50 protein-coding genes and 1 other RNA gene (1 of these 51 running past the window's edge) are annotated in these 47302 nt (G+C 27.9%); 4 read left to right on the top strand and 47 right to left on the bottom strand.

Annotated elements, in window-relative coordinates; translation table 11 throughout:
• Positions 1-417: 417 nt before the first annotated feature.
• The 13 genes from K0040_RS01345 to K0040_RS01285 all read right to left on the bottom strand — a co-directional run bounded on the left by K0040_RS01345 (position 418) and on the right by K0040_RS01285 (position 11284).
• Positions 418-834: a DUF3785 family protein gene (locus K0040_RS01345; RefSeq protein ID WP_228107179.1), complete on the bottom strand. Its 417-nt coding sequence runs from the start codon at positions 832-834 to the stop codon at positions 418-420.
• 125 nt (positions 835-959) lie between these two features.
• Positions 960-1862, bottom strand: coding sequence for a transglycosylase domain-containing protein (locus K0040_RS01340; RefSeq protein ID WP_228107178.1), 903 nt, complete (start codon positions 1860-1862; stop codon positions 960-962).
• 159 nt (positions 1863-2021) lie between these two features.
• Positions 2022-2498: a hypothetical protein gene (locus tag K0040_RS01335; RefSeq protein ID WP_228107177.1), complete on the bottom strand. Its 477-nt coding sequence runs from the start codon at positions 2496-2498 to the stop codon at positions 2022-2024.
• A gap of 215 nt (positions 2499-2713) precedes the next feature.
• Positions 2714-3733, bottom strand: coding sequence for a serine/threonine-protein kinase (locus K0040_RS01330; RefSeq protein WP_228107176.1), 1020 nt, complete (start codon positions 3731-3733; stop codon positions 2714-2716).
• Positions 3724-4023: a hypothetical protein gene (locus K0040_RS01325; protein ID WP_228107175.1), complete on the bottom strand. Its 300-nt coding sequence runs from the start codon at positions 4021-4023 to the stop codon at positions 3724-3726. The genes K0040_RS01330 and K0040_RS01325 overlap by 10 nt, the downstream gene beginning before the upstream one ends.
• A gap of 115 nt (positions 4024-4138) precedes the next feature.
• Positions 4139-4660 carry a 3'-5' exonuclease gene (locus K0040_RS01320; RefSeq protein WP_228107174.1) on the bottom strand — a complete coding sequence of 174 codons (522 nt, stop codon included), beginning with the start codon at positions 4658-4660 and terminating at the stop codon, positions 4139-4141.
• A 25-nt stretch (positions 4661-4685) separates the two neighbouring features.
• Positions 4686-5798, bottom strand: a complete 1113-nt coding sequence (locus K0040_RS01315; protein ID WP_228107173.1) for a murein hydrolase activator EnvC family protein — start codon at positions 5796-5798, stop codon at positions 4686-4688.
• 18 nt (positions 5799-5816) lie between these two features.
• Positions 5817-6713 (bottom strand): permease-like cell division protein FtsX, encoded by an 897-nt coding sequence (gene ftsX, locus K0040_RS01310; protein WP_228107172.1) that lies wholly within the window; start codon positions 6711-6713, stop codon positions 5817-5819.
• The gene (gene ftsE, locus K0040_RS01305; protein WP_228107171.1) at positions 6713-7384 is read right to left on the bottom strand and encodes a cell division ATP-binding protein FtsE; all 672 of its coding nucleotides are present in this window, start codon (positions 7382-7384) and stop codon (positions 6713-6715) included. The genes ftsX and ftsE overlap by 1 nt, the downstream gene beginning before the upstream one ends.
• Positions 7385-7562: 178 nt before the next feature.
• Positions 7563-8492: a S8 family peptidase gene (locus K0040_RS01300; protein WP_228107170.1), complete on the bottom strand. Its 930-nt coding sequence runs from the start codon at positions 8490-8492 to the stop codon at positions 7563-7565.
• Positions 8493-8517: 25 nt separating this feature from the next.
• Complete coding sequence (locus tag K0040_RS01295) at positions 8518-9216, bottom strand: MORN repeat-containing protein (protein WP_228107169.1); 699 nt, start codon at positions 9214-9216, stop codon at positions 8518-8520.
• 92 nt (positions 9217-9308) lie between these two features.
• Positions 9309-10319 carry a 3'-5' exonuclease gene (locus K0040_RS01290; protein ID WP_228107168.1) on the bottom strand — a complete coding sequence of 337 codons (1011 nt, stop codon included), beginning with the start codon at positions 10317-10319 and terminating at the stop codon, positions 9309-9311.
• 95 nt (positions 10320-10414) lie between these two features.
• Positions 10415-11284 carry a tRNA 2-thiocytidine biosynthesis TtcA family protein gene (locus K0040_RS01285; RefSeq protein ID WP_228107167.1) on the bottom strand — a complete coding sequence of 290 codons (870 nt, stop codon included), beginning with the start codon at positions 11282-11284 and terminating at the stop codon, positions 10415-10417.
• 153 nt (positions 11285-11437) lie between these two features.
• On the opposite strand from K0040_RS01285, the gene K0040_RS01280 reads away from it, so the two are divergent.
• The 3 genes from K0040_RS01280 to K0040_RS01270 are packed head-to-tail and all read left to right on the top strand — an operon-like array spanning position 11438 to position 12509.
• Positions 11438-11647, top strand: coding sequence for a spore coat associated protein CotJA (locus K0040_RS01280; protein ID WP_228107166.1), 210 nt, complete (start codon positions 11438-11440; stop codon positions 11645-11647).
• On the top strand, positions 11647-11913 hold the full coding sequence (locus K0040_RS01275) for a spore coat protein CotJB (RefSeq protein ID WP_228107165.1): 267 nt from the start codon (positions 11647-11649) through the stop codon (positions 11911-11913). Before K0040_RS01280 ends, K0040_RS01275 begins: the two co-directional genes overlap by 1 nt.
• A 23-nt stretch (positions 11914-11936) precedes the next feature.
• Positions 11937-12509, top strand: coding sequence for a manganese catalase family protein (locus K0040_RS01270; protein WP_228107164.1), 573 nt, complete (start codon positions 11937-11939; stop codon positions 12507-12509).
• Positions 12510-12589: 80 nt separating this feature from the next.
• Here K0040_RS01270 and K0040_RS01265 read toward each other — a convergent pair whose 3' ends face one another.
• From K0040_RS01265 to K0040_RS01210, 12 genes are all read right to left on the bottom strand, one after another.
• Positions 12590-12991, bottom strand: coding sequence for a hypothetical protein (locus K0040_RS01265; RefSeq protein ID WP_228107163.1), 402 nt, complete (start codon positions 12989-12991; stop codon positions 12590-12592).
• Positions 12992-13102: 111 nt separating this feature from the next.
• The gene (locus K0040_RS01260; protein WP_228107162.1) at positions 13103-13561 is read right to left on the bottom strand and encodes a hypothetical protein; all 459 of its coding nucleotides are present in this window, start codon (positions 13559-13561) and stop codon (positions 13103-13105) included.
• 16 nt (positions 13562-13577) lie between these two features.
• On the bottom strand, positions 13578-14390 hold the full coding sequence (locus K0040_RS01255) for an N-acetylmuramoyl-L-alanine amidase family protein (protein ID WP_228107161.1): 813 nt from the start codon (positions 14388-14390) through the stop codon (positions 13578-13580).
• Between the two features lie 94 nt (positions 14391-14484).
• Positions 14485-14997, bottom strand: a complete 513-nt coding sequence (locus tag K0040_RS01250) for an amidase domain-containing protein (protein WP_228107160.1) — start codon at positions 14995-14997, stop codon at positions 14485-14487.
• Between the two features lie 14 nt (positions 14998-15011).
• Positions 15012-15692: a hypothetical protein gene (locus K0040_RS01245; RefSeq protein ID WP_228107159.1), complete on the bottom strand. Its 681-nt coding sequence runs from the start codon at positions 15690-15692 to the stop codon at positions 15012-15014.
• Between the two features lie 206 nt (positions 15693-15898).
• Positions 15899-16894 (bottom strand): C40 family peptidase, encoded by a 996-nt coding sequence (locus K0040_RS01240; RefSeq protein ID WP_228107158.1) that lies wholly within the window; start codon positions 16892-16894, stop codon positions 15899-15901.
• A 130-nt stretch (positions 16895-17024) separates the two neighbouring features.
• Positions 17025-17786 carry a glycosyltransferase family 2 protein gene (locus tag K0040_RS01235; RefSeq protein ID WP_228107157.1) on the bottom strand — a complete coding sequence of 254 codons (762 nt, stop codon included), beginning with the start codon at positions 17784-17786 and terminating at the stop codon, positions 17025-17027.
• A gap of 167 nt (positions 17787-17953) precedes the next feature.
• Positions 17954-18628, bottom strand: a complete 675-nt coding sequence (locus K0040_RS01230) for a sugar transferase (protein WP_228107156.1) — start codon at positions 18626-18628, stop codon at positions 17954-17956.
• Between the two features lie 392 nt (positions 18629-19020).
• Positions 19021-20352, bottom strand: coding sequence for a L,D-transpeptidase family protein (locus K0040_RS01225; protein WP_228107155.1), 1332 nt, complete (start codon positions 20350-20352; stop codon positions 19021-19023).
• A 278-nt stretch (positions 20353-20630) separates the two neighbouring features.
• Complete coding sequence (locus tag K0040_RS01220) at positions 20631-21734, bottom strand: SH3 domain-containing protein (RefSeq protein WP_228107154.1); 1104 nt, start codon at positions 21732-21734, stop codon at positions 20631-20633.
• Between the two features lie 169 nt (positions 21735-21903).
• An RNA gene (gene rnpB, locus K0040_RS01215) (RNase P RNA component class A) lies at positions 21904-22247 on the bottom strand.
• A gap of 169 nt (positions 22248-22416) precedes the next feature.
• Positions 22417-23625: a NupC/NupG family nucleoside CNT transporter gene (locus tag K0040_RS01210; RefSeq protein WP_228107153.1), complete on the bottom strand. Its 1209-nt coding sequence runs from the start codon at positions 23623-23625 to the stop codon at positions 22417-22419.
• 492 nt (positions 23626-24117) lie between these two features.
• Between K0040_RS01210 and brnQ the strand changes: the two genes are divergently transcribed.
• Positions 24118-25410, top strand: a complete 1293-nt coding sequence (gene brnQ, locus K0040_RS01205) for a branched-chain amino acid transport system II carrier protein (protein ID WP_228107152.1) — start codon at positions 24118-24120, stop codon at positions 25408-25410.
• Positions 25411-25441: 31 nt separating this feature from the next.
• Here brnQ and K0040_RS01200 read toward each other — a convergent pair whose 3' ends face one another.
• From K0040_RS01200 to cooS, 22 genes are all read right to left on the bottom strand, one after another.
• On the bottom strand, positions 25442-26197 hold the full coding sequence (locus K0040_RS01200; protein WP_228107151.1) for an SH3 domain-containing protein: 756 nt from the start codon (positions 26195-26197) through the stop codon (positions 25442-25444).
• Between the two features lie 478 nt (positions 26198-26675).
• Positions 26676-26969, bottom strand: coding sequence for a metal-sensing transcriptional repressor (locus tag K0040_RS01195; protein ID WP_148487490.1), 294 nt, complete (start codon positions 26967-26969; stop codon positions 26676-26678).
• Positions 26970-26993: 24 nt separating this feature from the next.
• Complete coding sequence (locus K0040_RS01190; RefSeq protein ID WP_228107150.1) at positions 26994-28322, bottom strand: MATE family efflux transporter; 1329 nt, start codon at positions 28320-28322, stop codon at positions 26994-26996.
• A gap of 131 nt (positions 28323-28453) precedes the next feature.
• Positions 28454-28948: a 2-amino-4-hydroxy-6-hydroxymethyldihydropteridine diphosphokinase gene (gene folK, locus K0040_RS01185; protein WP_228107149.1), complete on the bottom strand. Its 495-nt coding sequence runs from the start codon at positions 28946-28948 to the stop codon at positions 28454-28456.
• Complete coding sequence (gene folB / locus K0040_RS01180) at positions 28941-29306, bottom strand: dihydroneopterin aldolase (RefSeq protein ID WP_228107148.1); 366 nt, start codon at positions 29304-29306, stop codon at positions 28941-28943. Before folB ends, folK begins: the two co-directional genes overlap by 8 nt.
• Positions 29307-29308: 2 nt before the next feature.
• A complete protein-coding gene (gene folP / locus K0040_RS01175; protein ID WP_228107147.1) occupies positions 29309-30100 on the bottom strand; it encodes a dihydropteroate synthase in 792 nt (263 codons plus the stop codon).
• An 18-nt stretch (positions 30101-30118) separates the two neighbouring features.
• Positions 30119-30700 carry a GTP cyclohydrolase I FolE gene (gene folE, locus K0040_RS01170; RefSeq protein ID WP_228107146.1) on the bottom strand — a complete coding sequence of 194 codons (582 nt, stop codon included), beginning with the start codon at positions 30698-30700 and terminating at the stop codon, positions 30119-30121.
• Positions 30701-30715: 15 nt separating this feature from the next.
• On the bottom strand, positions 30716-31384 hold the full coding sequence (locus tag K0040_RS01165; RefSeq protein WP_228107145.1) for a hypothetical protein: 669 nt from the start codon (positions 31382-31384) through the stop codon (positions 30716-30718).
• Positions 31385-31452: 68 nt separating this feature from the next.
• Positions 31453-32220 (bottom strand): TIM barrel protein, encoded by a 768-nt coding sequence (locus tag K0040_RS01160; protein ID WP_228107144.1) that lies wholly within the window; start codon positions 32218-32220, stop codon positions 31453-31455.
• 31 nt (positions 32221-32251) lie between these two features.
• A complete protein-coding gene (locus tag K0040_RS01155; RefSeq protein WP_228107143.1) occupies positions 32252-33148 on the bottom strand; it encodes a 3'-5' exoribonuclease YhaM family protein in 897 nt (298 codons plus the stop codon).
• 339 nt (positions 33149-33487) lie between these two features.
• Complete coding sequence (locus tag K0040_RS01150; protein ID WP_228107142.1) at positions 33488-34309, bottom strand: purine-nucleoside phosphorylase; 822 nt, start codon at positions 34307-34309, stop codon at positions 33488-33490.
• Between the two features lie 114 nt (positions 34310-34423).
• Positions 34424-35710 carry a NupC/NupG family nucleoside CNT transporter gene (locus K0040_RS01145; RefSeq protein ID WP_228107141.1) on the bottom strand — a complete coding sequence of 429 codons (1287 nt, stop codon included), beginning with the start codon at positions 35708-35710 and terminating at the stop codon, positions 34424-34426.
• Between the two features lie 16 nt (positions 35711-35726).
• Complete coding sequence (locus K0040_RS01140) at positions 35727-36950, bottom strand: phosphopentomutase (protein ID WP_331476259.1); 1224 nt, start codon at positions 36948-36950, stop codon at positions 35727-35729.
• Positions 36928-37593 (bottom strand): deoxyribose-phosphate aldolase, encoded by a 666-nt coding sequence (gene deoC, locus K0040_RS01135; RefSeq protein ID WP_228107140.1) that lies wholly within the window; start codon positions 37591-37593, stop codon positions 36928-36930. The genes K0040_RS01140 and deoC overlap by 23 nt, the downstream gene beginning before the upstream one ends.
• Before the next feature lie 45 nt (positions 37594-37638).
• Complete coding sequence (locus K0040_RS01130; RefSeq protein ID WP_228107139.1) at positions 37639-38940, bottom strand: pyrimidine-nucleoside phosphorylase; 1302 nt, start codon at positions 38938-38940, stop codon at positions 37639-37641.
• Positions 38941-39161: 221 nt separating this feature from the next.
• Positions 39162-40220, bottom strand: coding sequence for a BMP family ABC transporter substrate-binding protein (locus K0040_RS01125; protein WP_228107138.1), 1059 nt, complete (start codon positions 40218-40220; stop codon positions 39162-39164).
• 11 nt (positions 40221-40231) lie between these two features.
• Positions 40232-40984 carry a response regulator transcription factor gene (locus tag K0040_RS01120; protein WP_228107137.1) on the bottom strand — a complete coding sequence of 251 codons (753 nt, stop codon included), beginning with the start codon at positions 40982-40984 and terminating at the stop codon, positions 40232-40234.
• A complete protein-coding gene (locus K0040_RS01115) occupies positions 40978-42735 on the bottom strand; it encodes a cache domain-containing sensor histidine kinase (protein WP_228107136.1) in 1758 nt (585 codons plus the stop codon). The genes K0040_RS01120 and K0040_RS01115 overlap by 7 nt, the downstream gene beginning before the upstream one ends.
• A 282-nt stretch (positions 42736-43017) precedes the next feature.
• Positions 43018-44352, bottom strand: a complete 1335-nt coding sequence (locus K0040_RS01110; protein ID WP_228107135.1) for a hypothetical protein — start codon at positions 44350-44352, stop codon at positions 43018-43020.
• A gap of 279 nt (positions 44353-44631) precedes the next feature.
• Positions 44632-45930, bottom strand: coding sequence for an NAD(P)/FAD-dependent oxidoreductase (locus K0040_RS01105; protein WP_228107134.1), 1299 nt, complete (start codon positions 45928-45930; stop codon positions 44632-44634).
• Complete coding sequence (locus K0040_RS01100; protein ID WP_228107133.1) at positions 45920-46375, bottom strand: 4Fe-4S dicluster domain-containing protein; 456 nt, start codon at positions 46373-46375, stop codon at positions 45920-45922. Before K0040_RS01100 ends, K0040_RS01105 begins: the two co-directional genes overlap by 11 nt.
• Positions 46368-47302 carry the 3' portion of an anaerobic carbon-monoxide dehydrogenase catalytic subunit gene (gene cooS, locus K0040_RS01095; protein WP_228107132.1) on the bottom strand. 967 nt of this gene lie beyond the right edge of the window, so 935 of the gene's 1902 nt are visible here — the last part of the coding sequence; its start codon lies beyond the right edge, outside the window — the gene reads right to left on this strand; its stop codon occupies positions 46368-46370. The genes K0040_RS01100 and cooS overlap by 8 nt, the downstream gene beginning before the upstream one ends.

The raw sequence follows: 47302 nt of genomic DNA, 5'->3' as shown, positions 1-47302 counted from the left end.
CCCTTAGTTGTTGTAGAAAATGTTTTAACTTCTTTATTAGGCTTTTTATCTAAGTCTCCATATAGAATACATGCAACAACTGTATCCAAATGAACATCTAAACCTGCGCATCTTTCTACTATTGCTTCCATAACTACCTCCATAAAAAATATAAGCGAATATATAGTAACTGTCATAAAAAAATTCCTACGCGTGCTCTTAGCACAATATCTTGTACTTATCAGTTACTACTCCTAGTTTCCTAGAAAGAATTAAATTACTACATTATAATCAGGGTTTTAATTCGCTTTATATTAATTATTGGCGAAGCCATCACGAATCAATCATTTTCATTATAGCTTGTGAAGAAAGGTTTAATGTTTTTTCCTAACATGTAAAAAAGACATATCAAAAGATATGTCTATAATATATACTTTATTACACTTCACAGTTTTCTACTTGTATTATATAATCATTACAATGTTTACATATTATTATACTCACTATATAACTATCATCTACAAGATTTGATCTGGATAGTTTGTTAAATGATTTCCCTTGATAATCTTTGTCTATAGTGCTTATAACATATTTTTCTTCTTTAGTATAAATATAAAAATGATATTCCAAAAAAGGGAAAAATTTTTCTTTTTCTTTTATTCCTTTTAAGCACTTTGGACATGCTTCAATATAAAACTCCTCACCAAATATTATTTCTTCTGGAGAGTTTTTTAGCAATTCTATTATCATATCCTTATCAATATCTTTAACCGGTTTATCATCATCGTTGATTAATTCATCAAAATTTTCATCATTTAATATGTATTCTTTTTCATCATAGTCAAATTTAAACATTTAGTCACCTCTTTTATTTAATAAACTTAAAATAGCATTAATCTTATTATAATATGAAATAAATAAATATCAAGACCGTAGACTAAAAAATGCCAATAAGTTTTATTTATTGACATTTTAATTCTCTATGCAATTTCAGATTTAAAAGGTGTTGGATCATTAAGTGCGTCCTTATATTCATCTTCACTTATATAACCTTGCTGATACATATGTTTTAGCACTACTTTTTGCCTTCTTTTTGCCTCATCATGTTGCATGTATTTTGCTGGATTATTTGTAATTCCTGCTAACATAGCACATTCACTCAAATTTAAATCTCTAACGTCTTTTCCAAAATAAGCTTTTGCCGCATCTGCCACACCATAACTTGCTTTTCCAAAATATATATTATTTAAATAAGTAGACAAAATTTCATCTTTTGTCATTATTTTATTCATTTGCATGGCATTGTACATATCTCTAATTTTTCGCTTCATAGTCCTTTCTTCACTAGTCAGTAAGTTTTTTGACACTTGCATATCAATAGTACTTCCACCTTGTGTTGAATCTGATAAAATATTATTAACAACAGATCTAGTTAGAGATCTAAAATCAACACCTCTATGTTTATAGAATCTCTTGTCTTCCGTTGAAACAATAGCGTGTTTTAAGTTGTCTGGAATTTCATTAACTGGAACCACATTTTTAGATACATAACTATTATAAATTAAATCTTTAGTAACATCGGGAGTTCCCTTTAGTGATACAGCTACTAATACAGAGGCAAATATACTTCCTATAAATGTTAGTATTAACAAAACAGTTAAACATTTTTTTATAAGACTATTTCTTTTACGTCTTTTTTTATCTCTTTTTTTATAGAATAATTCTTTCTCTAATTCAAAATTTTCATCTATTTCTTTTCTATTGACTCTATTGATTTCTTGTTTATTTTTAGTACTAACTGCATTTTGATTACTTTTATTTGAATTATTAGAACTAATTTTTTTTCGTCTTATTTTATTATCACTACTATCGTAATAGCTCATATATACCTCCTTACTTGTTAAATTAATTATACATTGTAAATTAAAATAAATCAAAGTACAAAATTGTAATATTACACTATGTCAATTGTAAGGTATAAATGATTAATATGTTGAAAAAAATCAATATTCAAACTATTATTTATTATTTTTATTAATATGTTAAATATTTATTATTTTTATAATCTTTTGTTTACTACAATCGCTTAAATTTTCAAAAACCACCTTTAGTGGTTTATTTTTTTTCTCTAATACTACTCCTATTGTCACTTTTTTTTGTTCTCCACTTCCTAATGTTCCTACAAATCCTAGATATTTATTTTGGCTTTTTATAAATGTTTGTAGCTTTTTATTATCTTGATAAACAGAATAGTTTATATTGGATAATTCTACATCTTCTAGTCCAGTATTAGTTATACTAATAGTAATAATAGAATGAGATTCATAAATTTCGTCTAAACTAATTGCACTATTTATTGTTTCCACATTTGTGATTTCTATTTTAATATCTTTGTCATTAATATTATTTGCATATATCGAACTTTCAAATGTATTATTTTTATTAATAGAATAAGATACATTATTAAACGTAAATACTCCTATTAGAATTAATATGTAAATTATTAGTTCCTTTTTCATGATACTCCTCCTTATTAAAAGTATTTTAACCGATATTTTCAAATATATTTCTTAACTAAAATATATTTTTTAAAAACACTTGCATATTTTGTCGAATTTTGTTATTATAAATTTACAGTTATTTCCCCAATAACTGATTACTCCCCAAACAAAATATATTCCCTAATAAACCCCTTTTTATAATATATTTTAATGAAAAACCCTACTTGAACGGATTAAAGTAGGGTTTTTTCATTTTCTTTTATAATTTTTCTTATTATTCGATATCCTTGCGCCTTGCTTTCTACTTCCATATTACTAGTTCCTTTTATAAGATTTGATTCTATAAACCATATTTTATCCTCTCGTTTTAATATAATATATTTATCATCTTTTATCCATGTAAAGTAGTCCTTGCTCCTTTTATCGTATCTCCAGTCAAGATTTTCTTTAATTTTTGATAAATCATTTAAAATATCTAATATATTCTCATATCGTTCTTCTCTTTTTACTTGCAAACATTTTTCTATAACTTCAATTAAAGATTTAGGTATATGGGGCAAATACTTTTTTCTTACAGGAAACTTTCCCTTTGATATGGCAATTTTTAAATCATTTAAATTTTTATATCTTTTAAGTTGATTATTATATTCCTCATTTCCATTACACATCCTATATAAGGTAGTTCCAACTTGGTAAATATCAATACGACCATCAACAGTTGATGTAAAGCACTGTTCTGGTGCTATGTGCTTATAGTAAACATTTTTTAGCTTACCACACCCATGAATATCAAGTTTTATGGCAGAACCAAAATCACCAAGTATGGCTTGATTATTATCATCTATGAGAATATTATTTGGTTTTATATCACAATGAATTATATCATTGTCATGTACATAATAAAGAGCCGAAAGAAAGTCTAAAGAGTATTTTATAATTTCCCTTACTGTTAAACTTCTATAATCCAATATTTGATTTAATGATCCTTTTTTATAATAAGGCATGGTTATATAAATATACTCATCATCATAAGTTGCATAGTTAATTTTTATTATATTAGGATGATCCAATGAAGATATCTTTTTAGATTCTTCAAAATATTTATCATACTCTTTTAATCTTTTTTTATCTATTTGCTTTAATATCATCTCACAATTAAGCTGCCTATCTTCAACTATATATAAAGCTGAATTTACTCCTTCTGAATTAATCTTTTGTACTATTTTTAAATTTAGTTTTGGACTTATTTCCATAGCATTACTCCTTTACTCGAGAATAATTCTTCTAGAACTCCTTCCATTTTAACTGCATCTACTATCTCCACACCTATATCTCTATCCACTTCCAAACTATATGATTCTATATTATATTGTTTTATTATTGTGCTTATTATTTTTTTTATATAGTATAATTTATCGCCCATACTAAAAGAAATAGGCAATATAATTTCATCATTTTTAATCTGTCCTTTCTCACTTTGATCATAGTAAACTATGTAAAACTTAACTTTATCTGTATAAATATTTACATAAATGTGATTCATATTTAATCCCCCTATTATTCCTACTAATATATACTATGAATCTATACTTTTATTGAACACAAAATTTACAATATAAAAAAAGAGCCATAGATTTATCTATAGCTCTTAGTCTTAATTACATGTTTTCTGGAAATACTTCATCTTTTATTATTAAAAATAACTCTGCCGTAGCCTTAGTATCACTATCAGCTCTATGGGCATTTTCATTTATGATATTATAATAATTACATGCAGTTTCCAGCTTTTTATTTTTTCCTTTATATGATTTACATTTTTTAAGCATTTCTAGAGTGCATATATGATTATCTATTGGTTCTAAATTATATTTTTGTAAATAATAATTTAAAAACTTCAAATCAAATTTAGCATTATGTGCTATCATCACTCTATCACCTAAGAATTTTCTAAATCTTGGTAAAACAGTTTTTATGCCTTCTTCATTTTCTACCATCTCATTTGTTATACCAGTTATTTCTGTTATAAAAGAAGGTATGATTGTATCCGGCTTTACTAATCTTGAATAATTTCTTACTATTTTATTATTTTTTATTTCTGTTATACCAATTTCTATTATTTCACAACCGCTATATGGGTCTAATCCTGTAGTTTCTAAATCTACTACCACATATTCTTGCATAAATACTACTCCTTATCCAAAAAGATTATAAGTAATTTAATGGGTTTTGAGGAGTTCCATTTACTCTAATTTCAAAATGTAAATGTGGTCCTGTTGATCTTCCTGTTGATCCTATTTTAGTCACAACTTGTCCTTTTTTAACCTTATCCCCTACTTTAACTATTAAAGCGCTATTATGAGCATAAAGTGATACTAATCCATTATCATGTCTTATCATTACTGTATTTCCATAACTTCCTTGAACACCTGAATAAATTACAGTTCCACTAGCAACTGCAACTGCTGGAGTTCCTGTAGGCGCTGGTATATCTACTCCTGTATGTAATTTACTTACTCCCAACACAGGGTGTATTCTATATCCAAAAGGTGAAGATATTGTACTATGTCCAGGTACTGGCCACGATCCATTTGATATTACAGCATTTGAATTACTAGAATCTGATTTGTTAGAATCTGATTTGTTAGAATCTGATTTGCTAGAATTTGATTCACTAGAAGTTGCTGCATTTTCTGCTGCTATTTTTTGTAGCTTTCCTTCTAACGCTTCTTCTTCATTAACTAATTGGCTCTTTAATTTTTTTAGCTCTGCTTTATCTTCCTCTAAACTTTCTTTATCTTTCACTAACTCATCTTTAATTACTTTAGCTTCTTCTTTATTTTTATCTAGTATTGTTTTCTTTTCTTCTATTTCACTTTTATCAGATTCTAAATCTTTTAACATTTGTTTATCTTGTTCTACAACTTCTTGCACTATATAAACATTATTTAAAAAGTCAGAAATAGAATTACTACTTAGTATAACCTTTAAATAACCTAATGTATAGTTACTATTTATAACTTTTAATCTGTCTCCTAAGCTTTCTTCATTTGAAGTTATATCTTTTTCTAGTTTCTTAATGTCTTCTTTTAATTTTTCTGATTCATTATTTATTGTTTCTATTTTTTTGTTTGCTTGATTAATCTTTTCTTCAACTTTTTCTTTCTTTTCATTTAAATTTTTTATCTTTACATCTAATTCTTCTTGCTTTTCTTGATTAGACTTTAGCTTACTTTCTGTATTTTCAGCACTAACATATACCATGCTACTAGCTGAAAATAACATTGAGCAAATTAAAGCTGTTGATATTATTTTCTTCATATCTTCCCCCAAATTGTTTTATACTTTTAAATATTTTTTTACAGATAATCCACTTCCTAATATTCCTACCATTATTCCTGTAACAAATAATACTAAGACTAATAAGTATGATACACTTGAAAGAGGTAACATCATATCTCCAACAATTGAATTTAGAGATATTTGCATATTTTCAACTACATACTTATACATTCCTGTGCATATCCCAAGGGATATTAAAGAACCAAATAAGCCTATTATACATCCTTCTACTATAAATGGCGCTATAACAAATCTATTACTACCACCTATGTATTTTATAACTTGTATTTCTTCTTTTTTGCTATACACTCTAGCTTTTATTGTATTAGATATTAATACTAAGCAAACTATTAATAGGAATCCTATTACAATTCCTCCAAATTGTTTTACTGTATTAGATGCTGTTATGAAGTTTTCCATTATTTCTTTATAATATTGAACTTCTATAACACCTTTTATTTTTTCCATATTTTTCGCTAAAGTTTCTATTTCCTGAGAATCAGCAATAGTTACTATAAAATAGTCATCCAAAGGATTTTTTACTCCCTCTAACAACTCTTTGTCGTCTCCAAAGCTTTCTTTCATATCATTAAAAGCTTCATCCTTTGTTTGATACTTGACGCTTTCAACTCCATTTATTTTTTCTAATTCTGCTTTTATTTTTAAAGTCTTATCTTCACTTGATTTTGGATCTAATGCTACTCTTATCTCATTTACTTCATTTTGTGTTTGTTCCATAAATGAGTTAATGTTTAATACTATACATAACACTATTCCAAGTATAGCTAGGACTGATGTAACTGAAACTACAGAAATCAAACTCATAGTTTTATTACTAAATATACCTTTTAATCCTTGTTTCAAGCTATATGTTATTTTTGATATTATCTTCATTATTCACACCTCTTTGTGTCATAAATTATTTTGCCACTTTCAATTTTCACAATTCTCCTAGGAAATTCTCTTACTAACTCCAAATTATGAGTAGCCATGATTACTGTGATGCCTACTTTATTTATATCTTGTAGTAGCTTCATTATTGAAATAGAATTGTCCATATCTAGATTTCCTGTACATTCATCGGCAATTATAATAGATGGCTTATTTACTAATGCCCTGGCTATACCAACTCTTTGACACTCACCACCTGATAATTCATCTGGATATTTTTTATACTTATGGGCTATACCTACTCTTTCTAAAACATCCATAACCTTGGATCTTATATTCTTAGGATTTTCTCCTACTACTCTAAGGGCTAATTCAACATTTTCATATACAGTTTTTTCTTTGATTAATCTGTAATCTTGGAAAACTATTCCTATATTTCTTCTGTATTTGTGTAGCATTGAGTTTTTTATATTAGTTATGTTTTCTTTATTAACTATAATCGTTCCATCTGTAACTTTTTCTTCTCTAGTTATTATTTTTAGAAGACTTGATTTCCCTGCTCCTGAATGTCCTACTAAAAAAACAAATTCTCCTTTATCTATTGTAAGATTTATATCTTTTAGACATTTATTTCCATCAGAGTATTGCTTCTCAACTTTTGTAAATTTAATCATTGTCTCAACTCCATATATTTTAATTTTAAGCATCTAATTAGTTACAATTTTGTTACTTTCTAATTCATTATATCATTTTTTTTGTAAAATTTTGAGATAAAAAATGAAATTTTATATTTTTTGTAAAAAAAACAGCTTGAAACTTATTATAATTAAGTTCCAAGCTATAAAAAACTATTTATTTTTTATCTTTTAAATAAATCAATCCATTACCTTGCACTGTTCTAGGATATCCTAAATTTTTTGTATACTTTATAAGTTGTGCGTAAATCTCTTCTTGAGTTAAATCTCTTTGAAATTCTTCATGAGACCAATTTTTAAGTAATGCTAAACTTCCAGTGACATGTGGAGCTGCCATACTTGTTCCGCTTAAACTTGCAAATTGATTATTAGGATAAGTAGATACTACATCAACCCCTGGAGCTACCAAGTCTACTACCAAATTGGCATTTGAAAAACTAGCTGGAACTCCTTTTTTATCTACTGCGCCCACTGATATTACATCCACATAAGATGCAGGATACGAGTATTCAAAATCACCTGCATTTCCATCACCTTCATTACCAGCAGCGCATACCACTAATATATTATTATTAACAGCATGTTTTATTGCTTTTTCAAGCTTTGGGTCATTGTTCGGCATACCAAGGGACATAGATATAATATCAACGTTCTTCTCCACAGCATAATTTATCGCATTAATAACCCAATTTACTTTTCCACTTCCAGTTCTATCAATAGCTTTTAAAATGTATAAATTAGCCCATGGAGCTACTCCAACTACTGTATTATTATTTCCATTTGCAGCTATAATTCCTGCCACATGAGTACCATGACCAACCCTATCAATTACTATATTTGGATTTTTCTTATCTTCATCTGTAAAATTTCTAACAAATACAATATTCTCTTTTAAGCTTTCATGGTCAATATCGCAACCTGAGTCTATTACTGCAATATTTATACCTTCCCCCCTACTAGATTCACTCCACATATTTTTTGCTTGAATCATGGTTACTCCATAAGGTGTTTTTCCTGTATTTTTTACTCCTCTATTCATTATAAAAGGAATAAGTTTTATTTTATAATCATCATTTTGGTTTTTCATAATATTTCACTCCAATATTATTAATTTATATATTAGAAACATCCTTTACAAAATAAGATCTAATATTCTTAATTACTTCTCTTTCATTACTTAAATCAATATTATAAATATATTCCTCTTCATGCCCTTCTCTTATATATGTGCCTTCTACAATTGTCCCATTTTCAATAATAACTTTTAAATATGAATTTTCTGGTAGATGGAATGTTCCTACTCTTCCTTTTCTATCTGCATAATATTGGCCAATATATTTGTAGTCTTCACAAGTATAAACTCCAATACCTTCCTTACATCCATTTTTAAAATCACCACTATAAAAAGATTTGTCTGCAAATACATATTTACCTACACATTCCATTTTATCATTTTTCCACATTCCCTCATAAACATCCTTATTGGCAAAGTAGCAAGTTCCAAGACCTTCTCTTATACCATTTTTAATTTGACCTTTATAAATATCTCCATTAGTATATCTTATTACATCCTCATCACTATTTATGTTGTACACCTTTGCATCTTCATTCCTACTATGTATATTAAACATATTGTACCTATTTTTAAGGAACGATTTGGTGTTTCTTCTTAATAAGTAATTAATAGTTTTTTTGCTCCCCACTACGGATGTTTTAATATTTTTTATATATCTTACTATTACCACTGCAATAACAATAAAAAATATTATTTTTATTAAAGTAGACATTTTTATAACTGTAGTTATAAACATACAACCCCCTCCTCTTACATAATTCTCTTTCTTATTTATATTTATAATATTTATTATTTAAAACAAAAAAAATGATTTCTTTTGAAATCATTTTACGTTATATCTGTTGCTACTTCAGTTATATTTTCTACTTCTAAATCTTCATTAAATAAATCAATTATATTATCAACTTCTTCCTCATATTCCTGTTGATTCAACTTATACAAAAGAGCATCGTCTAATAATTCTTTCATGTCTAGGTACAAATTATCTAAAACATAAAAATAACCTTCTTTTATGTCTTTTAATTTATCCAAAGATTCTAGTTTTTTACTTACATCTCGAATAATATCTATCTCGTGAACATTTATCTCTTTTATGGATAATAAATATAGTTTAATAGTTTTAATAATTTCTAAAGATATACAGTAAATATCAAATTCCCCATTTTGATTATATAAGTACTGTCTGTATTCTTCAAATCTATTTTCCAAATCTTCATTTAAGGCCGTGAAGGGTGGTTTTAAAAAATCGTGTATTATTAATAAATTTCTTATTTTATCATTTTCTTCTAAGACCTTGTCTAATATATATAAATTATATGCATCATACAGTGGATCATGTGCATCTCCACAAAACTTTACATTTGCATATTCTAAAAGATTTTTTAAAGATACATAATTCATACACTTCATACCATAATTTATATACTTATCTTTAATATCTACAAATAAATTTCTTATATTGTTTAAAAATCTTGGATGATTATTTTTTTGAGAGCTTAATCTATCTGTATAATTAAAACAAGTTAAGTCTAAATTTCCAAAGGTATAAATTCCTTCAATATCTGAATATATACCAAGCCATGATTTAAAATTTCTCATAACATTTTCATAGGTTGGAGCAGTTTCCAAATCTTTAGTTGTAATATGGGTAAGTTCCTCAATATGAGGAAAAACTTCTTGATTAGTTACAGGTTTGATTAAAGATTTAAACTTATCTATTTTTCCACTTTTAGTATCATATTTAATAGCACCTATCGCTATGATTTCTGCTTTAAACCCCTCCCTCTTACTTTTGGAACTTGGCATATTCATTTCAAAATCCATGTAAATTTTCTTCAAAATAATTCCCCTCTCTTTATAGCTATAATTATATTTTATCATAATTAATATAAAGAAAAACCGTTGAATTGTTATTTCAACGGTTATTTTATATTTTATTCTTCATCTTCAAATTTATCTAAGAAAGAATGTCTTTTTCCATCTTTCTCCCAGCCTAAAACTGAATCTAAATATACATTTTGAGCCGATCTAAATATGGATTTTTCAACTTCTTGGAAATTGTCGCCTAATGATTTAATTAAGTCTTTAATTTCATATCTTTTATTACCTGTTTTTTTAGCCGCAACCATACACGCACAATTTAGCGGCCATATTCCACTATTTTGAATGAATTTTATAATGCTTTCTTCTCTTATATAATAAAGAGGTCTTATTATTTGTATTCCATCAAAGTTTGTTGAATTAAGCTTTGGAAGCATTGTTTTAAAGTTTCCAGCACATAATAAGTTAAGCATTGTAGTTTCTATAACATCGTCAAAATGATGCCCTAAAGCTAACTTATTACATCCTAGTTCTTCAGCTTTATTGTATAAAGCCCCTCTTCTCATTCTTGCACACATATAACAAGGATAATCACTTGCTATCTCATCTGCAACTTCGAATATATTTGCATCAAATAATTTTATTGGTATTTCTAAGTACTCGCAATTATCAATTAATAGTTGTCTTATATCTTTATGATACCCTGGATCCATTGCTATAAATTCCAATTCAAAGTTCACTTGTCCGTGTCTTTTTAATTCTTGAAACATTTTTGCCATAAGTAAGCTATCTTTTCCTCCAGATATTGCTACAGCTACTTTATCTCCTTCTTCAACTAATTTATAATCTTTTATTGCTTTTATAAATTTAGACCAAGTGTATTTTCTATATTTTTTTAATATACTTTTTTCAATTTCTTTTAAAGGTTTACGCTCGTCAAAAGGTACAATTATTTGACAGCCATTTCCTGCTAATTCACTCATCTTTTCACCTCATATTCTCTACATATCTATGCATAAAATTAATTTTATCATATTTCATAGGTTTTATACAAGCAAGTACTCACGATTTCGAATAATTGGAATAGTATAAAACTAAGATAGAAATATCTAATTCAACAAGGAGGTTTTGACAATATGGAAAATACGTCAAGAGGAGTTTCACAAAACTGTGGTTGCTGTTTAGTAAGACCATATATAAATGACCAAGTGCTTACAAAGATATACAATCTTGAATGTGCTTTAAAATATGGTACAATTTTCCCAGAGTTAAACTTATTTGATTCTGAAATGTACAACCCAGCATTATACTCATCACCTAAAAAGAGAGTAGGAGGTAGAAGGTAATGGCTAGTATGACTAGAGGAGAACAAATAAGAAAAATTCAAGAACTATGCTTTGCATGTGTAGATTTAAATTTATATTTAGATAATCATCCAGAAGATAAAAATGCTGTATGTTTATATAATTCATTAGGACAACAGTTTGAGCAAGCAGTTAAATCTTTTGAAAAAAAATACGGGCCATTGATGAATTTTGGTCATAGTCGTAGTGATTGTCCTTTCCAATGGGTTGATGATCCTTGGCCATGGCAAAGAGAATATTATGAATAGATAAAAATAGGGGGATTAAATATATGTGGATATATGAAAAGACATTACAATTTCCAGTTGTTTTAAAGTCTAAGGATTTACGAATGGCTAAACTTATAATGACTCAGCTTGGTGGACCTAACGGAGAAATGGCTGCTGCACTTAGATATTTACAACAAAGATATACTATGCCTACTGGAAAAACAAAGGGTTTACTAACAGATATTGGTACAGAAGAACTAGCTCACGTTGAGGTAATATCATCTATGCTTTATCAGTTAACTGAAGATGCTACACCAGAAGAAATGAAAGCCTATGGGCTAGGTCCAAATTTTGCACAATTTGGACATGGATTACAACCGAGTGATGCTAACGGTGTACCTTTTACTACTGCTTATATTAATGTATTTGGTGATTCAATAACTAATTTGCACGAAGATATGGCTGCTGAACAAAAAGCATTAGCTACTTATTATCAACTAATTAATCTTACTGATGATGTTGATATAATTGCTGTATTAAGATTTTTAGCAGAAAGAGAAATCGTTCATTATCAAAGATTTGGGGAAGCTTTAATGGACGTTTATGATTATACTGATTGTAAAAAAATATTTTAATATTTAAAAATATATATTTAAAAGAGGTTGCAAGTAAAATTTTTCACATGCAACCTTTAAAATTTTATTTAAATTAATTTTCACATTTTTGATAAAGCACTTATTTTAGTATTTTCCATCAAATAATAAAATTTAAAAATACTTTCACCATCTTCTTCAATAAAATATTGTAAATGACATATTACTTCTTTAACATATAAACTTTCTTCTCTATCATAAAAATCATAATATAAATCCTTTAGATATTGTAAATAACATTTATTTATTCTAAGTTTTACATAAATACTTTCTTTCATATTTTTATTTATTTTGTCCAACAAAATAGTATAAACACATCTATATTCTTTACTTAAATTTTTTTCTTTTAATTTTTCTAATAACAATGACTTCATTCCTTTTGCTGACTCTTTATTAATAAATACATTGATAAAGTAATTTCCTCTACAGTATTTATATTGATAAAAATCAGTTATCTTACACATAATAAATCCCTTCTTTAAAATTTCTTATTAAAGATTATTACCATCATGTACAATGTTTTATACATATTGCCTCAACTAAAAAACCTTAAGCAAATGCTTAAGGTTTTTTAATTAATTATTTACAAAGTCCATCATCATACTATCTCCCAGTATGTCTTTAAACTTAATATATTCTTTTTTTACTAATATTATTAACAACTCTCTCAATAAATCAATTACCAACTCTCCATTAAAATCATCTGCTAATGATATATATGGTACTTGAAGAATAAGTTCATTACTTTTACTAAGTACAAATTTATTTGCTGTATAAGTAGTGTTTAAACTATTGATTAAGTTTAGTACTTCATTTCTTTTATCTTCTAGTACTAATTTTCCAAAGAAAATATTAATCATTGTATAAGCAGATTCACTTAATATTATTGCTGTCAAACAATTATTAACATAAATTTCTTGAAAAGATCTAAATAAAACTAGGTTTTCTTTTTCTACAATAGTAAACATATTTTCCATAGATTTTTTCCTTAAGGCTTCCTCTAGTAAAACTTTCTTTACTTGTAGATTCTCCATTATTATTCCTCCTGTTTTATCCTTGAGTATCTAAAAAAGATAAAATTCCTTGATATATCCCTTCTGCCAAATCTTTTTGGAACTCAGGATTTGTTAATTTTTTTTCTTCTTCAGGATTGCTTAAAAAACCACATTGTATTAATATTGCTGGCATATTGTTGCCTTGTAATACGTCAAATGTAAAAGGTGTAACTCCTCTATCCTTCAAGTCTACATATGCTGATACAGACTTTTGTATCAGTGTTGCGAATTCATCTGAAGCATCATTTGCTCCCACTCTATAAAATGTTTGAACTCCTTCTGCTTTATTATCTTCATTACCAGTCATGTGAATGGACACAAAGAGATCCGCATTTTGTTTATTAGCATCTTCTACTCTTTCACTATTAGATAAATTAGTGTCTGTATTTCGTGACACAACCACACTAATATCCCCTTGAGAAGATAGTCTAGATGAAACTAATTTACTTATCTGTAAATCTAAATCTTTTTCTAAAACCCCATTGCTTGTTTTATATCCTACGTCTGTACCTCCATGACCAACATCAATATACACTATATATTTCTTTTTTTCTGTAGTACCTTCCTCTTGTAAATCAAATTGTTTTTCTTTGTTTACTTTGCTAGCATCTTCACCAACTCCAAATACTGCTGTAATAAGAGACCCTACATTTTCCTTTGCTACAGATATCCCTGAAAATACACTTTGAAAAGCTTTAAATAAACCAAATGCTACTATTAATAGACCTAAGGTTACAATAATCAACTTTCTTTTATTTATTCTAGTTCTTTTTTTCCCATGTTTTGCTTTTTTGTTTTGTCTTGCCATAATTTCACCCTTCTTAGCATATTATTCCATATAATGAAAATAATTCTGATAAATTTATTTTAACACCAAGAAAGATTCTTTTCAACTTTACATATTACATATAATATCCAAATATTTTTAAGTATCGTCTTTCTCCAACCTTCAAACTCAAAGGGTAATCTAATAAATCATAAGTATTTTGACTTTCAAGGTAATCATGAACTTTATCTCCGTCAAATAATATTCCCGTTATTATCATTGTATGGTATGCCCTCCCATCTTTTACTAATTGAACAATATCACCTAACTCCAAGTCATCATAGTCGGCTTCTGCTGCGTATACTCCAAAATTCTTTGTATTACCTTTGTTATTTCCAGTAAAATACTCAAAAAATGGCTGTGACGCCGTCCAACTAGGTGTTCTCTTTTTATCACTATACCAATACCACTGTTTCATCACATTGTCACCATAAGGGTCCATGGGAACTCCTCCTGCATTTACACATTGAGAAATATAGTTGGTACAATTACCTCCCCAATCTTCATAATCTTGAAATTTAGGATTTCTTTTCAATGCCCATTGTCTTGCATACTGAACAGCAGCTATTCTATCATATTCATAAAACATAATTTCACCCCATACTAAAGCACTATTTTTTTTACAATACCTTTTATAGCATAATCACTAAGGTAATTGTAAATCTTATTAAAAGGTATCTTAAATTCAATTAAGTTTAAAATATCTTTATCTATTTCACAAGAAGAAAAAGGTAATATTAAATACTCTTGAGTAAAATAAAATATATTTTCTTCATCTAAGCAAATATTCTCTTCAACTATTTTATATAAATTGTCTTCTTCATATTTTTGTAATTCTGAAACTAGTATTTTAGCTTGAATTAATATATATTTTTTAAGTATTTTTATATAGTCCACATTTTCCTTAAATAAATGTTTTAAACTAATATTTTTTTTTAATTTAAAATCAAAATTATAACCTTTCAAATAACTTATATCATAAAATCCTGCTAGTTGTGAAAATTCAATAGCCAAACTTATTATGTCATTTGACAAATATCCAACTTGAAATTCTGTAATACTATTAATATGAGTATACCCTTCACTATTTACATTATAGGTATCCTCTACCACATCCATAAAAGTCATTATGTCTTCAAAGATAATTTGATTTACACTTTCTATCATTTCATTTTTTATATAATCTTTGTCATTGTCCTGTTTATAATATATTTTCGGAAAGTTTATAGAGTATTTAATATAATCTTTCTCATATTGTAGAAGTTCTTTTGCAATTACAACCATAATCGCTGCCCTCCCCTTTATCCTTTTATATTTAATAATATGAAAATGACCTTATTTTTATTATTTATATAAAAATAAATGATAATAAAATATTATAATAACAACCTATCATCTTTCATTGGTCGCGTTATTATTTAATATTCAACATAATAACAATAAAAAAGCTATAATGAAAATAAAATTTTCATTATAGCTACTTATATCAATTAATCAATTATTCTTCTTGCTGTTACATACCCTTTAACATAATATGAAGTTGATAAACTTTCATATCTTACTGTTTTTCCTGGACTTGGTGAGTGAACAAATTTATTGTTTCCTACATACATACCTACATGACGTATACTATTTGTACCACTGTTAAAAAATATTAAATCTCCTGGTTTTAGATTACTCTTACTAACATATTTTCCATTTGATGCTTGATCTCTAGAACTTCTGTTAAGATAAATCCCTGCTTTTTTATAAGAGTAGTATGTAAGTCCTGAACAATCAAAACAGTTTGGCCCTGCTGCTCCATATACATAAGGCTTACCTACTTGCGCTTTTACTGTAGATACTACTGTATTAATCTTTTTGTTAGTTGTCGATGATGTAGAAGACTTAGTGTATGTTACTTTAATATCACCAGAATCTCCTGAATATGTTCTCATATGATCAGAGCATACATATCCTGTTGAAGAGTTGGATATTTTCACCTTATACCATCCATTGCTGTATGATTTTATTACTCCTACAACACTACCTTTTTTTATTGTTTTTTTAACACCATAATTTGTTCCAGGACCTTTTCTAACATTGAGAGCAGAACATGTTACTTTTCCTACTTTTTTTATAGTGTCCTTATTTTCATTTGATGTTGCTGATGTAGATTTTAATCTTGAGTAATTATTACTAATATATCTAGTACTACCTTTATATTCGACTTTATACCAACCATTACTGCTTGTAGAAATATATTTAAGCTTAGTTCCTTTAGTCACTGTACCAGCTATAGAATAATCCTTACTTGGACCTTTTCTAATATTAAGAGCTGAACATGTTACCTCCACAACTTTAGTTGTTTTATCTTGTTGACTTGTGGATCTAACTTCTTTTGCTTCCACATTTTCATTTATAGCAACTACAGGCACCATACTTGTACCAAGTATCCCCATTGCCATCGCTTTTGATATTACCTTCTTATTTTTATTAAAAATCATACTCCACACATCCCCCCTTGTAACTTATTTGTAACTAGTATAACATAGTTTAAATTCTAATTACCACTATTTTACAAAAATAATTTTTTTCTAACAAATATTTACTATAAAATAAGTAGATATTTGTAGTTTACTTCTTGTAACTATTTTTTCTAAAACCATTCATTGTGTATTTAAAAAAATAATAGATAGCTTTATTTAAGGGTAATTTTTCAACATTAGTATATATATTCCAAGTCCATAGGGCTGCTTTTATTTTATTGTGACTTACAGATGAATTAGATTTTCTATAAGAAGACAAAATCTCGTCTATTCCATAGGCAACTACATTATTTTTTAATATTTTTAACCATAAGACAAAATCCTCGTGGTGATAATTTTCAAATCTTATAGGAGTATTAATTTTTAGTCTATCTATCATAACTGTCAAACATCCTATGTCATTTCCTTTTAAAAGTCTATCATAATCTTCATATTCTTTTGCTTTAATAACTTTATTTAAGCTTGTACTATTTTCATTTATTAAGTCATAAGCTGTATATGTAAATGAATAATTGTTCTTTAACATAAAATTTATTTGATTTTTAATTTTATTCTCTTTATATATATCATCTGCATCTAAAAATGAAATAAATCTACCTTTTGCTTTTTCTATACCTATATTTCGCGCTGCCCATATTCCATTATTTTCATTACATTTTATATATTTTATAAATGGAAAGCTTTCAGTATATTTTTTTATTATATTTTCACTATTGTCAGTAGATCCATCATCAATAATTATCATCTCTATATTTTTATAACTTTGACTTAGGACACTTTTTATACATTCTTCAATATATTTTTCACCATTATATACAGGAGTAATTATAGATACTAATTTATTTTCCATATAGATTTTCCCCTTCTTAATTTAATATATAAAAATAGGGAGAGATTATTATCAATCTCTCCCTATTTTTTCGTTATGTTTTACTTTTGTTATATTTTTATTATTTTATTATATATATTTTACGAAAATTTTTCAAGAAAAGTTATAATGAATAATAATTTTTTTATTTATCTAGCGCCTTCTCCAGTAAAAATCACCTTGACCGTTTTAAGTAATATAGATAAATCTAAAAAAACACTTCTATTTTTGATGTAATATAAATCTTCTTTTATTTTATCTTCTGGAGATATTTCATATCCTCCATGTACTTGAGCATATCCTGTGAGACCAGGTTTAACTACCAGTCTATTAATAAACCCTGGTATTTCGTCATTAAATTCCATAGTTAAAGTAGGTCTCTCTGGTCTAGGACCAATTACACTCATTTCTCCTTTTAAAATATTTAAAAATTGTGGTATCTCATCGATTCTTGTCTTTCGTATGAATTTTCCAACCTTCGTAATTCTTGGATCATTTTTTTCTGCCCATATTGCTCCATTGGTTTCTGAGTTAATCCTCATGGATCTTAATTTATATATAAAGATTATTTTCCCATCTTTTCCTAGTCTATCCTGTTTATAAAATATAGGGCCACCATCTTCTTTTTTAATTAAAAAGCCAAAAACTATTATCATAGGTATAGAAATTACCAATCCAATTATTGAAATAATTATGTCGAGTATTCTATGATATATTTTAAATAAGAAAGAGTCATTTACTATGGAGTAATCTATGTTTGCTGATATTTCACTACTAAAATTACAAACATCATCTTCAAATTTCTCAACATATTGACCCATCATTGTGCTTATACCCCCCTGTGCACAAACATAATTGTAGTTACCATATTATGCCATTTAACATTCTATTAACATTATAGTTTATAAATTTATTTATATCAACACCTTTAATTTGTTTTCAAAGTTTTTCATATTAAATTCATATTGATGTTAAGTTAAATTTAAACATAGGTTAATTAGTTTTAAAAAATAGCAAAGGCAAATGGAACTTCCATTACAGTAAAAGATAAAAAATTTTCTTTTATGATCCCCCCCATTGTACTTTATTTTTCTACTTGAAAATTATAACTTATTTAGTATATACATGCAAAATATAGAAGATTAAGTTCTTCTTACTTTTTTGTAATAAATAAAAAAGTCTCCCCATTGTTAATCAATGAGGAGACCTTTTATGTTTAGATAGCCTCTTTTAAAGAAGCATCTTCATTATTTTCTTTTATGTCTTTAGGACGTGATTCATCCATATTTTGAGAATCATAAACCTTTTTTGATGTACTTGAATTTTCTTCTATTTTAGTTTTATTAATTATTTTCCCTGTTTTATCAAAAGTATAAATATAACCATCTATTTGTTTTTCACAAGATTTATAAGCTTTTCCATCACTACCAAAATAATAAGAATCAATTTCTTTATTCTTTATCATCTTTCCATTATTTCCAAAGCGGTAATAGTCATTTCCTATTTTAACATTTTTGTCAATTACCATTGCACAATTATCATCAAAGTAGTAATAAGTTCCATCTATACTTTTCTTACCTTTAAGGGCTTGGCCTTTCGTATCTCCTGATTTTTTAAAGTAGTATTTTTTGCCAGATACTGTTTGCCATCCTGTTTTCATTTTTCCATCTTTACCAAAGTAATAGTAGCTATTTCCTATTTTAATCTTTTTATTTGCAACCATTACATAGTTCTTGTCAAAGTAATAGTAAGATTTATCGATATATCTCTTATCTTTAACTGCCTGACCTTTAGCATTTCCTGATTTTACAAAATAATATTTTTTACCAGATATTGTTTTCCATCCTGTTTGTCTTGCTCCATCTTTTCCTAAATAATATTTTTTACCAGATATTGTTTTTAAACCAGTTTGCATTCTTCCCTTACTATCAAAGTAGTATCTTTTACTACCAATAGTATACCAACCAGTTGCATATTTACCATTTGACTTACGATAATACTTGTAACTACCATTTGTATACCACATATTTCTAAGCTTTATACCATATTGATTAGCTATCCACGCATCATCTTTAGATGTACTTTTTATTATTACTGTAGCACCAACTCTAATTTTATTATATAACCACTCTACATCCTTGTTATGCATTCTAATGCATCCGCCACTTACATTTTTGCCAATAGAACTTTCATTATTATTTCCATGAATTCCATATGTAGTTCCTTTACCATACATGTTTAGTCCCATCCATCTTTTTCCTAAAGGATTTCTTGGATCTCCTCCAGGAATATTACCTTTATAATAACGTCTGTTTTTAATTTTATTAACTATAGTTGTCTTACGCTGTGGAGTTGGCGTACTTGACTTTCCTGTTGCACATTTAAATTTTCTTACTAAGGTATAGTTTTCATAGAAATTTAAAGTATTATTTTTTGAGTTAACTATAATTAATTGATGAGTTGCTGCATTTGCTACAGGTACACTCGACGCTAATATCATAACAGTTGCCAATAATATTGTACAAAATGATTTAAACCTTTTTTTCATACTTATTCCCCCCTTGCCTATGATAAGGTAAAATATTATACAATAATATTCTAACATATTTTGGTTCCATAAATGATGACAATTTTATTACACCCTTTTCTAAATTATATGATAAAACAAAAGACCTACAATTAATCCAGATAGTGCGTTTCCTATTAATATTCCACATAATGCTTCCTTAAACCTCATTTTCAAAATAGATGCTATAATTTATCCTATTAATTTTTCATATAAAAAAGCATCTTATATTATATAAGATGCTTTTTTATAACAAATATTTATTTTACATATACGGCTGCGCAATAACCTGAAATGTTATTATAGCTTACTTTTAGCCACCCATTTTTTTCTTCATATATTTTAATACTTGCCCCAGTTGGCATAGTAATTAATGTCCTACCATCTAAATTAGGTAATGCTCTAAGATTTAATCTAGCTGTAGTAGTACCTAGCTTATAATCTTGTGTTGCTTTTGATGTTAAGTATTTTGAACTTACCCATCCTAATTTATTATTATATTTTACTTGTGCCCATGTTTTATCACTATTATATGATACAACATTTACCTTAGCATTCTTTGGTATTGTGCATATCTTTGTACTATTAATACTTGGACTTATTCTTAAATTTACGTTTTCACCTGCATATAATATATTGTTATTGCTTACCTTTTTTAAATAAGATTTACAAACCCAACTCTCTTTTCCATTATAATTAAATTTGATCCAATTACCATACTTGTCAAAGCCTATTGGTTTTACTACTACATCTTTGGACAATACCCCTATTTTATTGTAATTAGCTGACGGTCCTGTTCTAACATTCACTGATGAAGTAGTTATATAATCTTCATATTTAGAAACATTATTGTCACCTTGTGATGTTATTTTTTCTATGTAAGTAGTACTCACCCAACCAGTTTGATTGTTATAGTTAACTTTCGCCCAGTTATTATCACTAGAAAAGTCAGTAACTTTAACAGTATTATCTTTGGGTATGGTTAAAATTATTATATTATTAAGAGATGGCCCTCTTCTTAGATTTAATTTTTCCTTTGTTTTATAATCTCCAAGTTTGTTATCAGTTTCATTACTACTTTCAACTTTTTTAATATATTTTGCACACATCCATACACACTGGTTACTATATTTAACTTTAACCCACAATTTATCCTGTGAATACTCTAAAGGTGTTACTATGGTACCCTTTTTTAGGGTCCCTATAGATATGTAGTCTGTTCCTGGTCCCTTCCTCATATTTAAATTATCAGTCAGATAGTACTGAGCCTCCCCTAATTTCTCAGCCTGAGTAAAAATTACACTAGATGATAATGTTATCCCCATTACTAAAGAACCAAGTATTGCTTTTTCAATTTTTTTCATTTGTTTTCCCCCATATTTACAAAAATCTTTCCCCATATTAAAATATTACCATAATTTACCAAAAATAGCCAATATTTCTAATATTTTTCCCCTAACTTCAATATAATATATTATCTTTGTTACAATAATTAATTATATGTATAAAAAAAGAACCCTTCTAGGATTCTTATAATCAAGCAAATCTATAAGCGGAGTTCTGTATTTGATAATCATCTATCTAGGCATATTGTCACCAATATGCTCAAGCGACCTACCTACCGGAGAGTGCGAGCAACACTCTTTTGGTCCTCTTTTGGTCTTGCTCCAGGTGGGGTTTACACGGCTTTCTCAGTCACCCGAGAAACGGTGAGCTCTTACCTCGCCTTTTCATCCTTACCAAGAAAATCTTGGCGGTAATTTTCTGTTGCACTTTCCTTAGGATCACTCCCACTAGGCGTTACCTAGCACCCTGCTCTATGGAGCTCCGACTTTCCTCACGTAGCAAATGCTACCTGCGATTATCTGACTTACTTAATCTTCATTTATATTACCATATAAGATTATTTTTGTCAAAACCATTATATTCCATATGTAAAATCAACTTATTTTCTCTTAAGATTTTTTTAAATTTTATTTCAAATTTGAATAAATAATATATTATTGTAAAAGTAAAAGAAGTCTTAAAGACTCCTTTTAATACAGACTATATTGCTACTATTAATCCAACTATTAATGCACTAAGTACACTTACTGTAAAACCACCTATCATTCCTCTGAACGCTAGCTTAGCTAACTGATTTCTTTTTTCCGGACAAAATACAGATATTCCAGATATACATATACCTATAGAACCTACATTAGCAAATCCACATAATGAAACAGAAAGAACTAAAGCTGTCCTTGGATCAAGAGTTTTTATAACTTCTCCCAATTGACCAAAGGCAACAAATTCATTTAATACTAATTTACTTCCAAGTAATTGGCCTGCAAGCTGAGCATTATTCATGTCAAATCCCATTAAATATCCTAATGGTGCAAATAGTACAGAAAGTATTTGCTCTAAAGATAATCCAAATATTCCAAGAATACCATTAACAAGTGCAACTAAAGATAATATTGCTATAAGAGATGCTCCTATACCAAGAACCATATTAAGTCCATCATTTGCTCCTTGAGATATTGCTGAGATTAAATTAGGATTATCACCCTTATTATCAATCTTGATTTCTTCAGCTTCATCTATTTTTAATTCTTTATTTTCTGGTAACATAAGTTTTGAAACTATTATACTACTTAAAGGAACTAAAGCTCCACCTATTAATAAATATTTCATTGGTATACCCATACCTGAATATCCCATAAGTACTGTAGCAGACATACTACCCATTCCCGAAACTAAAACAAGCATTATTTCACTTTCAGTCATATTTTTTAAGTATTTACTTACTAATATTGGTGATTCAGTTTGTCCAAGGAACATATTTGCAGTAGCAACAAAACTCTCTACTTTTGAAGTTCCAAGTACCTTACCTATTATACCACCTATAACTTTAACAACAGATCCTATAACTCCTAAATAATATAATGCTGAAACTAAAGCTGAGATAAAAATTATGTTTCCTAATGTTTGTATTCCAAATATAAATCCTGTTGGCGCTCCACCATCAGCTAAAGATCCAAATATAAATTCAAGACCTTCCCTTCCATAACCTAATATATTAGTTACCACATCAGATACTTTCTCGATTAATACTTGCCCTAAGGGAAATTTAACTAGCAAAAATGCTAGTACAAATTGTAACACTAATGCTTTTAATATCATCTTCTTGTCTATTAACTTTTTATTTGAAGAAAAGAAATATAATATACCTAGTAAAACAATTATACCTATTATGTTTAATAATATTGTCATTTTATCAACCCATCTTCCATATTTTTTGTATCAATTTATTTATATATATTAACACTTTAATTATTATATACTGTACTTATGTATATTTTCAATATTTTTATACATTTTTCTACATTTTTCTACAACAATTTTATCAAAAGCAATAAAATTTATATGTTGACAATTTTCAGTAAATTTTGTATCATTACTTCATAAAACAAAATTCAACGTAGTAACTTAAGGAGAAAAAATGAAAAATATAAGTCTAACTAAAAACACACAATTTAATTTATATTATTTTAGCTATTTTAGATAGATTTGTATTTATGAGATATGTAAAATTATCATAGGTACAAATCTAAAAAATTTGTATCTATGATGGCTAGAATTAATTTGTTATGCAAAGCCACATGGATAATCACTATGTAGCTTTTATTAATCCTAGGCCTAAAGCCACATAGTGTATGCTATGTGGCTTTTTATATATTAAAATTTAAATCTGAGGTGTAAAAAATGAATAAAAATAAAGATATAATAATAATTGGTTTTGCCCTTTTTTCTATGTTTTTTGGAGCAGGAAACTTAATATTCCCTCCTTTTATAGGTATGATTTCAGGTAGTAATTGGCTAATAAGTTTTTTAGGGTTTGTATTAGCTGATGTTGGAATAATTTTGTTATCAATCAATGCTGTGGCTAAATCTGGTTCTTTCCAAAATATTGTTGGTAAGGCAGGCAAAAAATTTGGAGTTGCTTTAGAGGTTATAATGATGCTTTGTCTTGGTCCTATACTAGTTATACCAAGGACAGCAGCTACAACATTTGAAATGAGTATATTACCACTTACTTCTTCTATTAATTCAGTGATTTTTTCTATTTTATTTTTTGGATTGACGTTTATATTAACAATAAAACCCACAAAAGTTATGGATATAATAGGCAAATTTTTAACTCCAGTTCTTCTAATTGCTTTAGGACTTTTAATAACAAAGGGAATTGTGTCTCCTATTGGTCAATTGAATATAAATACTGACAATAATTTATTTGTAAATGGACTTAGCCAAGGATACCAAACTATGGACGCTTTAGGTATAGGAGGAGTTACAACTTTAATAATGACTTCTTTTATAAGTAAAGGATATATCGATAAAAAAGAGAATATATCTATGACTTTAAACTCTGCAATTATTGCTGGATGTGGACTAGTTATTGTATATGGTGGATTAGCATACTTAGGGGCAACAGTTTCAACAGTATACGATGCATCTATTTCTCAAACTGCTTTACTTGTAAATATAACTAATAGTTTACTAGGTAAAAGTGGAATTGTATTACTTGGTATAATTGTTGCATTTGCATGTCTTACTACATCTATAGGCTTAACCTCCGTTACTGCTAAATATTTTGAAGATGTAACTAATAAAAAATTAAAATACTCTCATTTAGTTACTTTTATTTGTATCTTTAGTTCTGTAGCTTCTAACCTAGGTGTAGATAAAATAATAGCTATTGCAGCTCCAATTTTAACTATTATTTATCCTGTATCTCTATTATTGGTAATTATGAGTACGTTTAACAAATGTTTTTCTAAATCAGCAGTTTTTAAATGCTCAGCTTATATAACTTTATTAATAGGTTTATTAAATGTTATTGATAGTTTAGGTATAAATATAGACTTTGTACATAAATTGCCTTTAGACTCCATTGGATTTAACTGGGTAGTACCAGCTATAATAGGAGGCCTTATAGGCAAATTTATAATAAACGATAAGAGAAATAAAGATAATTTAAGTAAAATTAGTGCATAAAAAAATGGCCAACATCTAGTTGGCCATTTTTTTATTTTAATATTTCTATAGTTATATTTTTTATACCCCAATCATTACAATTTTTTTCTGTTGGCATAAATATATCTATTGTATTTCCTTTTATTGCTCCTCCACAGTCCTCTGCAGTAAATACTTTATCTAGCTCTTTTATATAAACCTTTGTTCCATATGGTATTACACTTGGATCTACTGCTATTGTCCCATATTTTGGAACTGTACCTGTAGCTGTTATTCCGTCTCCAGTATACGCATAAGCCTTAACATTTAAAGTCTTTGCTACATCTTTTGATGTATTATCTGATGTTGTAGTAATATAGTCAGTACTTACCCATCCTGTATTATTTTGTGAGTACTGAATTTCATGCCATCCATTATTTGTTGATAAAATTTCTACTTTTTCATCTTTACCAAGTTTTCCTATTATGGAATATGATGTTGACGCACCGCTTCTCACATTTAATGAAGTTGTTGTTACTGTTCCTGAAGTAGTATTTTTTGATATATAGTCATCACATGACCATCCAGTTTTGTTGTCGCCGTATTCTATTTCATACCATCCATCTCTTGATGATAATATTTCTACTTTTTCGCCTTTGCTAATCTTTCCTAATACTGAATATGATGTTGAAGCTCCACTTCTAACGTTTAATGAAGTTACTGTAACTGTTCCTGTAATATTTGCTGCATCTGCCTTACTTATTGATGCAAAAGCTGATACAGTTAACATCATAGCTAATGTTATAGTTCTTATTGTTTTTTTTATCATAAGTCTCCCCCCGTTATTATTTTATTTTAATCTAATCACTTTCGTTATTGTCGAATTTTGTAATTCCATGAATCTATTTTATTACACTTTTGTAACTTTTGAAAGCTTTTTTTGTGTAAAAGTTACAAACAGGTAACAAATATCTTTATTTTCTTAATTATTTTGTCTAAAATCACATAAGCATTTTCAAGAGTTTCAATTGTGTTAGCCTTAAATAATTTTAGTTAGAAAAAATATTTTATTTTTTTTAACTTTTTTTATTTTTTAATAAAAAAGAGAGGATTTTACTCCTCTCTTTTTCCTATATATTACATTAATTAAACTTACACATGACTATTTTAGCCTTACAAATCAAAAGCTTCATAATGGCATATTAATTTTAAAAGTATTATTAAATAGTAAGTCGATTATATATATATACCCAATGCTATACATTTAAAACATTTTTAATATCTACTATTTTATCAGTACACTATTTTTACTTAATAAATTTATCTATTGCACTATTTAAGTCTTGAAGAACTTTTTCATCTCCAGTTTCTAGCGCATCTACAATACAGTGTTCTATATGATCTTGTAAAATTATTTTCCCTATATTATTAATAGAAGATTTTACAGCTGAAACTTGTATTAAAACTTCACTACAATCTCGTCCTTCTTCTACCATTCTTTTTACAGACTCCAAATGTCCAATAGCTCTAGAAAGTCTATTTATTACTGCTTTTGTATTTTTGTGAGAATGATTGTGGTTGTGTTCTTTATTATTTTCCATTTTATTCATCTCCCTTCTTCTTAATTATATAGCTATACTTTTCCATTTTCCATGATTAAATCTTATAATAAGTATGAATGCTCTTACAGTAATGTCAATAGCATATGCTATCCATACTCCAAATAACCCCAAATTCATTATTATTCCTAAAAAATATCCTATACCAACTCTTACACCCCAAATTCCAAATAATGTGGTATACATAGGAAATTTAGTATCTCCTGCTCCTTGCAATGCACTAGTAAAGATTTGCGTTATAGCAATAAAGCACTGAAAAAGTGCAATTAATCTAAGTACATTAATCACCATAATTTGTACCTGATCAGTATTTGTAAATATTTTTACTATTTGTGGAGCAAATATAAATAAAAATATGCCTATCAATACCATACAAGCAGTAGTTATTATATCAGCTAAATATACTATTTCTCTTGATTTTTCACTATCTCCCTCTCCTAAGCTAATACCAACAAGAGTTGCTGTTGCCACACCGAATCCTAGAGCTGGAATATAAGTATAACTTTCAATGTTTCCTGCAATATTATGCGCAACATAAGCTGAAACTCCAATAGAAATAATCATACTATTATAAACTAATTGGCCCAATCTCATTATTAACTTTTCTATTCCTGCAGGTGCTCCAATTTTAATTATAGCTTTTAAAGTATCCTTTCCCTCTTTAATAGCCTCTTTATTAATTTTTACATGAATATTGCACGTTTTAAGCTTAATTAATAATATAGCTACATTTATACACCTAGAAATAGTCGTTGCTAAAGCTAATCCTATAATCCCCATATTCATTTTTATAAAAAGTATATTTAATATTAAATTTAATATATTAGCGAAAGCAGTGGCAATCATAGGCGTTTTTGTATCTTTTGTTGATCTTAAACAACTAGATAAAATCAATGATAAGCACAAAAATATAATTGGAACAGCAACAACTAAATAATAAGGTATAGTAAAGTCTAAAACCTCATTAGTTGCTCCACACAGGTTTAAAATCTGCTCATAAAATAATATATTAATTATTCCTACAACTAAACTAATTATAATTCCTAAAAAAATTGATTGTTCCGTAGCTTCTTTAACCTTATCCATTTCTCCTTTTCCAAAATTTCTTGCAACAACAGCACTTGTTCCTATGCTAATAGCTGTAAAAAATACAATAAATACATTCATAATTAAGTTAGTCACACCTATAGCTGCAATAGCATTATCATTGATTTGTCCAGCAAAATAAGTATCTACAGTTCCAAGCAGAGTTTGAAGTATATTCTCTATAATTACAGGAATGGCTAAGGTAATAATAGTTATTATGTTATTTTTATTTTTAAGTAAATAATCCATAATATCCCTCCCATATCCCCCCTAGGGGGTTATAAAAATTATAGCACTTACTTAAATCGATGACAATAAAAAAGAAGGTCTAATTTACACTAAATATGTAAATTAGCCTTCTTTTTATTAATTAAAAACATTTAAATATTTACGCTAACTTCTTTAACTTCATCTATTTCTTCTTTACTTAATTTAGAAATATAATACGATATAGGTTTATTATCAATAATCAACCCTTTGTTTAAATCCATAAGAGGAATTAATACAAAAGCCCTCTCTTTAATTCTTGGGTGTGGTAAAGTCAACTTTTCGTCATTACTTATTATATTGTTAAAAAACAAAATATCCACATCAATAGTTCTCGGTCCCCATTTTATTACTCTTTTTCTGTTTAGCATCTCTTCTATTTCATGGCAAACTTCTAATAGTTCTATAGAAGATAATGAAGTTTCTATCTCCATACATATATTTAAAAAATCCTCTTGCTCTGTATATCCCCATGCCTTTGTTTCATAGACTTTTGATATTTTTAAAATATTAATATTTCCATGTTGCTGAAGAGTTTTACAGGCTTGTCTTAAATATCCTTCTCTATGTCCCATATTAGTTCCTAGACCTAAATAAGCTCTATTCATCTTTATCTCTCCTAATTTCCACAGCAAAATAATCAAAAATACCATTTACAGGCGCTTCTGGTTTTTTCACTCTAACCATAATAGATTTAATAATAGTGTAGCTTTCTAAAACCTCTCCTGCAATGGCCTCTGCCAAAGCTTCTATTAAATCAAATCTTTTATTTTCTGTTATATCTTTTATTATTTCATATATATCTGCATAACTAACAGATTTTGTTAAATCATCACTTTTGCCAGCTTCTTTTGTACTAAGAAAAAGTTCAACGTCTATAAAAAACTTTTGACCCAATACTTTTTCTGCCTCTAAAACTCCATGATAACCGTAAAAACCTAAATTACTTAAAATTATTTTATCCATAATTAACCTCTATATATTCTATCTGCAATTTTTGCAGCTTGTAGATTTTCTTTTACATCATGAACTCTAACTATTTCAACACCATCTCTTATTCCACAAACTGTTGTTGCTACAGTAGCTTCAATTCTTTCTCTAGGTTCTCCTCCAACTATATTTCCTAAAACAGATTTTCTTGAGGTTCCAAGCAAAATTGGATACCCTAGGCTTTTAAGTTCATTTAACCTTTTTAATACTTCTAAATTTTGTTCGAAAGTCTTTCCAAATCCTATCCCTGGATCTAAAACTATTTTTTCTTTTTTCACTCCAGCTTTTAAAGCTTTGCCTATGCTACAATTCAAAAATTCTTTTATACTTTCCATTATATCTTTGTCATAGTCTGTTCCTTCTTGATTATGCATAATACAAACAGAAGCATCATATTTTCCTATAATATTAGCCATATTTTCATCATAAGTTAATCCCCAAATGTCATTAATCATATCAGCTCCCAACTTTAATGCTTCTTCAGCCACTTGTGATTTATATGTGTCTATAGATATGGGCACATTAATACTATTTTTAAGTGTTTTTATCACAGGAACTATTCTTTCTATTTCTTCCTCAGCTGAAACAAATTTATGACCTGGCCTAGTAGACTCCCCTCCAACATCTATTATATCTGCTCCATCTTCAATCATTTCTTTAGCATGTTTAACTGCTATTTCCACACTTGTATAGTTTCCTCCATCTGAAAAACTATCTGGAGTAACATTTAGAATTCCCATTATGTAAGTTTTTTTACCATATTCAAACATCAGATTTCTCCTCATATATTAATCAAATTTAATTAAACTCATAGCTTCGCTTCTTGCTAAAGCATCTTTCTCAAAGATTCCTCTAACAGCTGATGTTATTGTTTTACTTCCTGGTTTTTTAACACCACGCATTGTCATACACATATGCTCAGCTTCAACTACAACCATTACTCCATATGGCTCTAATTCTTCCATAATAATATTGGCAGTTTCCTTTGTGATTCTTTCTTGTAGCTGAGGTCTTCTTGCAAAAGTTTCTATAACTCTTGCTAATTTAGAAAGTCCTGTAAGTTTTCCATCTTTTGGTATATAAACAATATGAGCCTTTCCAAAAAAAGGAACTAAATGATGTTCACAACTTGAATAAAAAGGTATATCTTTTACTACTACCATTTCTTCATGGTTTTCATTTTTAAATAAAACTTTTAGATGTTCTTTAGGATCTTCATGAAGTCCGCTAAATATTTCTTCATACATTCTTGCTACTCTATCTGGCGTCCCTATTAATCCTTCTCTATCTGGGTCTTCTCCTATTGCTATTAATATTTCTCTAACTGCCTTTTCTATAGCAGGTTTATCAACTGTTCTTCTTTCCCCCATTGCTTACCTCCAAAATTATAAGTTTTTTAAAATATAGTCTGTTACTTTTATTATTTTTTTATATTTATCAGGTCCACAAACATTACATATTATTTTATATAATATGGGCTCTTGAACCTTTAAAGATTTTAGTAACTTTTTATCTTTTGGTAACCAAATATCATTAATAAGATAATACATTTTTATGATTTTATTTAAGTACATATAAATCAGAAAATCATATTCAAATTCTTCATATTCGTCTTCATATTTTAGTCTTGATATATCTGATAATAATCGACTCGCATGAAGTCTTTTTTCTTCTTTTGATAATTTATTTGGCCCTTCATTATATTTTTCTTCACATAATGACAAAATTCCTTTTCCAAAATCATTTTCATCATATAATAATTTTCCATCTTTTATATTTAGAAAAAAATATGTTTTACTTTCTATAAAGTCATAACAACCTTTTATAGAAATATAATTAAAATCAAATTCTATTTTATCAATCATTTCAATTTTTCTAATCTGATTTTTTTCTTGATTTTTTATAATAATAAATAAGTCTACATCATTTACTTTAGGATTTTGTTCATAAATTTTTTCTTTACTAGAGCCTACATGAATAATAGACTTAACATTTTTATCTTTCTTTAAATTTTCTATTACTTTTTCAAAAGTACTATAAATATCGTTGTTCATAAACCCCCTCCTAGGAGTAAGAGTACATATTCGTTATGTTTTTGTCAATAATATAAGCTATTTTTCCATTAAAAAACATTTTGTTGTTTTAAAATATCTAATGATTCTTCTATACAATTAAAATCCATCTCAAGTACTACAAATTCTGGGTTTAACGATAAAATATTTTTTAATTCGTCTTCACCTAAATTTCCTTTTAATATCCCTAAATGTTCATCTTCAGTTCCATAATTATCATTAAGATGGATTACTTTTGTTTTATTTTTTAATAAACTATAGTTACTTTTACAAATTAAATTGTGTCCACTATCAAAGCAAAAACTTATGGATTTATTATGTTCAAATATATACTTAAAATCTTCTACATCACTTCCCAAATTAGAAAAATCTCCTCCTTTTGTATAAGTGTTTTCTATTGTAATATGTAGAGGATTCTTTTCTAATAATAATTTATTAAAAAAATCTACTATATTATTTAAATATTTTTCTTTGTTTTTACTTAACCTAGTTGTCATAGCATAGCCTAAATGCATATTTAAATATGATACATTTAAAAACTTCAATTTTTCATTTAATATGTCAATATACTCTATCCACTTTTCCTTAATATACATAATCTCTTCACAAGGATTAAGCTCCATGGGTAAATGAATCCCCACACTTAAATTAAGTTTTTTTATATCATTTTTATATTTTATAAGCTCTTCACAATCATAAAGGTTATCAATACCTATCTCTATATGGTTTATTTCTTTATTTTTATTACATATTTCTAAAGCTTCATTTATATTAAATATTAATGAAGATATGCCTACCCTTATATTTTTACCATCCATCATTTTATCCCCTTATTTTATATTAATGTAATTATAAGTAAAGCTTAGTTTCCATCTTTTTATCATAAACAGACCAAGTATCTTCTTTTGTTTCTTCTTTAATTTGGTTGATTTTGTTTAAAGAAGCATCAACTGTATCAGCAAAATTTAATATTATTGATTCTTCCATATTAGCTTTTTTAGGTGATCCGTATTCCAACCTACCATGGTGTTGAGTAATGCATCCCTTTATTCTAGTTATAAAATCTTCACCAAAAGGAATATTCAGTTCTATAATTGCCCTATCAATCATTTGAACTCCAATAACAATATGACCTTCTAATTCTCCTTCTAAAGTATATTTAAAAGGACCACTATAATCCATTTCGTATATTTTCCCTATATCATGAAGCTTAGCACTTAAAACTGCAATTTCTCTCCTTCTACAATCATATATATCACATAATATTTTTGTCAAATACATTACACCTAAAGTATGCTCAGCTAAACCTCCAATATAGTTATGATGCATGCTAACTCCACCAATTCCTCGTTTAAATTTTTCTAAAAATTTCTCATCTTTAAAAAAATAATCATCTAGTATTTTGCCTTGTGGTGATATTATACATTCTCTACTTATTGCTTCAATATCTTCCATAATTTCATCTATATTTCTACTTACAGTTGCAAGATAATCATCAACATCATATTCTTCTATTATTTTAACTTGGAAAACATCTAATATATAATTTTTAACACCTTCAATTTCGATAACTTCACCTGGTTCTAGTTTTACTTTTACAGGAATTTTTGCATTTATATATCCACTTTTATCGCTTAATAAATAAAGCATCTTATTTCCGTCTTTATATAATTTCTTATTTACCATAAGAGAAATTTTCACACTTCCATCTTTTAAATCTTTAAGATATAATTTTTTTTCTGCCATAATATTTCTCCTTAATTATAAAGTTAGTCATTAAAAAAGCTCTAGATTTAAATATAAACTATCTAATCTAGAGCTTTTCGCAAAAGACATAGGTTATAGCCTAAACTTTTGACTTATGTTTCTCAAACTTTTTTATACTATCAAAAGGTTAGACAATGCTAGCTTTTACCTAGTTAGTTTGAGATTTTGTTGATATTTGATCAACTAATATTATATTAACCACTAACTTAATTTTAATTCAAAAATAAAAAATATCATAAGTCATATAAATTTATCATAACTTCACGTAAATATATTACTAAAAATAGACATGCAATTTGCATGTCTATTTTTAAACTATTATAATTCACTAACTATAGTTTTAACTAATGCTAAGAATTCTCCTTGAGCTTTTTGAGTAGTTTCTATTACTTCTTCATGATTTAAAGGTTGATCAAGTATTCCTGCAGCCATATTTGTTATGCAAGAAATTCCCACAACTTTAAGTTTACTGTGTGATGCAACTATAACTTCTGGAGCTGTTGACATTCCCACTGCATCCGCTCCTAAAACTCTTGCCATTCTTACCTCTGCTGGAGTTTCATAAGTTGGGCCTGAGAAGAATGCATACACACCTTCTTGAACTTTTATATTTAACTTATCTGCACATTTTTTAGCTAGTTCAACATATTCTTTTGTATATGCAGATGACATGTCTGGGAATCTTGTTCCTATTCTATTATCATTTGGCCCTATTAAAGGATTGTTTCCAGATAAATTTATATGATCTTGTATTATCATTAAGTCTCCTGGTTTAAAATCTTTATTAGCTCCACCTGCTGCATTAGTTACAAATATAGTTTCCACACCTAATTCTTTCATTACTCTTACTGGGAAAGTTATCATTTCCATTGAGTATCCTTCATAGTAGTGGAATCTTCCTTGCATTGCTACAACAGTCTTTCCTTGTAAATTACCTATAACTAATTGTCCTGCATGACCTTCTACTGTTGACACAGGGAAGTTTGGTATTTCATCGTATTTTATTTTTATAGGATTTTCTATTTCATCAGCTAATACTCCAAGACCTGATCCTAATATTAATCCTATGTTTGGTTTTATTTCTGTTTTTGAATTTATATAATCTACTGATTCTTGTATTTTAGTATATAAATCTTTCATTGTTTCACCTCATATATCTTTATTAAATTAATAATAATTTTTTATTATAAATCTATTTTACCCATTTTCTTTTTTTCTTTCAATCTATTTCCAAATAAAGTTTTTATATATAATTTATATAGCAACTACTGCTCCTACTATTAAAGCACTTAATAAACTTACTAAGAAACCACCTATCATTCCTCTAAAGGCAAGTTTTGCAAGTTGATTTCTTTTTTCTGGACAAAATACTGATATTCCTGATATACATATACCCATTGAAGATATGTTGGCAAATCCACATAAAGATATTGTCATCATAAGACCAGTTCTATAATCTAATCCATTTATTATTTGTCCTAATTGTCCAAATGCAACGAACTCATTTAATACTAATTTACTTCCAAGTAACTGAGATGCAGTAAAAATTTCTGCCTTATCTAATCCCATTAAGAATCCAAGAGGAGAAAATACATAAGATAGAATTTTTTCTAGAGAAAGGCCTACTGCTCCTAAAGCTCCATTAACAAGAGCAACTAAAGATATAATTGCAATAAGGGATGCCCCTATACCAAGAGCCATATTAAGTCCATCGTTAGCACCTTGGGCTATGGCTGATATTAAATTGGCATTATCACCTTTATTATCTATTGTTACTTCATCAGAAACTATTCCTGTTGCTATAGGTTCTGCAATTTCAGCCTCTATAAGAGTGTCATCTATATTAGTAATATCTTCCTTTATATTAGCTAATTCTTCTTTTTTATTTTCTGGTAGAAGTATTTTAGAAACTATAATACTTCCTAGAGGAACCAAGGCTCCACCTATTAATAAGTATTCCATTGGTATACCCATTCCTGCATATCCCATAAGAACAGTCGCTGACATACTTCCCATACCAGATATTAACACAAGCATTATTTCACTTTCGCTCATTTCAGGCAAATATTTTGATACAAGAATTGGTGATTCAGTTTGTCCAAGAAACATATTCGCAACAGCAACGAAGCTTTCAACCTTGCTAGTTCCAAGTACTTTACCTATTGCTCCACCTATTACTTTAACAACGGCACCTATAATTCCTAAATAGTATAGAGCTGCAACTAAAGCAGAGATAAATATAATATTTCCAAGAACTGATATTCCAAATATCATTCCTGTAGGAGCACTTGAATCAGATAATGATCCAAATACAAAGTTTAAGCCTTCTCTACCATAACTTAATACATTAGTAACAACATCAGATACTTTTTGAATACCTATTCTACCCAGGGGGAACTTTACTAATAAAAAAGTTAATATAAATTGTAATACAAGAGCTTTTAATATCATCTTTTTATCTATATTTTTCTTATTGGACGAAAATAAATATAGCCCAAATATTACTACCATTATTCCTAAAATATTAATTAATATCGTCATCTTATTCTCCCATTTTTTATTTTATTAATTCTAAGAATGATTTCCCTATTTCAAAATCATATTCTTTGTTGTCATCATTAAAATTATTCAATATAGTCATTCCTATATCTGCCATAGAGCTTAATTCATTTAATTTAATAGGGTTTTCTAAATTTTTATTGTAAATTAAAACTGGAACGTATTCTCTAGTATGATCAGTTCCTTTAAATGTTGGATCATTTCCATGGTCTGCTGTGATAATTAATAAATCATCATCATTCATTTCTTTTATTAATTCTCCAAGCTTATTATCAAAAGACTCTAAAGCATTTTTGTATCCTATAGGATCTCTTCTATGACCAAATAAGGCATCAAAATCTACTAGATTTAAAAATACTAGTCCTTCATATAAATTTTCTTTTGCTATATTTATAAGTTCATTTATTCCATCTTCATTGCTTTTACTTTTTATGCTTTTAGTTATACCTTGATAAGAGTATATATCTCCTATTTTTCCTATACCAACCACATCTAAATCTTTTTCTTTAAGAACATCTAATATTGTGTTTTTAGGTGGTCTCAAGGCATAATCTTTTCTATTTGCTGTACGTTTGAAGTTTTCTTTATTTGTTCCTACAAAAGGCCTAGCTATAATTCTACCAACCTTGTATTCTTCTTTTAGAGTAATTTTTCTAGCTATTTCACAAACTCTATAAAGTTCTTCTAAAGGTATAATTTCTTCATTTGCTGCAATTTGTAATACGCTATCTGCTGAAGTATATAAAATTAATGCTTTGCTTTGTATATGTTCTTCACCTAAATTTTTTATTATTTCTGTTCCTGATGCTGAAATATTTCCTATAAACTTATGACCACTTTTCTCTTCAAGTTCATCTATTAACTCCTTTGGAAATCCTGTATCTGTAAATACTTTAAATGGTTCTTTTATAAGTATTCCTGCCATTTCCCAATGTCCTGTTATTGTATCTTTTCCTTTAGATAATTCGCCACATTTTGTACTATAAGCTATTTGATTTTCTACAGATTTTACACCATCAATTTTTTGAATATTTCCAAGACCCATTTTTTGCATGTTTGGAAGATTTAATCCTCCTGTAGCTTTAGCTATGTTGCAAAGAGTATTGGCACCTTCGTCCCCATACTCTTTTGCATCATTTAAAGCACCTATGCCTACAGAATCTAATACTGTTAAAAATACTCTGTTAAATTTTTTCATATTAATACCCTGAACATTCTTCATTATTTATTAATTTTATTATTCTGCTTGTCCCAAGTCTTGTAGCTCCAATTTCTATAAATTGAGAAGCAGTTTCTAAATCAGATATTCCACCTGCAGCTTTTATAAGTACATCTTTTCCAACATTATCAGCGAATAGTTTTAAATCTTGTGCTGTAGCTCCTCCACTGCTAAATCCAGTTGAAGTTTTTATATAATCAGCTTTTGCATTTGTTACACATTTACACATAGCAATTTTTTCTTCTTCAGTTAAAAGACAAGTTTCTATTATTACTTTTAATATTTTTTCACCACATGCTTCTTTTATTGCTTTTATCTCATCTTCTATTTCTTCAAATCTATTTTCTTTTACCATTCCTAGATTTATCACCATATCTATTTCGTCTGCTCCTTTAGATATAGCATCTTTTGTTTCATATACTTTTACATCAGTTGTATTATATCCATTTGGGAATCCTATTACTGTACAAACTTGCATTTTATCTCCCACATATTCTTTTGCTTTTTTTACGAAAGAAGGTGGTATACATACTGATGCTACTTCGTATTTCATAGCATCATCACATATTATTTTTATATCTTCCCAAGTTGATGTTTGCTTTAACAAAGTGTGATCTACTGTTTTTAAAATAGTTTTATTATCCATTGTCTCTCTCCTATTAAATACTGTTAATTTTAAAGCTTTTAATTTCTATATCATTTTATGAATTATTGGAGCTTTTTCAGCTTTTTTATCTGCTATAGTATAAGCACTTAATAACTCTTCTTCTGCTTTTTCAAACTTAGATTCATCTGATGAGTAAAGAGTTGCTAATACATCTCCTACCTTCACATAATCTCCCATTTTCTTTTCTAAAATAATTCCTGCTCCATAATCTAAATCATCTTCTTTAGTGTGTCTTCCAGCTCCTGTTAATAATGAAGATATTCCTACTTTCTCAGCATTTAATGCATATACATATCCTTCTTTAGTAGCTTTAACTTCATGAGTTAGGGGTGCTATTGTAAATAACTCTGAATTATCTATTACAGATGGATCTCCTCCTTGAAGTACTGCTAATTCTCTTAATTTAGCTAGCGCACTTCCATCTTCTAAGCATTTTTCTAGTTTTTTTCTTCCTTCTTCCATAGTTTCAACTAGTTCCCCAAGCATTAACATTCTTGATCCTAATTGAAGAACTAACTCCCTTAAATCTTCTGGTCCTTTTCCTTTTAATATTTCTATAACTTCTTTTAATTCAAGAGCATTACCTATTGCATATCCTAAAGGCTCTCCATTTAAAGTTATTGCAGCAGAAGTATTTCTTCCTAAACTTTTTCCTATACTAACCATAGCTTTTGCTAATTCTTCAGCATTTTCAGCTGTTTTCATAAATGCACCTTCACCATATTTAACATCTAGTAATATGGCATCAGATCCTGAAGCTATTTTTTTACTCATTATACTTGCCGCTATTAAAGGTATACTATCAACAGTTGCAGTTACATCTCTAAGTGCATATATTTTTTTATCTGCTGGTACTAAGTTTTGTGTTTGTCCTGCAATAACAAGTCCTGCATTTTGTACCATTTCTTTAAATTTGTCTTCTTCCACAGATATATCAAAGCCTGGTATTGACTCCAATTTGTCTAATGTTCCTCCTGTATGTCCAAGTCCTCTTCCTGATAATTTAGCAACTTTTCCTCCTGCTGCTGCAACCATAGGTACTAATATTAAAGATGTTTTATCTCCAACTCCACCAGTACTATGCTTATCAAGTTTTATTCCATCTATCATACTTAAATCAACTACATCTCCTGAATTAACCATTGCCATAGTTAAATTTGCAGTTTCTTCTTTTGTAAATCCATTTATATATATAGCCATTAATAATGCAGATGTTTGATAATCTGGTATTTCACCATTTGTATACTTTTCCACAAAAAATTCTATTTCTTCTTTACTTAATTCTTCTTTGTCTCTTTTTTTAGATATAATATCGTACATTCTCATTGGTTTTTCCCCCTTATGTGTTAAAATTATCTCACTACATTTTCTATAATTTTATTATACAAAGGAAAACATTTTCTTTACATAAATTATATTGAGGTTTGTTATAACAATATTGATGTATTTTGGTAGATACATCTCTAAATGAATACTAATATGCAATATTTTTGACATTTTATAAAAATATTGACACACAATAAAAAATAACCCACCATAAATGTGAGTTATTTTTTATTATTTAAGTATTCATCTAGTTCATCTTTGGTAGATGGTATTATAATTTTCCCATCAATAATTAGTTTTTTTATTTCTTCTACTTTTTTAATTATGTTAGAAGTAATTTTGACATTAGAACCTTCTCTTTCATATCCTATAACATCATCTTCTAGCCCTAACTCTTTTACACCTGCCATCCACTTATCATTTACTAAAGACTCAATCTCATTATATATGATCATATCGGCATACCTAGTTGCTGTTGAAACTATGTAATCTGGCTCGTATACGTTTTGATTCGAATCCACACCAAAAACATATTTATTCATTTCTTTCGCTGCAGCAAATACTCCAAATCCTGATTGACCTGCCAATTGCTGAATATAATTCACACCTTTTTTATACATTAAAAGACCAATTTCTTTTGCTTTTGCTGGATTATCAAAATCACCTACAGTGGCCTTTATTACATTTATATTTGGGTTAATATATTTCACTCCAGCTTCAAATCCAATAGCACCTTCTTCCAAATAACTTAAGTTTTTTCCTAAAATTACACCTACGCTATCATTTTCTAGCTTTGACTCAGTTGTACATAATCCTGCTAAGACACCATTTAAAAATGTTTGCTCATTCCACTTCGTGTATATTGAGCTAACATTAGGCAAACTTAATTTAGAGTCTATAATAGTAAATCTTTGCTTTGGGTATTCTTTTGCTATTTTTTTAATAGCATCTTCTTGTTCTTCTCCTAATCCTATTATCAAATCATATTTATCATCTTTGGCATAATTTAAATATGCGTCATCATAATCCTCATTATTTTTCACATGTATATAATCAAATTCTATTCCTAACTTTTCTTGAGCTTGTAACATACCTTCGTAACATAAATCATTAAAAGACTTGTCCCCAAGTCCTGTTTGATTAAATATAATACCTATCTTAAATATTTTTTTCTCTTCTTCATTATTAAGTAAATTTTTTTTATTACTATCTACTAAAAAAATCATAAATAACATTACTATAAATAATATTAGAATTGTTTTAATCTTAGTTTTATTCATTTATACTTACCTTAATACCTATCGTCATCAGGAGATATGCCTTTGTATTTTTTATATGTCTTAGAAAAATAGCTTGGATTTTGATATCCAACCTCCAAGGCTATTTCTCCCACCTTCATATCGCTATTTTTCAAAAGATACTCTGCTTTATTTAATCTATAGTTTGTAAGGTATGTTGAAAAATTTTCTCCCACTTCTTCTTTGAATAATCTTGAAAAATACTCATGTGATAAAAATACATTTTTAGATATATCTGCTAGACAAATAGGTTCTTTATAATTAGAGTCAATATATTTAAGTGCCATTGTTATTGATTTGGAATACTTATTTTCATCCTTATTCACTTCTTCGCTTTCATTTTCCTTATTAATAATTAGTTCTTTTTTAGCAATCATATCCTCTTCAATTTTAGAAAATACTTCTTTTAATTCTACTGGTCTTATATCTGATTTAATTAAATATTCAAATACACCATAACTTATAGCCTGCTTTGCATAATCAAATTCTGCATAATTACTTAATAATACTACGTAAACATTTGGCATTATTTCTTTTACTTTTTTTGTAAGCTCAATTCCATCCATCAATGGCATTTTTATATCACTTATTATTACTTCTGGACTTAAGCTTTTGGCCAATTCAAATCCTTCTTTTCCATTATTGGCACTGCCTAATACTTTATAATCATCTGAAATTTTTGAAATATTATATACTATCCAATCCCTTATTGGTGCTTCATCTTCAACTACTAAAATATTTAGCATATATCCTCCCTTAAATTTGGTAACCTAAATATAACTTTTGTGCCTTTACCTTCTATACTCTCTATTTTTAATCCATATCTTACTCCGTAATTTAATTGGATTCTTTCATGTACATTAGTAACACCAATAGAATTTATACTTGCTCCTTTATTTAATACATTGGTCAATTTATCTTTTGACATGCCTATTCCGTTGTCTTCAATTATTATTTTAATATATTCATCTTTCTCAAAAGCAGTAATTTTTATATTTCCAAAATTATTTTCCTTTTCCATACTATATAATATTGCATTTTCTAATATGGGCTGTAATACAAACGAAGGAACTTTAAAATCTAATATTTTTTCATCAATATCATATTCGATTGTAAAAGAATTTGGATATCTCATTTGTTGTAATTCACCATAGTTTTTTATATTTTCGATCTCTTCGCTTAGAGTAATCATTTCACTTGCTTTTGGTAGTATAGATCTAAGCAACTTTGTAAATCTATACAACATTTCTTCAGCTTCTTCATTTTTTTCCATAGATATTAAAAATCTAATTCCACTTAAGGTATTGTATAAAAAATGCGGATTTATTTGAGCTTGTAAAAAACTTAGCTCTGCTACACGCTTTTGTTTTTCGGACTCTTTTATATTATCTATAGATGCACTAAGTTGATTTACCATACTATTAAATGATTCTTGCAAGTCTCCTATTTCATCATCTCTATTAACAATAATGTGTGACTTCAAATTTCCATCAGTTACTTCTTGCATTTTATCTTTTGTTTGTATAATAGGCTTTGTAATCCACTTTGAAAGTTTATATGTTATTATCAAAGCTATAAAACTTACTAATATTATTATAAGAGTTGTTATGGATACAATTTGGTTTGATATTTTCATACTAATATCACTGGGGATATCTTGTATTATTTTCCAATTATATTCTTCAATTTTAGAAATAATTTTGGTGTTACTTTTCATATACCCCTCAATATCCCCATTATTATTTGATATAATTTCATAGTTTTTACCAATGTCTCTTTTATCTTTACTCGATATAATTTTTCCGCTTGAATCTGTTATATAAATATCAGAACCTGAATCTATTATTTTTGAATATCTGTCATACAGCATAGTTTCACTTATATCCATTATTAAAATTCCCAGAGTTTCATTAGTTATAATATCCTTAATTAACCTTCCCATTTTAAAAATATTTTTATAAGGGCCAATACCATTTTCGTCTTTATATGTGTTAATTAAAACAGTATCTCCATCTGCCTTTACAATTTCTTCATACCATGGTTCCTCTTTTATATTTTTTAAATAATATTTATTTTTTGAGTATGTGCTGTATGTATATCCATTATTACCTACTATATATAGCTCTGGCTTCATATTGTATCTTCCATACTCCCACACTACATCATTTAATAATCCTTCCACATAAGAATTCATATTTTTTTCCAGATTCTTATTGGAAGAAATATCTTTATATGAAGTCGCCAATATTTCCATTAAATTACTATCAACTACAATATTATCTCCCATGATTTCAACATTAGATAACAAAATAGATATATTATTTGCTACTTCATCTAAAACTTGCTCCCTCATTACTTTCATTTCTTTATCTACTATTTTATTAGTATTTTTCACTTCCCAAAAGGAAATAGCAAATGATATTAATAATATAAGCATAAATAGAAGCAAAAATAATTTTAACGTAATACTTTTTCTCATTTTGAAAATATTTCCCATTTACTTTAACATCCTTAATAATTTCTTGTTATAGTAATTAAGTTTAAACTATATCTTTTTTTTAATCAATTATATTTTATATTGTATATTATTTTATCATTGATATCTCCCTCTTTGATGAGTGATAATGCACTTCTAATTATATTCGAAGGATTCTAGTCCATGGCTAGTATATGTAATATGGTCCTAATTTTTAAAAAGTAAATCAAGTTCTTTTGGGGACAAATCCCATAAGCAAACAATACATACTAAAAAATACATATTACTCTTACTATATAATATTTATTTTTTGAAATCCCCTAACTTTTTCCTAGTATAGTACATTAAATACATGCCACTTAAAATAATAAACAATATACAAATTATTTTCACATATAAAAAAGTGCTTTGTAATGCCATTGTACCATTTGAAAGGGCATAAGCACGCAAAGCAATACTTCCATTTTGATTTTTTATCCAAGAAACTACTATCAATATAGACAGCAATATAGCTTGTTGGATAATAGCGCCAAGTCCGTAAAACTTTGAACGAATAATTCTTCTTTCTAATATTGGAAATGTATTATCTTTTATAAATTTTTGCAAAACCAAACTGTTACCAGTAGCAACAAAAGCACAGCAAAACATGATACCAAGCAGATAAGTGTATGAAGAAAAAAGTAGCGTAAGGCTTATCATACTTGCCAATATACAAATAATTTCAGGATTTATCTTTAAAGAGAGTAATTTTATTTTTCTTTTTATTATAATAGATAACATAATACCTATGGCTATCATTGCATAAGAAAAGCCAACCATATAACTTTTATCAATAGCTATAAAATATATCAAGCTATATATAATTAAAAAATTTCTTACAGCACCAAACCACAAAGTTTGTATTGAATGGAGATGAAAGGATAATTTTTTTAAAAATGCGCCTATTAATATAAGTATGCAAAAACCAAGTCCTACATATAGAATATATCTTATATCTGATGTCTGCTTTAGTGTTCTTGTAAAAAAAGTAAATATCAGCATACCTAAAGCAGGTAAAAAGTTCAGCCATGCATAGTTTTGTTTTTCGAAAAGTGGCTGAAACTTCATTTCAGAATTACTACCAAGTTTATGAATGAAAATAAGAATATTAAGTAAAATGACAAGAAATACAATGAAAACTATATTTATTGATATATGGCGAAGAAATATTGAAAGTCCCATGATAACTGCCAAAATAAAGTAACCTTTCATCAATGTATTTTCATAGTTCCAATTTCCTGCGTTTTTTAATATATCTCTTATTGTCCTAAATAAAGCAGTATAGTTAGACAAGCCAATACCTACTAGAATCGCACCTATTTCCCATAGATAATGATAATAAGTACCAAATATACAAAGTATGATCCCAGTAATGGCTGTCAATAAACAACATTCCAAAATTTTATAAGGATTCTTAACAGTTCCAAATCCTTGTATAGCAAATACACCTGCTTTTTCAAAAGAATATAACAAGACAAATGGAAGTAAGAACTGATAATTACCATTATGCTGATAAATTAAGCCCGCAAAAATTACATTTGGTATTATTACCGCTCCTTCAGCTAATGCCTCTCCTAATGCAACAGATAGATTTTTCACAGGATACACCTCTTTTTTAATCGTTATTTTGAACTAAAATTATACCCCTTTATGATTGTATTGTCAAAACGATAAGGAAAGAAATTATACCAAAATACATGATTAACTTAAACAATTTATTGTAACTTATATGAACTTTTTTTAATAATTATCTTGAATATATGTGTAGTACTTAACAATAGTAAAAATGCCAGAAGTACCTAAAAAATAAGACTTTCTGGCATTTTACAATTCTTAAAAAGATAATAAGAAATTTATTTAAAGTTTATATAAAATTTTTTAAATATTATACTCAAACTCTCCATTTTCCTTCAGAGAATAGAAGTCTGCATATCCAATATCAAATACCCTCTCTCTTAAGTTAGGTATTTCAACCTTATGTTTTATTAGATAAGTAATAGGTCCAGTATATGAAATGTCTCCTTGGGCAACAAATCCTGTTATTACATTATCTTTTATAACAAACTTTTTATATCCATCCTTATCACATCTAGTAATTACGTCGTAAGTGTCATTTGGTGGTATAACTATTCCTAAAGAAACTGTTGGTATCCCTACAAAGTTCATACTATTTTTAAAGGTAAATTCATCGTCTATAATTTTTTCAACTCCAGCCATATTGTAAGCTGCTACAATTCCTTGCTTTACAGCTAGTGGCCAAATAGCATTTTTGCCAACCACATCTCCTGCCGCATATACATCTTTTACTGTAGTTTCACATTTGTCATTTATAACTATTCCTCTGTTGTCTTCTATATTAGTATTAGCAACAATTTCTGTATTAGGTCTAACACCAGTAGCAATTATTAATAAATCGCATTCAACTATACTATTATCTCCCAATTCAACACCTTTAACATTCTTATTTTCATCTAATAGAATTTGATTTACTGGTGAAGAAGAATATAATTTTGCACCAAGGTCTATAAATTTACTTTCATATACTTTAGCTGAATATTTATCAAGTTGTAAATCTAATATATACTCATTTGGATAAATTAAAGATACGTCTAAATTTCCCTTATCTAAAAGTGATGTCAATATATCTATACCTATAAGACCTGCACCTATTATTGCAACTTTTTTACTATCCTTGATTTTTTCTTTTATATAAATTACATCTTCAAAATCTCTAAGGGAATATATGTTATTTCCTTCTTTTGCATTTTTTATTGGTGGCACAAAAGATTTTGCTCCCGTTGCTATTAATAATTTATCATAACTTATATTTTCAAGCTCTAAATTTACTATTTTATTTTTAGTGTCAATACTTTTTGCTTCAGTATTTTTTATCCACTTTATATTATTTTTTTCCATAAAATTCATATCTACAAAATTAATACTTTCCACACTTCTATGTCCTGATATCACATGATGTAACATACAACGAGAATATATTTTTTCATCTTTTGATATGAGTGTAATGCTTGACTTTTGATCTAGTTGTCTTAAAGTTTTTGCTGCATTTATTCCTGCTGCACTTGCTCCTATAATTACATAATTATTTGGAGTACTTTTTATTTCAATATAATTTTTTTCTTTATTAGATGACAATTTATTAAATAATTTATCTAGCATAAGCATCCTCCTTTTGTAGCTTTATTGCTCCTGTAGGACACATAGCTACACACTTAGGAATTTCTTCATTTTTACATAAATCACATTTTAATATTTTTTGTTTACTTCTATCGTCTACTTTTAATAAACCATAAGGACATGACATTACACACATATAACAAGACCCACATTTATTCTCATCATATGAAACTATTCCGCTCTCTTCGTCTTTACTCATAGCCCCACTCATGCAAGTCATTACACACTCCGGCTCATCACAATGTCTACAAAATATAGGTACTGGTTGATTATTTCTGTCCATTTCTATATGATTTTTACTTTCAGTATCTATACTATCTAAATCTAATGTGTATATGTCTTCAGCATTACTATTTCTTAACATACAAGCTAGAACACAACTTTTACAACCTTTACATAAGTCTTTATCAATTAAAATTCTATGCATAAGATTCCACATCCTTTAACCCAAGTTTTACTCTTCTATCTATTATTATTTCTTCTAACTGATCTGCAGTTGATTTAGGGTCTGGATTAACTATTACGTGACCTCCTGTTATATCTTTTAACCCCTCTGTTAAAACTTCTGTCACTAATTTACTTCCTGTTATAAATGGAGGAAGGGCTAAATGTAGAGGAAGACCTAATGCTAGGCCAAATGCTCCATCTGCAAGTGCTTGTTCTTCTAACCATTGTGGTGCTGAAAGTACAAGTGGTAACTGTGGTAAATCTATTCCTAAGTATGCAGCAAGCTCTGTTGCAACTATTTCAAGTCTACCTATTGCTAAACATGGCCCAAAGTTTAATACTGGCGGTATATTAAGTTGTTTGCATACAGCTTTTAAATTTTCTCCTGCCAATTCTTCTGCTCCTGGTGACATTAATCCTACGTTTTCAAGTCCTCCTGTTGAACATCCTGCTGACAATACTATAATATCTCTCTTAATTAATTCTTTAGTTAACTCAACTGTATTGATATCATGACCACCAGCAGTCATATTTGAACATCCAACAATTGCTGCCACACCTTTAATCGTTCCATTAGCTATTAAATCTACTAATGGTTTCCATGAATCACCTAAAAATTCTTTTAAGTTCTTTTCACTAACACCAGTTAAAGATTGCTCAAATCCATGATCTTTTGGTATATCTATTTTAACTTCGCTTCTTCTATTTTTATAAGACTCTAATGCTTCATTTATCAATTTTCTATCTATTTCATCGTACTTATTTCTATCCAAGTAAATATATTCTGCATTTTTCTTTTTAGCCACATCATCGAGGCATATCATTTTAACTTTTAATTTATCCGCTATAGGTTCAAGCCCTGGTATTGTGCAGTTAAATTCTGAAACTACCATATCTATTGCCCCTG

It is taken from the genome of Terrisporobacter petrolearius (genome assembly GCF_020748185.1).
In the GTDB taxonomy this organism is placed as follows: Bacteria; Bacillota; Clostridia; order Peptostreptococcales; family Peptostreptococcaceae; genus Terrisporobacter; species Terrisporobacter petrolearius.
The sequence above is the reverse complement of the archived record's forward strand: the minus strand, read 5'-3'. Positions and strand labels throughout refer to the sequence as shown.

Bases quoted from the DNA above. Each gene is read 5' to 3' on its own strand.
- K0040_RS01345 (WP_228107179.1), bottom strand. From the start codon at position 834: ATGTTTAAATTTGACTATGATGAAAAAGAATACATATTAAATGATGAA.
- K0040_RS01340 (WP_228107178.1), bottom strand. From the start codon at position 1,862: ATGAGCTATTACGATAGTAGTGATAATAAAATAAGACGAAAAAAAATT.
- K0040_RS01335 (WP_228107177.1), bottom strand. From the start codon at position 2,498: ATGAAAAAGGAACTAATAATTTACATATTAATTCTAATAGGAGTATTT.
- K0040_RS01330 (WP_228107176.1), bottom strand. From the start codon at position 3,733: ATGGAAATAAGTCCAAAACTAAATTTAAAAATAGTACAAAAGATTAAT.
- K0040_RS01325 (WP_228107175.1), bottom strand. From the start codon at position 4,023: ATGAATCACATTTATGTAAATATTTATACAGATAAAGTTAAGTTTTAC.
- K0040_RS01320 (WP_228107174.1), bottom strand. From the start codon at position 4,660: ATGCAAGAATATGTGGTAGTAGATTTAGAAACTACAGGATTAGACCCA.
- K0040_RS01315 (WP_228107173.1), bottom strand. From the start codon at position 5,798: ATGAAGAAAATAATATCAACAGCTTTAATTTGCTCAATGTTATTTTCA.
- ftsX (WP_228107172.1), bottom strand. From the start codon at position 6,713: ATGAAGATAATATCAAAAATAACATATAGCTTGAAACAAGGATTAAAA.
- ftsE (WP_228107171.1), bottom strand. From the start codon at position 7,384: ATGATTAAATTTACAAAAGTTGAGAAGCAATACTCTGATGGAAATAAA.
- K0040_RS01300 (WP_228107170.1), bottom strand. From the start codon at position 8,492: ATGAAAAACCAAAATGATGATTATAAAATAAAACTTATTCCTTTTATA.
- K0040_RS01295 (WP_228107169.1), bottom strand. From the start codon at position 9,216: ATGTTTATAACTACAGTTATAAAAATGTCTACTTTAATAAAAATAATA.
- K0040_RS01285 (WP_228107167.1), bottom strand. From the start codon at position 11,284: ATGAGTGAATTAGCAGGAAATGGCTGTCAAATAATTGTACCTTTTGAC.
- K0040_RS01280 (WP_228107166.1), top strand. From the start codon at position 11,438: ATGGAAAATACGTCAAGAGGAGTTTCACAAAACTGTGGTTGCTGTTTA.
- K0040_RS01275 (WP_228107165.1), top strand. From the start codon at position 11,647: ATGGCTAGTATGACTAGAGGAGAACAAATAAGAAAAATTCAAGAACTA.
- K0040_RS01270 (WP_228107164.1), top strand. From the start codon at position 11,937: ATGTGGATATATGAAAAGACATTACAATTTCCAGTTGTTTTAAAGTCT.
- K0040_RS01265 (WP_228107163.1), bottom strand. From the start codon at position 12,991: ATGTGTAAGATAACTGATTTTTATCAATATAAATACTGTAGAGGAAAT.
- K0040_RS01260 (WP_228107162.1), bottom strand. From the start codon at position 13,561: ATGGAGAATCTACAAGTAAAGAAAGTTTTACTAGAGGAAGCCTTAAGG.
- K0040_RS01255 (WP_228107161.1), bottom strand. From the start codon at position 14,390: ATGGCAAGACAAAACAAAAAAGCAAAACATGGGAAAAAAAGAACTAGA.
- K0040_RS01250 (WP_228107160.1), bottom strand. From the start codon at position 14,997: ATGTTTTATGAATATGATAGAATAGCTGCTGTTCAGTATGCAAGACAA.
- K0040_RS01245 (WP_228107159.1), bottom strand. From the start codon at position 15,692: ATGGTTGTAATTGCAAAAGAACTTCTACAATATGAGAAAGATTATATT.
- K0040_RS01240 (WP_228107158.1), bottom strand. From the start codon at position 16,894: ATGATTTTTAATAAAAATAAGAAGGTAATATCAAAAGCGATGGCAATG.
- K0040_RS01235 (WP_228107157.1), bottom strand. From the start codon at position 17,786: ATGGAAAATAAATTAGTATCTATAATTACTCCTGTATATAATGGTGAA.
- K0040_RS01230 (WP_228107156.1), bottom strand. From the start codon at position 18,628: ATGATGGGTCAATATGTTGAGAAATTTGAAGATGATGTTTGTAATTTT.
- K0040_RS01225 (WP_228107155.1), bottom strand. From the start codon at position 20,352: ATGAAAAAAAGGTTTAAATCATTTTGTACAATATTATTGGCAACTGTT.
- K0040_RS01220 (WP_228107154.1), bottom strand. From the start codon at position 21,734: ATGAAAAAAATTGAAAAAGCAATACTTGGTTCTTTAGTAATGGGGATA.
- K0040_RS01210 (WP_228107153.1), bottom strand. From the start codon at position 23,625: ATGACAATATTATTAAACATAATAGGTATAATTGTTTTACTAGGTATA.
- brnQ (WP_228107152.1), top strand. From the start codon at position 24,118: ATGAATAAAAATAAAGATATAATAATAATTGGTTTTGCCCTTTTTTCT.
- K0040_RS01200 (WP_228107151.1), bottom strand. From the start codon at position 26,197: ATGATAAAAAAAACAATAAGAACTATAACATTAGCTATGATGTTAACT.
- K0040_RS01195 (WP_148487490.1), bottom strand. From the start codon at position 26,969: ATGGAAAATAATAAAGAACACAACCACAATCATTCTCACAAAAATACA.
- K0040_RS01190 (WP_228107150.1), bottom strand. From the start codon at position 28,322: ATGGATTATTTACTTAAAAATAAAAATAACATAATAACTATTATTACC.
- folK (WP_228107149.1), bottom strand. From the start codon at position 28,948: ATGAATAGAGCTTATTTAGGTCTAGGAACTAATATGGGACATAGAGAA.
- folB (WP_228107148.1), bottom strand. From the start codon at position 29,306: ATGGATAAAATAATTTTAAGTAATTTAGGTTTTTACGGTTATCATGGA.
- folP (WP_228107147.1), bottom strand. From the start codon at position 30,100: ATGTTTGAATATGGTAAAAAAACTTACATAATGGGAATTCTAAATGTT.
- folE (WP_228107146.1), bottom strand. From the start codon at position 30,700: ATGGGGGAAAGAAGAACAGTTGATAAACCTGCTATAGAAAAGGCAGTT.
- K0040_RS01165 (WP_228107145.1), bottom strand. From the start codon at position 31,384: ATGAACAACGATATTTATAGTACTTTTGAAAAAGTAATAGAAAATTTA.
- K0040_RS01160 (WP_228107144.1), bottom strand. From the start codon at position 32,220: ATGGATGGTAAAAATATAAGGGTAGGCATATCTTCATTAATATTTAAT.
- K0040_RS01155 (WP_228107143.1), bottom strand. From the start codon at position 33,148: ATGGCAGAAAAAAAATTATATCTTAAAGATTTAAAAGATGGAAGTGTG.
- K0040_RS01150 (WP_228107142.1), bottom strand. From the start codon at position 34,309: ATGAAAGATTTATATACTAAAATACAAGAATCAGTAGATTATATAAAT.
- K0040_RS01145 (WP_228107141.1), bottom strand. From the start codon at position 35,710: ATGACGATATTAATTAATATTTTAGGAATAATGGTAGTAATATTTGGG.
- K0040_RS01140 (WP_331476259.1), bottom strand. From the start codon at position 36,950: ATGAAGAATGTTCAGGGTATTAATATGAAAAAATTTAACAGAGTATTT.
- deoC (WP_228107140.1), bottom strand. From the start codon at position 37,593: ATGGATAATAAAACTATTTTAAAAACAGTAGATCACACTTTGTTAAAG.
- K0040_RS01130 (WP_228107139.1), bottom strand. From the start codon at position 38,940: ATGAGAATGTACGATATTATATCTAAAAAAAGAGACAAAGAAGAATTA.
- K0040_RS01125 (WP_228107138.1), bottom strand. From the start codon at position 40,220: ATGAATAAAACTAAGATTAAAACAATTCTAATATTATTTATAGTAATG.
- K0040_RS01120 (WP_228107137.1), bottom strand. From the start codon at position 40,984: ATGCTAAATATTTTAGTAGTTGAAGATGAAGCACCAATAAGGGATTGG.
- K0040_RS01115 (WP_228107136.1), bottom strand. From the start codon at position 42,735: ATGGGAAATATTTTCAAAATGAGAAAAAGTATTACGTTAAAATTATTT.
- K0040_RS01105 (WP_228107134.1), bottom strand. From the start codon at position 45,930: ATGCTAGATAAATTATTTAATAAATTGTCATCTAATAAAGAAAAAAAT.
- K0040_RS01100 (WP_228107133.1), bottom strand. From the start codon at position 46,375: ATGCATAGAATTTTAATTGATAAAGACTTATGTAAAGGTTGTAAAAGT.